At 38.8% G+C, this 55,643-nt stretch carries 68 protein-coding genes and 2 pseudogenes (1 of these 70 running past the window's edge); 24 read left to right on the top strand and 46 right to left on the bottom strand.

The genetic code is table 11. From position 1 onward, the window contains the following. Both torA and torD read left to right on the top strand, forming a co-directional pair. Nucleotides 1-5, top strand: partial view of a trimethylamine-N-oxide reductase TorA gene (torA, locus tag ACJHV0_RS00845; protein ID WP_483133101.1) — the final stretch only. Its footprint begins 2,476 nt before the window's first position; 5 of the gene's 2,481 nt are visible here — the last part of the coding sequence; its start codon lies beyond the left edge, outside the window; its stop codon occupies nucleotides 3-5. Continuing rightward, nucleotides 2-577 (top strand): molecular chaperone TorD, encoded by a 576-nt coding sequence (torD, locus tag ACJHV0_RS00840; protein ID WP_483133100.1) that lies wholly within the window; start codon nucleotides 2-4, stop codon nucleotides 575-577. Before torA ends, torD begins: the two co-directional genes overlap by 4 nt. Nucleotides 578-613: 36 nt before the next feature. Here torD and ACJHV0_RS00835 read toward each other — a convergent pair whose 3' ends face one another. From ACJHV0_RS00835 to mglB (ACJHV0_RS00815), 5 genes are all read right to left on the bottom strand, one after another. Beyond that, on the bottom strand, nucleotides 614-1,063 hold the full coding sequence (locus ACJHV0_RS00835; RefSeq protein ID WP_283386725.1) for a pseudoazurin: 450 nt from the start codon (nucleotides 1,061-1,063) through the stop codon (nucleotides 614-616). Nucleotides 1,064-1,207: 144 nt separating this feature from the next. After that, nucleotides 1,208-2,218 (bottom strand): galactose/methyl galactoside ABC transporter permease MglC, encoded by a 1,011-nt coding sequence (gene mglC, locus ACJHV0_RS00830; protein ID WP_025236882.1) that lies wholly within the window; start codon nucleotides 2,216-2,218, stop codon nucleotides 1,208-1,210. Nucleotides 2,219-2,232: 14 nt separating this feature from the next. Then, a complete protein-coding gene (gene mglA / locus ACJHV0_RS00825) occupies nucleotides 2,233-3,732 on the bottom strand; it encodes a galactose/methyl galactoside ABC transporter ATP-binding protein MglA (protein ID WP_025236883.1) in 1,500 nt (499 codons plus the stop codon). Nucleotides 3,733-3,802: 70 nt separating this feature from the next. Further along, nucleotides 3,803-4,792, bottom strand: a complete 990-nt coding sequence (mglB, locus tag ACJHV0_RS00820) for a galactose/glucose ABC transporter substrate-binding protein MglB (protein WP_025236884.1) — start codon at nucleotides 4,790-4,792, stop codon at nucleotides 3,803-3,805. A 259-nt stretch (nucleotides 4,793-5,051) separates the two neighbouring features. Next, a complete protein-coding gene (gene mglB / locus ACJHV0_RS00815) occupies nucleotides 5,052-6,044 on the bottom strand; it encodes a galactose/glucose ABC transporter substrate-binding protein MglB (protein WP_188157254.1) in 993 nt (330 codons plus the stop codon). 275 nt (nucleotides 6,045-6,319) lie between these two features. Between mglB (ACJHV0_RS00815) and ACJHV0_RS00810 the strand changes: the two genes are divergently transcribed. The 6 genes from ACJHV0_RS00810 to menH all read left to right on the top strand — a co-directional run bounded on the left by ACJHV0_RS00810 (nucleotide 6,320) and on the right by menH (nucleotide 12,561). Then, nucleotides 6,320-6,607 carry a YfcZ/YiiS family protein gene (locus tag ACJHV0_RS00810; RefSeq protein ID WP_025236886.1) on the top strand — a complete coding sequence of 96 codons (288 nt, stop codon included), beginning with the start codon at nucleotides 6,320-6,322 and terminating at the stop codon, nucleotides 6,605-6,607. Nucleotides 6,608-6,789: 182 nt separating this feature from the next. Next, complete coding sequence (locus ACJHV0_RS00805; protein WP_483133099.1) at nucleotides 6,790-7,785, top strand: TRAP transporter substrate-binding protein; 996 nt, start codon at nucleotides 6,790-6,792, stop codon at nucleotides 7,783-7,785. Nucleotides 7,786-7,941: 156 nt separating this feature from the next. Beyond that, on the top strand, nucleotides 7,942-8,565 hold the full coding sequence (locus ACJHV0_RS00800) for a TRAP transporter small permease (RefSeq protein ID WP_025236888.1): 624 nt from the start codon (nucleotides 7,942-7,944) through the stop codon (nucleotides 8,563-8,565). Next, nucleotides 8,565-9,848: a C4-dicarboxylate TRAP transporter large permease protein DctM gene (gene dctM, locus ACJHV0_RS00795; RefSeq protein WP_025236889.1), complete on the top strand. Its 1,284-nt coding sequence runs from the start codon at nucleotides 8,565-8,567 to the stop codon at nucleotides 9,846-9,848. Before ACJHV0_RS00800 ends, dctM begins: the two co-directional genes overlap by 1 nt. A gap of 179 nt (nucleotides 9,849-10,027) precedes the next feature. Then, nucleotides 10,028-11,734: a 2-succinyl-5-enolpyruvyl-6-hydroxy-3-cyclohexene-1-carboxylic-acid synthase gene (gene menD / locus ACJHV0_RS00790; protein WP_483133098.1), complete on the top strand. Its 1,707-nt coding sequence runs from the start codon at nucleotides 10,028-10,030 to the stop codon at nucleotides 11,732-11,734. Between the two features lie 53 nt (nucleotides 11,735-11,787). Further along, the gene (gene menH / locus ACJHV0_RS00785) at nucleotides 11,788-12,561 is read left to right on the top strand and encodes a 2-succinyl-6-hydroxy-2,4-cyclohexadiene-1-carboxylate synthase (protein ID WP_483133097.1); all 774 of its coding nucleotides are present in this window, start codon (nucleotides 11,788-11,790) and stop codon (nucleotides 12,559-12,561) included. Here the strand turns inward: menH and ACJHV0_RS00780 are convergent. Further along, nucleotides 12,558-13,238: pseudogene (locus tag ACJHV0_RS00780) on the bottom strand (ATP-binding protein); the annotation flags it as partial. The gene menH and the pseudogene ACJHV0_RS00780 overlap by 4 nt on opposite strands. A 159-nt stretch (nucleotides 13,239-13,397) precedes the next feature. Between ACJHV0_RS00780 and ACJHV0_RS00775 the strand changes: the two are divergent. From ACJHV0_RS00775 to ACJHV0_RS00750, 6 genes are all read left to right on the top strand, one after another. After that, on the top strand, nucleotides 13,398-14,060 hold the full coding sequence (locus tag ACJHV0_RS00775; protein WP_483133096.1) for a TnsA endonuclease N-terminal domain-containing protein: 663 nt from the start codon (nucleotides 13,398-13,400) through the stop codon (nucleotides 14,058-14,060). Next, entirely contained in the window at nucleotides 14,053-15,972 is a 1,920-nt protein-coding gene (locus ACJHV0_RS00770; RefSeq protein ID WP_483133095.1) for a transposase, read from the top strand. Before ACJHV0_RS00775 ends, ACJHV0_RS00770 begins: the two co-directional genes overlap by 8 nt. Then, nucleotides 15,972-16,865 (top strand): TniB family NTP-binding protein, encoded by an 894-nt coding sequence (locus tag ACJHV0_RS00765; RefSeq protein WP_227797813.1) that lies wholly within the window; start codon nucleotides 15,972-15,974, stop codon nucleotides 16,863-16,865. Before ACJHV0_RS00770 ends, ACJHV0_RS00765 begins: the two co-directional genes overlap by 1 nt. Further along, nucleotides 16,823-17,941, top strand: coding sequence for a TniQ family protein (locus ACJHV0_RS00760; RefSeq protein WP_483133094.1), 1,119 nt, complete (start codon nucleotides 16,823-16,825; stop codon nucleotides 17,939-17,941). Before ACJHV0_RS00765 ends, ACJHV0_RS00760 begins: the two co-directional genes overlap by 43 nt. Further along, nucleotides 17,902-19,365: a hypothetical protein gene (locus tag ACJHV0_RS00755; RefSeq protein ID WP_483133093.1), complete on the top strand. Its 1,464-nt coding sequence runs from the start codon at nucleotides 17,902-17,904 to the stop codon at nucleotides 19,363-19,365. Before ACJHV0_RS00760 ends, ACJHV0_RS00755 begins: the two co-directional genes overlap by 40 nt. A 114-nt stretch (nucleotides 19,366-19,479) precedes the next feature. Continuing rightward, nucleotides 19,480-19,728, top strand: coding sequence for a tRNA delta(2)-isopentenylpyrophosphate transferase (locus ACJHV0_RS00750; RefSeq protein ID WP_483133092.1), 249 nt, complete (start codon nucleotides 19,480-19,482; stop codon nucleotides 19,726-19,728). Nucleotides 19,729-19,921: 193 nt separating this feature from the next. On the opposite strand, the gene ACJHV0_RS00745 is transcribed toward ACJHV0_RS00750, so the two are convergent. The 6 genes and pseudogenes from ACJHV0_RS00745 to ACJHV0_RS00720 all read right to left on the bottom strand — a co-directional run bounded on the left by ACJHV0_RS00745 (nucleotide 19,922) and on the right by ACJHV0_RS00720 (nucleotide 27,734). Beyond that, nucleotides 19,922-21,067 carry a 5'-methylthioadenosine/S-adenosylhomocysteine nucleosidase family protein gene (locus ACJHV0_RS00745; RefSeq protein WP_483133091.1) on the bottom strand — a complete coding sequence of 382 codons (1,146 nt, stop codon included), beginning with the start codon at nucleotides 21,065-21,067 and terminating at the stop codon, nucleotides 19,922-19,924. Next, entirely contained in the window at nucleotides 21,067-21,513 is a 447-nt protein-coding gene (locus ACJHV0_RS00740) for a response regulator (protein ID WP_483133090.1), read from the bottom strand. The genes ACJHV0_RS00745 and ACJHV0_RS00740 overlap by 1 nt, the downstream gene beginning before the upstream one ends. Before the next feature lies 1 nt (nucleotide 21,514). Beyond that, a complete protein-coding gene (locus ACJHV0_RS00735) occupies nucleotides 21,515-24,394 on the bottom strand; it encodes a hypothetical protein (RefSeq protein ID WP_483133089.1) in 2,880 nt (959 codons plus the stop codon). A gap of 154 nt (nucleotides 24,395-24,548) precedes the next feature. After that, nucleotides 24,549-26,300, bottom strand: a complete 1,752-nt coding sequence (locus tag ACJHV0_RS00730) for a hypothetical protein (RefSeq protein ID WP_483133088.1) — start codon at nucleotides 26,298-26,300, stop codon at nucleotides 24,549-24,551. A gap of 107 nt (nucleotides 26,301-26,407) precedes the next feature. Beyond that, nucleotides 26,408-27,265 (bottom strand): annotated as a pseudogene (locus ACJHV0_RS00725) (YifB family Mg chelatase-like AAA ATPase); the annotation flags it as partial. Nucleotides 27,266-27,398: 133 nt separating this feature from the next. After that, nucleotides 27,399-27,734, bottom strand: coding sequence for a hypothetical protein (locus ACJHV0_RS00720; protein WP_025216487.1), 336 nt, complete (start codon nucleotides 27,732-27,734; stop codon nucleotides 27,399-27,401). 107 nt (nucleotides 27,735-27,841) lie between these two features. Between ACJHV0_RS00720 and ACJHV0_RS00715 the strand changes: the two genes are divergently transcribed. Together ACJHV0_RS00715 and ACJHV0_RS00710 are read left to right on the top strand one after the other, a co-directional pair. Continuing rightward, a complete protein-coding gene (locus ACJHV0_RS00715; protein WP_483133087.1) occupies nucleotides 27,842-29,023 on the top strand; it encodes an FAD-dependent oxidoreductase in 1,182 nt (393 codons plus the stop codon). Nucleotides 29,024-29,189: 166 nt separating this feature from the next. Beyond that, nucleotides 29,190-30,758 (top strand): OmpA family protein, encoded by a 1,569-nt coding sequence (locus ACJHV0_RS00710; protein ID WP_483133086.1) that lies wholly within the window; start codon nucleotides 29,190-29,192, stop codon nucleotides 30,756-30,758. A 269-nt stretch (nucleotides 30,759-31,027) separates the two neighbouring features. On the opposite strand, the gene ftsN is transcribed toward ACJHV0_RS00710, so the two are convergent. From ftsN to ACJHV0_RS00695, 3 genes are all read right to left on the bottom strand, one after another. Next, complete coding sequence (gene ftsN, locus ACJHV0_RS00705) at nucleotides 31,028-31,909, bottom strand: cell division protein FtsN (protein ID WP_483133085.1); 882 nt, start codon at nucleotides 31,907-31,909, stop codon at nucleotides 31,028-31,030. 124 nt (nucleotides 31,910-32,033) lie between these two features. Next, nucleotides 32,034-32,786, bottom strand: a complete 753-nt coding sequence (locus ACJHV0_RS00700) for a class I SAM-dependent methyltransferase (protein ID WP_483133084.1) — start codon at nucleotides 32,784-32,786, stop codon at nucleotides 32,034-32,036. Next, a complete protein-coding gene (locus ACJHV0_RS00695) occupies nucleotides 32,783-33,445 on the bottom strand; it encodes a M15 family metallopeptidase (RefSeq protein ID WP_483133083.1) in 663 nt (220 codons plus the stop codon). The genes ACJHV0_RS00700 and ACJHV0_RS00695 overlap by 4 nt, the downstream gene beginning before the upstream one ends. Nucleotides 33,446-33,596: 151 nt before the next feature. On the opposite strand from ACJHV0_RS00695, the gene dapD reads away from it, so the two are divergent. From dapD to ACJHV0_RS00655, 8 genes are all read left to right on the top strand, one after another. Beyond that, the gene (dapD, locus tag ACJHV0_RS00690; protein ID WP_025236897.1) at nucleotides 33,597-34,421 is read left to right on the top strand and encodes a 2,3,4,5-tetrahydropyridine-2,6-dicarboxylate N-succinyltransferase; all 825 of its coding nucleotides are present in this window, start codon (nucleotides 33,597-33,599) and stop codon (nucleotides 34,419-34,421) included. Between the two features lie 58 nt (nucleotides 34,422-34,479). Beyond that, nucleotides 34,480-34,938: a GNAT family N-acetyltransferase gene (locus ACJHV0_RS00685; RefSeq protein WP_483133082.1), complete on the top strand. Its 459-nt coding sequence runs from the start codon at nucleotides 34,480-34,482 to the stop codon at nucleotides 34,936-34,938. A gap of 3 nt (nucleotides 34,939-34,941) precedes the next feature. Continuing rightward, nucleotides 34,942-35,379 (top strand): type II 3-dehydroquinate dehydratase, encoded by a 438-nt coding sequence (gene aroQ, locus ACJHV0_RS00680; RefSeq protein ID WP_483133081.1) that lies wholly within the window; start codon nucleotides 34,942-34,944, stop codon nucleotides 35,377-35,379. A 9-nt stretch (nucleotides 35,380-35,388) separates the two neighbouring features. Next, entirely contained in the window at nucleotides 35,389-36,171 is a 783-nt protein-coding gene (locus tag ACJHV0_RS00675; RefSeq protein ID WP_483133080.1) for a glycosyltransferase family 32 protein, read from the top strand. Between the two features lie 249 nt (nucleotides 36,172-36,420). Beyond that, on the top strand, nucleotides 36,421-36,891 hold the full coding sequence (accB, locus tag ACJHV0_RS00670; protein WP_334236192.1) for an acetyl-CoA carboxylase biotin carboxyl carrier protein: 471 nt from the start codon (nucleotides 36,421-36,423) through the stop codon (nucleotides 36,889-36,891). Between the two features lie 71 nt (nucleotides 36,892-36,962). Continuing rightward, nucleotides 36,963-38,306, top strand: a complete 1,344-nt coding sequence (accC, locus tag ACJHV0_RS00665; RefSeq protein WP_025236902.1) for an acetyl-CoA carboxylase biotin carboxylase subunit — start codon at nucleotides 36,963-36,965, stop codon at nucleotides 38,304-38,306. A 150-nt stretch (nucleotides 38,307-38,456) separates the two neighbouring features. Next, a complete protein-coding gene (locus ACJHV0_RS00660; protein WP_483133079.1) occupies nucleotides 38,457-39,653 on the top strand; it encodes a ribosomal protein uL16 3-hydroxylase in 1,197 nt (398 codons plus the stop codon). Between the two features lie 84 nt (nucleotides 39,654-39,737). Next, nucleotides 39,738-40,070: a MazG nucleotide pyrophosphohydrolase domain-containing protein gene (locus ACJHV0_RS00655; RefSeq protein ID WP_483133078.1), complete on the top strand. Its 333-nt coding sequence runs from the start codon at nucleotides 39,738-39,740 to the stop codon at nucleotides 40,068-40,070. Nucleotides 40,071-40,150: 80 nt separating this feature from the next. Here ACJHV0_RS00655 and rplS read toward each other — a convergent pair whose 3' ends face one another. The 31 genes from rplS to rplC form a co-directional block, all read right to left on the bottom strand. Beyond that, nucleotides 40,151-40,501 (bottom strand): 50S ribosomal protein L19, encoded by a 351-nt coding sequence (gene rplS / locus ACJHV0_RS00650; protein WP_025236905.1) that lies wholly within the window; start codon nucleotides 40,499-40,501, stop codon nucleotides 40,151-40,153. A gap of 26 nt (nucleotides 40,502-40,527) precedes the next feature. Beyond that, entirely contained in the window at nucleotides 40,528-41,283 is a 756-nt protein-coding gene (trmD, locus tag ACJHV0_RS00645; protein ID WP_334247952.1) for a tRNA (guanosine(37)-N1)-methyltransferase TrmD, read from the bottom strand. A gap of 45 nt (nucleotides 41,284-41,328) precedes the next feature. Continuing rightward, nucleotides 41,329-41,856 (bottom strand): ribosome maturation factor RimM, encoded by a 528-nt coding sequence (gene rimM, locus ACJHV0_RS00640; RefSeq protein ID WP_025236907.1) that lies wholly within the window; start codon nucleotides 41,854-41,856, stop codon nucleotides 41,329-41,331. Nucleotides 41,857-41,889: 33 nt separating this feature from the next. Then, entirely contained in the window at nucleotides 41,890-42,138 is a 249-nt protein-coding gene (gene rpsP, locus ACJHV0_RS00635; protein WP_005599334.1) for a 30S ribosomal protein S16, read from the bottom strand. Between the two features lie 193 nt (nucleotides 42,139-42,331). Next, entirely contained in the window at nucleotides 42,332-42,718 is a 387-nt protein-coding gene (rplQ, locus tag ACJHV0_RS00630; protein WP_027073865.1) for a 50S ribosomal protein L17, read from the bottom strand. A gap of 33 nt (nucleotides 42,719-42,751) precedes the next feature. After that, the gene (locus ACJHV0_RS00625; protein ID WP_025236909.1) at nucleotides 42,752-43,741 is read right to left on the bottom strand and encodes a DNA-directed RNA polymerase subunit alpha; all 990 of its coding nucleotides are present in this window, start codon (nucleotides 43,739-43,741) and stop codon (nucleotides 42,752-42,754) included. 30 nt (nucleotides 43,742-43,771) lie between these two features. Continuing rightward, a complete protein-coding gene (gene rpsD / locus ACJHV0_RS00620; protein WP_006250017.1) occupies nucleotides 43,772-44,398 on the bottom strand; it encodes a 30S ribosomal protein S4 in 627 nt (208 codons plus the stop codon). Nucleotides 44,399-44,426: 28 nt separating this feature from the next. Continuing rightward, nucleotides 44,427-44,816, bottom strand: coding sequence for a 30S ribosomal protein S11 (rpsK, locus tag ACJHV0_RS00615; RefSeq protein WP_005705959.1), 390 nt, complete (start codon nucleotides 44,814-44,816; stop codon nucleotides 44,427-44,429). A gap of 16 nt (nucleotides 44,817-44,832) precedes the next feature. Next, nucleotides 44,833-45,189: a 30S ribosomal protein S13 gene (rpsM, locus tag ACJHV0_RS00610; protein ID WP_005599322.1), complete on the bottom strand. Its 357-nt coding sequence runs from the start codon at nucleotides 45,187-45,189 to the stop codon at nucleotides 44,833-44,835. 137 nt (nucleotides 45,190-45,326) lie between these two features. After that, complete coding sequence (gene rpmJ / locus ACJHV0_RS00605; RefSeq protein WP_006250018.1) at nucleotides 45,327-45,440, bottom strand: 50S ribosomal protein L36; 114 nt, start codon at nucleotides 45,438-45,440, stop codon at nucleotides 45,327-45,329. Nucleotides 45,441-45,461: 21 nt separating this feature from the next. After that, nucleotides 45,462-46,784: a preprotein translocase subunit SecY gene (gene secY, locus ACJHV0_RS00600; protein ID WP_025236910.1), complete on the bottom strand. Its 1,323-nt coding sequence runs from the start codon at nucleotides 46,782-46,784 to the stop codon at nucleotides 45,462-45,464. A 3-nt stretch (nucleotides 46,785-46,787) separates the two neighbouring features. Next, nucleotides 46,788-47,222 (bottom strand): 50S ribosomal protein L15, encoded by a 435-nt coding sequence (rplO, locus tag ACJHV0_RS00595; RefSeq protein ID WP_025236911.1) that lies wholly within the window; start codon nucleotides 47,220-47,222, stop codon nucleotides 46,788-46,790. A 4-nt stretch (nucleotides 47,223-47,226) separates the two neighbouring features. Then, nucleotides 47,227-47,403, bottom strand: coding sequence for a 50S ribosomal protein L30 (rpmD, locus tag ACJHV0_RS00590; RefSeq protein WP_006250021.1), 177 nt, complete (start codon nucleotides 47,401-47,403; stop codon nucleotides 47,227-47,229). 6 nt (nucleotides 47,404-47,409) lie between these two features. Beyond that, nucleotides 47,410-47,910: a 30S ribosomal protein S5 gene (rpsE, locus tag ACJHV0_RS00585; protein ID WP_005705945.1), complete on the bottom strand. Its 501-nt coding sequence runs from the start codon at nucleotides 47,908-47,910 to the stop codon at nucleotides 47,410-47,412. 14 nt (nucleotides 47,911-47,924) lie between these two features. Beyond that, the gene (gene rplR / locus ACJHV0_RS00580; RefSeq protein ID WP_025236912.1) at nucleotides 47,925-48,278 is read right to left on the bottom strand and encodes a 50S ribosomal protein L18; all 354 of its coding nucleotides are present in this window, start codon (nucleotides 48,276-48,278) and stop codon (nucleotides 47,925-47,927) included. Between the two features lie 14 nt (nucleotides 48,279-48,292). Next, complete coding sequence (gene rplF / locus ACJHV0_RS00575; RefSeq protein ID WP_025236913.1) at nucleotides 48,293-48,826, bottom strand: 50S ribosomal protein L6; 534 nt, start codon at nucleotides 48,824-48,826, stop codon at nucleotides 48,293-48,295. A gap of 16 nt (nucleotides 48,827-48,842) precedes the next feature. Then, nucleotides 48,843-49,235, bottom strand: a complete 393-nt coding sequence (gene rpsH, locus ACJHV0_RS00570; RefSeq protein ID WP_025216416.1) for a 30S ribosomal protein S8 — start codon at nucleotides 49,233-49,235, stop codon at nucleotides 48,843-48,845. A 36-nt stretch (nucleotides 49,236-49,271) separates the two neighbouring features. Next, complete coding sequence (gene rpsN, locus ACJHV0_RS00565) at nucleotides 49,272-49,577, bottom strand: 30S ribosomal protein S14 (protein ID WP_025216415.1); 306 nt, start codon at nucleotides 49,575-49,577, stop codon at nucleotides 49,272-49,274. 11 nt (nucleotides 49,578-49,588) lie between these two features. After that, entirely contained in the window at nucleotides 49,589-50,128 is a 540-nt protein-coding gene (gene rplE / locus ACJHV0_RS00560) for a 50S ribosomal protein L5 (RefSeq protein WP_025236914.1), read from the bottom strand. Nucleotides 50,129-50,145: 17 nt separating this feature from the next. Further along, nucleotides 50,146-50,457 (bottom strand): 50S ribosomal protein L24, encoded by a 312-nt coding sequence (rplX, locus tag ACJHV0_RS00555; protein WP_283386706.1) that lies wholly within the window; start codon nucleotides 50,455-50,457, stop codon nucleotides 50,146-50,148. 10 nt (nucleotides 50,458-50,467) lie between these two features. Next, a complete protein-coding gene (rplN, locus tag ACJHV0_RS00550) occupies nucleotides 50,468-50,839 on the bottom strand; it encodes a 50S ribosomal protein L14 (protein ID WP_005711998.1) in 372 nt (123 codons plus the stop codon). A gap of 312 nt (nucleotides 50,840-51,151) precedes the next feature. After that, nucleotides 51,152-51,409 carry a 30S ribosomal protein S17 gene (gene rpsQ, locus ACJHV0_RS00545; RefSeq protein WP_025236916.1) on the bottom strand — a complete coding sequence of 86 codons (258 nt, stop codon included), beginning with the start codon at nucleotides 51,407-51,409 and terminating at the stop codon, nucleotides 51,152-51,154. Then, the gene (gene rpmC, locus ACJHV0_RS00540) at nucleotides 51,409-51,600 is read right to left on the bottom strand and encodes a 50S ribosomal protein L29 (RefSeq protein WP_005711179.1); all 192 of its coding nucleotides are present in this window, start codon (nucleotides 51,598-51,600) and stop codon (nucleotides 51,409-51,411) included. The genes rpsQ and rpmC overlap by 1 nt, the downstream gene beginning before the upstream one ends. Beyond that, on the bottom strand, nucleotides 51,600-52,010 hold the full coding sequence (gene rplP, locus ACJHV0_RS00535; RefSeq protein ID WP_025218237.1) for a 50S ribosomal protein L16: 411 nt from the start codon (nucleotides 52,008-52,010) through the stop codon (nucleotides 51,600-51,602). The genes rpmC and rplP overlap by 1 nt, the downstream gene beginning before the upstream one ends. Nucleotides 52,011-52,022: 12 nt before the next feature. Then, entirely contained in the window at nucleotides 52,023-52,727 is a 705-nt protein-coding gene (rpsC, locus tag ACJHV0_RS00530; RefSeq protein ID WP_025218238.1) for a 30S ribosomal protein S3, read from the bottom strand. 18 nt (nucleotides 52,728-52,745) lie between these two features. After that, nucleotides 52,746-53,078 carry a 50S ribosomal protein L22 gene (gene rplV / locus ACJHV0_RS00525; RefSeq protein ID WP_025236917.1) on the bottom strand — a complete coding sequence of 111 codons (333 nt, stop codon included), beginning with the start codon at nucleotides 53,076-53,078 and terminating at the stop codon, nucleotides 52,746-52,748. Between the two features lie 10 nt (nucleotides 53,079-53,088). Beyond that, complete coding sequence (rpsS, locus tag ACJHV0_RS00520; RefSeq protein ID WP_005539416.1) at nucleotides 53,089-53,364, bottom strand: 30S ribosomal protein S19; 276 nt, start codon at nucleotides 53,362-53,364, stop codon at nucleotides 53,089-53,091. Nucleotides 53,365-53,394: 30 nt separating this feature from the next. Next, nucleotides 53,395-54,216, bottom strand: a complete 822-nt coding sequence (gene rplB, locus ACJHV0_RS00515; protein ID WP_483133077.1) for a 50S ribosomal protein L2 — start codon at nucleotides 54,214-54,216, stop codon at nucleotides 53,395-53,397. 18 nt (nucleotides 54,217-54,234) lie between these two features. Further along, nucleotides 54,235-54,540 carry a 50S ribosomal protein L23 gene (gene rplW / locus ACJHV0_RS00510; RefSeq protein WP_025236919.1) on the bottom strand — a complete coding sequence of 102 codons (306 nt, stop codon included), beginning with the start codon at nucleotides 54,538-54,540 and terminating at the stop codon, nucleotides 54,235-54,237. Then, complete coding sequence (gene rplD / locus ACJHV0_RS00505; protein ID WP_025236920.1) at nucleotides 54,537-55,139, bottom strand: 50S ribosomal protein L4; 603 nt, start codon at nucleotides 55,137-55,139, stop codon at nucleotides 54,537-54,539. The genes rplW and rplD overlap by 4 nt, the downstream gene beginning before the upstream one ends. A 15-nt stretch (nucleotides 55,140-55,154) precedes the next feature. Beyond that, nucleotides 55,155-55,643: 50S ribosomal protein L3 (gene rplC / locus ACJHV0_RS00500; protein WP_483133076.1), on the bottom strand; the 489-nt coding region annotated here is incomplete at its 5' end.

Raw genomic sequence — 55,643 nt, 5'->3', positions numbered from 1 at the left:
TATGATGCCATTAGCAAAAGAAGAAAAGCTACTACTGCTGCAATGGTTGCGTAATCTACTCGCACGAGAACTCTCAAACGAGCAGTTACAAGCCTTACAAGCGGTCGAATTTCAACAATTTTTTGCATTTCTGGCTGAAATTGGCTTTGCCCCCCAAAGCAAAGCCTTAGCGGAGGAAATTCAAAAGCTCGGCTTATTTGAAAATCCACGTTTAGAATTAGCTGCTGATTTCGCCCAATGCTTTTTGCTTGAAGGTAGATCCTCAGCTCTACCCTATGCTTCTGCTTATTTAACTGATCCTACTCTCTCCGAAAATTTAGCGAAAATGGATCATTATTTAGATCGCTTCAAACTCCAACTCAACCGAGAAACCAACGAACCTAGCGATCATCTTGTAGTGTATTTGGAAGTTTTGATCCAACTTATTGAGCAAAACAAGCACCAAGAAGCGAGCGATTTCATCAAAAATCAACTGCTGACTTGGCTACCGCAGCTGGAAGAAAAAACGGAAAAGACGAACATCACAACAAGGTTTTACCCGATTTTGGTTCGTTTTTTGTTGGATGTTTTAAGATAACAAAATTCCCTCAAAGCTTATCTCTGAGGGAATTTCTTACTGTATTTGATCGAAGTAATCAAACAAACGTCCTGAATTTTCTTTGGTGCGTTTTTCGATTTTTTCGACTTCTTTTTGTGCCGCTTCACGGTTTACAGGCTTACCTACTTGGATAATTCCACTCATATTCATTGTACGATGTGGCGGGCAATAGTAAACATAAACGCCTTCGTGGGTAAGCGTAAGGGTAAATTTTTCATCTTCTTTAGAAAGAAATTTTTCCGCCCCTTCCGGAATCGCACGGCTTTCCACCCAATGCCCTTTGTCGGTTGGGATAAAAGTTATTGTATCACCCACTTCTGCTTTCAAATAACCCGGTTCAAATACCATACCGCCTTCTGCATTATTATCTAGCATTTTGATTTCGTGATGAGCGGCGAATGTTGAAACCGAAAAAAACGCAAGCGATAAAAATGCCAACTGCCCTAACTTAGTTTGCTTAACCATATATCTCTCCTATGTTTTCAAACAAGCCTGTCTAGCACTTTAATCCAGCCGAAAAGTATTTGCAAATTTTTCCTCAAATATAACCGCTTGCATAAAAATAAGGGGCAAATTACTTTGCCCCGATGTTTATTCAATCAAAATGAATTATTTTTTCTTCGCGTATTTGAGTGAGTCAATTGCTACCGCTAAGATGATAATGCCACCTTTGATGATGTATTGCCAGTAAGGGTTTACACCGATGTAGGTTAAACCATAGTTAATTACGGTGAAGATAAGCACCCCGGTTACTACGCCGATGATTGTACCCACACCACCTGCAAATGATACGCCACCTACTACGCAAGCTGCGATTGCATCCATTTCATACATAAAGCCTAAGTTGTTGGTTGCACTACCGATACGACCTGCTTCTAACATACCGCCGAATGCGTAGAAGATGCCTGAAAGCATATAAATACCCATTAAGTTAAGCGGTACGTTTACACCAGAAACGCGTGCTGCTTCCGGGTTTCCACCAATTGCAAATACGTTTTTACCGAAACGGGTTTTATTCCATAACGTCCACATAATAATGGTGGCGATCACAGCATAAATAGTGATGTAGGAGAGCCTAAAGTCGCCAAAGCGGAAGAAACCTTGTGCAAAACTTGAGAAGTCATCGCTAAAACCTGCAATTGGCGATGAGCCTACGGCATCGTAGTAAAGCGAGTTAATCCCATAAACAATAATCATCGTCCCCATTGTGGCAATAAACGGTGTTACGTTGAGATAAGCTACCACAAAACCATTAAATAAACCGATAAGTCCACCAATCACACAAACCGTTAAAACTACAACAGGAATTGGAATTTCGGATAAGTTCGGGAAAACTTTGTTCATATTTTCCATTGATTGTAACAAAGTGGCTGAGATTACCGCCGCCAAGCCAACTTGGCGACCGGCGGATAAGTCTGTACCCTGTGTTACAATCAAGCCTGCAACACCTAGTGCAATGATAAGACGCACAGAAGATTGCGATAAAATGTTACTGAAGTTACGCAAGCTCAAGAAACTTGGGTCTTGCACAATAATCACAATAAGTAAGATTAATAATACGAAGTAAATCGCATTTTGTTTAAAAAAATCGAGTGTTCTATTTTGTTGTAAAGCAGACATACTTCACTCCTTGTCTATAAATATTTTGCTGCGAGTTGCAAGATTTCTTCTTGCGAGGTGTTGGCAGTTTCAACAATGCCCGCCACTTTACCGTTACTCATCACTAAAATCCGGTCTGTTACCCCTAGTAATTCGGGCATTTCCGATGAGATCATAATGATCCCTTTATCTTTATTTGCTAACTCTAAAATCAGCTGATAAATTTCAAATTTTGCCCCAATATCAATACCACGAGTGGGTTCATCAAGCATCAGAATTTCAGGTTGGGTTAAGAGCCAACGCCCGATAATCACTTTTTGTTGGTTACCGCCGGAAAGTGAGCCGATATGTGTTTGATGCGATGGAGTTTTTACATTCATCGAATCAATTACCCATTGGGTGTCGCTTTTCATTTTTTTATTGCTCAGCAAACCGAATTTTCCTAGATAAGACTTCATATTTGAAATCAATGAGTTAAACTCAATACTTAGGTTTGCATAAATCCCCGTTGAGCGACGTTCTTCTGTTACGAGAGCAAAGCCGTTATTAATCGCATCAAATGCGTTACGGTTATTGATTTCTTTGCCGTTTAAGGTAATTTTACCGCTTGCTTTATCTCGCACACCGAAAATGGTTTCAACAATATCAGTACGCTTTGCCCCAACTAAGCCTGCAATACCTAAAATTTCCCCTCTGCGTAAGCTGAAGCTAACATCTTGGATAGAAGGTTGATTTTTTGCCGTTAAATTCTCTACTTCAAGAATTACTTCTTTTGGTAAATTGGTTTTTTCCGGGAAACGTTGAGTTAGCTCACGCCCTACCATCATTGAAACCACTTGATCCATTGAAGTATCTTTAATAGCAACGGTATTTACCCATTTACCGTCTCGCAAAATGGTAATTTCATCACAAATTTTAAAAATTTCGTCCATTTTGTGAGAAATATAGATAATGCCACAGCCTCTGTCTTTCAGTTTTTGAATAATTTTAAACAGATGCTCAACTTCTTTTTCTGAAAGCGAAGAAGTCGGCTCATCCATAATCACAATTTTGGCGTTGTAAGAGAAAGCTTTAGCAATCTCGATCATCTGCATTTGTGATACAGACAATTTCGCCACTTTCTCACGTGGATCAACATCAATATCTAATTCATCAAAAATCGCTTTAGTATCACGATACATTTTGTCGTGATCCACAAAAGGACCTTTTAACGGATAACGTCCTAACCATAGGTTATCCATTACAGTTACTTGTTTTACCAGGTTCAACTCTTGGTGAACCATTGAAATCCCATTTTCTAATGCCTCTTTTGAGGTTTTAAAATTCACCGGTTTGCCGAGAAAAAGAATCTCGCCTTCATCTTTGGCATAGATCCCAAAGAGACATTTTAGCAAGGTTGATTTCCCTGCCCCATTTTCACCCATTAAGGCGTGAACACTATGGGATTTTACCGTTAAGTTAGCTCGGTCTAACGCTTTCACACCCGGAAACGACTTGCTAACGTTCGTCATTGTGAGTAGTACTTCGCCTGTCATATCTCACCCTGTTATATCGAAAACTCGAAAAAAAGGCACGAGTATCATCACTCGTGCCATAAAGTGCTAATTATTTTAAAAATTCGGATAAGTTGTCTTTATCAACACCAACGTAAGGAATACGCACTACGCGGTTTTCCAATTTCCATTGTGTACCTGCAACTGCATCTTTACCGTCTGCTAAGTTTGCAGAAAGTTGAACAACCGCTTTACCTTGATTTACGCCGTCATTTAATACTGTACCTGCAATTTCACCTTTGCTGATTAACTGAAGTACTTCAGGTAACGCATCAACACCGAAGATTGGTAATTTTTTACCGTGTGCTTTAGTTGCTTCTAACGCACCTAATGCCATACCGTCATTGTTAGAAATGATCACTTCGATATCTTTCGCTTTACCGCTTGATAACCACGCATCTACTTTATCTTTTGCTTGAGCTGCATCCCATAATGCTGCATCCATAAAGATTTGTTCACTTTCAATGCCTTTTTCTTTTAAGCCCTCAACAACATATTTGGTACGAGCTTCCGCATCCGGATGTCCCGGTTCGCCTTTTAATAACGCAAATTGGATTTTACCGTCTTTGTTTAAGTCTAATGCTGGGTTTGCTTTCCACTGTTTGGCAATCAAATCACCTTGGATTAAGCCGGATTCTTTCGGATCTGTACCCACATAGTATGCTTTCGGATAGCTATCAATTGCCGCTGCACCCGGGTCTTTGTTAAAGAACACAACAGGTACATCTTCGCCTTTCGCTTTTTGGATAATAGTTTTATACGCTGATGGGTCAACTAAGTTGATTGCTAATGCTTTAACGCCTTTAGAAAGCAATACATCAACTTGGTCGTTTTGAATAGATTGGGTGTTTTGCGAGTCGTTCATTAATAACTGAACTTTTTGAGCTTGACCTTCTTTTTCAATCTCTTTACGCATTAATGCCATAAAGTTATCGTCATATTTATAAATAGTTACACCAATACGATTTTCAGCTTGTGCTGTACTGATAGTCGCACCTAATGCTACTGCCATTGCCACTGCACTTAATACTGCTTTCTTCATAGAAATCACCTCTTTTGATATGTTTATCCTGACATATTCATTGCTTACCATAAGCAACTTGGTGCGAAGAATAACCCATTTTTGTAAAACAATCCGTGATCATTCTCACAGAATTAAGACAAAGTGGAGGATTTTTTAATTCTATGGCGGCTTTTTGAATATTTACTCTATCGGGAGATAGTAAATTTTTACGAAAAAATGACCGCTTGCAATGTTGTTTGTAGATTACAAGCGGTCGCTTTTATTAAAATTTTTGCAATTATTTTAAAAACTGCTCCAAATTTTCTTTATTTACGCCAATATGTGGAATATAAATGGTTTTAGATGGACTATTTTCCCACTCTGTGCCCTGTGTAGCCGGCTTACCTTGTGCTAAATTCGCGGCAAGTTGTACCACGACTTTTCCTTGTTCGACACTATCGTTTAACACCGTACCGCTCATCTGCCCTGATTTAATTAAAGCTAGAGCTTCCGGCAAGGCATCAATACCGAAGAGAGGCAGTTTTTTCTCGTGAGCATTTAACGCATCTAATGCCCCTATTGCCATTTCATCATTATTTGAAATGACCACTTCAATCTCATTGGCTCGTTTTGCGACTAACCATTCGTTCATTTTATTGCGAGCAATGGCGGAACGCCACATTGCTGTGTCGCTATAAACTTCTTCTGTTGCAATGCCTTGACGATTAAGCTCATCAATAACGGCTTGAGAACGCAAAGTACTCACTTCGCTCAATTCGCCTTTTAGCAATACAAACTGCAATTTTCCATCTCTATTTAAATCAAAGTGAGGGTTGGCTCTCCACGCTTTTGCAATGAGTTGTCCTTGTATTTCGCCTGCTTCCTGCGGGTTACTACTGACAAAATAAGCCTTTTCATAACTTTCCATTGCCTGTTTGCTCGGATCTCGATTAAAAAATACAATCGGTACATTATTCGCTTTCGCTTTTTCCACAATGGTTTTTGATTCATTAGGGTGAACAATATTTACCGCCAATACATTCACTTTATGATTAAGTAAAACTTCGACTTGATTTAATTGCTTCACTTGTGAATTTTGAGCATCGTTCATAAACCATTTCAGATGACGGAAATTTTCTATCTCCTTATTCATCGCTTTACGCATCAACATCATAAAGTTGTCATCATATTTATAAATCGTAACGCCAACTCTAGGTTCAGATTGAGCATAGCTCATATTCACCCCGAGCATTACAGCACATACAAAAGCATTTAATAGACTACGTTTCATAAAATGTCCCTCTTGCTATGTTAATACGTTAGTTAAAGCATAACGAATTTAACTAAGAGAAACCGTGATCAGCTTCACAGATTAAAAAAGATTTTTATTGGTTTGATTTAATAAAAGCGGTCATTTTTCCTCCAAAATTTGCAAAACCTTTAGGGCTGAACAAGCCTAAGTGAGTAAAATTCTATCTAAATCAAATTCTAGGCGATTGAAGATTGCACCTGCTCTTATTTAGTTTTAAAGTAGCGATATTATTTATCAATTATGAGGATTAGCCAATGAAAAACGATAAACCCATTGAATGTGAAGGCTGTAACACCTTTGACGTCGGCTCAATTTTAGATAACAGCGAAACGGTTGCAAACATTAAACGCACTTATGAAACAGAAGCTGAAGCTCAAGCTGCACTGGAAAGATTTACTCAAAAAGCTCACGATGTTGAATCCGAACCTTGTGAAATTGAGAGTGAAATCTACCCGGTACAAGGTGGTTTTGAACTTAATGCCAATTTTAAGTTTAGTTGCCAAGCTGAAGTGGTTATCTTCCAATTAGGTACAAGAAATTAATAGCAAGGCTGGTTTAAACCAGCCTTACCTCTCTTAAAAGCACTTCACTCCACTTCAAAAGTAAAAATAATGTAAAAAAATTGAGATATATGTCATATTTTTAAAAAATTGTTGTTTACTTTTCTAAAAAATCAGGCAAATTATGAACAATTTTTGCAAACACTAACTATTTGGAGTGAATTATGTTAAAACCATTCAAGAAACTTGCTGCAGCATTAGCAGTAACCGCTGCATTTTCTGTATCAGCTTTTGCTAACGATCCAATCGTCATCAAATTCTCACACGTTGTAGCAAATGAAACCCCGAAAGGTCAGGGTGCGTTAATGTTCCAAAAATTAGTGGATGAGCGTTTGGCAGGCAAAGTGAAAGTGGAAGTCTATCCAAACTCATCACTTTATGCAGATGGTAAAGAGATGGAAGCATTATTGTTAAATAACGTACAAATGCTTGCTCCATCACTGGCTAAATTTGATAAATACACACCAAAAATTCAAATTTTCGATTTACCGTTCTTGTTTGACGACATTAAAGCGGTTGAACGTTTTGAGCAATCTGAAGCAGGTCAATCATTGTTAAAATCAATGGAAGACAAAGGTATTACAGGTTTATCTTACTGGAACAACGACTTAAAACAACTTTCTGCGAACAAAGAGTTACGTGAGCCGAAAGATGCTCGTGGTTTAAAATTCCGTGTACAGGCTTCAGAAGTGTTAGATGCACAGTTCAAAGCATTAAAAGCTGTACCGCGTAAAATGGCATTCGGCGAGATGTATCAAGGCTTACAAACAGGCGTTGTAAACGGTGCGGAAAACCCGTATTCAAACATCTACTCACAAAAAATTCACGAAGTACAAAAATTCATTACTGAATCTAATCACGGCTTATTATCTTATATGGTTATCGTGAACACAGAATTCTGGAACAAAATTCCTGAAGATGTGCGTTCAGAACTGACCAAAATCTTAGATGAAGTGTCAGTTGAAGTGAATAAACAATCTCACGAACTCAACCAAAGCGATAAGAAGAAAATCGTGGATTCAGGTGCTTCACAAATCATTACTTTAACGGATGAGCAACGTGAAAAATGGCGTGAAGCAATGCGTCCTGTATGGAAGCAGTTTGAAGATGCAATCGGTGCAGACTTAATCAAAGCAGCTGAAGCATCCAACAAACAGTAATTCCAATAATAATTCAATTATCAGGGCGGACATAACAGTGTCCGCCCAAAACGCTCTACATTTTGCAAAAAATTAAATAAATCTGACCGCTTGTTGGCACTTAATTTGCCCTTTCGGTTTTCTATTTTGGGATTATCCTATTTTTCGGAGTAAAAAATGTCTTCTTTAAAATGGTTCTGGGAGCGTTTTGAGGAATGTTTCATCGCAATTTTATTAATGGTAATGACGCTTGTTACCTTCGCGTATGTGATGTTTAACAACCTTTATAACGTTTTTTTTGATTTAGCCGAAGCTGTACCATTTACCGCTGGCTTCGCTGAACCACTCGGCGAGTGGATTATGGAAGCCGCTCAAGAAATGACTTGGAGTGTAGCTTTAACTAAAGCTTGTTTTGGTTGGTTGATTTTCTTTGGAGCATCTTATGGGGTGCGTACGGCAGGACATATCGGTGTTGATGTGTTAGTGAAAAAACTTTCCCGCCACGGACAGAAAATCGTCGGTATTATTGCAATCTGTGCTTGTTTAGCCTATGCGATTTTAATTGGTTCAGCCAGTTATGAGTGGATTTCAGCAATGTATGTTGCTGACATTGGGGCGGAAGATTTACATCAATTCCACCTAAAACAATGGCACATTGGTTTAATTATGCCTGTTGGTTTTGCCTTAATCGGTATCCGTTTTATTGAAATTTTAGTGCGTATTTTACAAGGCAAACAAGTGGGGCTTGGCTTAGCAGATGAAAGTGAAGACGCAATGAAACTCGCACAAGGAGAAGAATAATGACAATTTTAGTGCTATTTAGCTTGTTATTTATCTTAATGTTTCTTGGTGTGCCGATTGCGATTTCACTCGGTTTAGCGGGTGCAGTTACTATTATGTTCTTTAGCCAAGACTCCGTAAGTTCACTAGCAATCAAACTATTTGAAACCTCAGAACATTATACCTTACTTGCTATTCCGTTCTTCTTGCTTGCCGGTGCGTTTATGACAACCGGTGGTGTAGCAAAACGCTTAATTGACTTTGCGAATGCAACCGTAGGTCATATTCGCGGTGGTTTAGCGATTGCAGCTGTAATGTCTTGTATGCTGTTTGCCGCTCTTTCAGGCTCAAGCCCGGCAACGGTGGCAGCAGTGGGGTCAATTGCAATTGCAGGAATGGTGCGTTCAGGCTATCCGGTAGGCTTTGGTACAGGGATTATTTGTAATGCGGGAACACTTGGTATCTTAATTCCGCCATCAGTGGTTATGGTCGTATATGCAGCTTCAACTGAAACTTCTGTTGGTAAATTATTTATGGCAGGGGTTGTACCGGGATTAATGCTTGGCTTGGTATTGATGATTGCTATTTACGTTGTTGCTCGTATTAAAAACCTGCCGGCACAGCCTCGTGCGACAGTAAAAGAGTGGTTTACCGCAGCCCGTAAAGCAATTTGGGGCTTGTTGTTGATGGTGATTATTTTAGGCGGTATTTACAGCGGTATCTTTACCCCAACCGAAGCGGCAGCGGTCGCAGCAGTTTATTCGTGGTTTGTGGCGGTATTTATCTATAAAGATGTAAAACTGCGTGATTGCCCGAAAGTATTGCTAGAATCTGCAAAATTAAGCGTAATGTTGATGTTTATCATCGCAAATGCGATGTTATTTGCTCACGTTCTTACCACCGAACAAATTCCTCAGCTGATTACTGAAACCGTCGTAGAATGGAATTTACAACCGTGGACATTCCTATTGGTGGTAAATATCGTGCTATTAATTGCCGGTGCATTTATGGAGCCATCTGCGATTATTTTAATTCTTGCACCAATTTTATTCCCAATTGCAGTGCAACTCGGTATCGATCCAATCCATTTAGGGATTATTATGGTAGTAAATATGGAAATTGGCTTGATTACACCACCAATCGGCTTGAACTTGTTCGTTGCCTCTGCGGTATCGAAAATGCCTCTTGCAGATGTAGTCAGAGCGGCAATGCCGTGGTTATTACTATTACTGACATTCCTAATCTTAATTACCTATATTCCGGCAATTTCATTAGCGTTGCCGAATTGGATTGGAATTAATTAATACAAGCGGTCGTTTTTTGTCAATTTTTTACAAATTCTTTTACCGCCCAATGCTATTAATCGGCATTGGGCGGTAATTTTATTAAAAATTCACTATTTCGCTAAAAACTTACCAAAATAATTTAACTTTTTGCTACAATTTGGGCTATTTATCGAATTTATTAATAAGTAGAGAAGAATATGAGTGTAAGTTCTTTTAATCGCACTTGGGCAAAAGTGATTTTAAGTGCGTTAATGCGTTATGGCGTAAAGCATTTTTGTATCGCACCAGGCTCTCGTTCGACCCCTTTAACCCTTGAGGCGGTGCAACTTCAACAAACCCAATATGCAGAGTGCCACACCCACTTTGATGAGCGAGGCTTAGGCTTTTATGCGTTAGGGATTGCCAAAGCAACCAATAGCCCTGTTGCGGTCATTGTTACTTCAGGCACAGCGGTTGCTAACCTTTATCCTGCGGTGATTGAGGCAAGTCTTACTCATCAAAAACTGATTATTCTTTCTGCAGATCGTCCAACAGAATTAATTGGCTGCGGTGTTAATCAAGCCATTGCTCAACAAGGCATTTTTGCTAATTATCCTGTTGCGAGCGTAAACTTACCAAAAGCAAATGAGGCTTATAACGCAAGCTGGTTAGTTTCAACCATTGAGCAAGCTTGCACCACACAAGCTCAACAAGGTGGCGTGCTACACATTAATACTCCTTTTGAAGAGCCACTTTATGAGGCTGATATTAATGAAATTCTCAACACCCCTTGGTTACGCCCAATTCAAGGTTGGCTGAATAATTCACAAACCAAATGGATTGACCAACAAGCAATTCAAAGTGAAGTATCTATGCACGAAAACTGGGATTATTGGCGAACCAAACGTGGGGTAATTATTGTCGGTAAACTACCACCGGAACAAGGCACAGGCTTAAAAAACTGGGCGGAAACAATGGGCTGGTGCTTATTAAGCGATGTGCAATCTTGCATTGAAGCAAGCCTGCCGTATGCCGATATTTGGCTCTCTAACGAAACCGTGAAACAACGTTTATTGCAAGCGGATATTGTTATTCAATTCGGCACGCAAATTGTGAGTAAGCGTGTCAATGAGTTCTTAAAAGCTTATCAAGGCGAATTTTGGCTGGTTGATGAATCGCAAGATTACATTAATCCGAACGCTCACCATCAAACCCGTTTTGTGGCGAAAGCTCATCACTTCTTGCGTGTTCATCCGCCACTTCGCCAAAAGCCGTGGTTACTTGAGCCGTTAGCTCTTTCGCAATTCTGTGCAACCTTTATTGAGCAGCAAGTGGGTGGAAGTTTAAGTGAGGCATCACTTGCACACAATATTCAAGATGTTTTAGCAATTAATGGCAACTTATTCATCGGTAATAGTTTATTTGTTCGTTTAGTTGATGCCTTATGCAAATTACCTGAAGGCTACCCTGTTTATACTAATCGAGGAGCAAGTGGCATCGATGGTTTAATTGCGACAATGGCAGGTATTGCGAAAGGTAGCGACCGCCCAACCGTCGGTGTGGTGGGCGATATTTCTGCTCTGCACGACTTAAACTCTATCGCCTTATTAACTAAAATTACCCAACCGACCATTTTGTTCGTGGTAAATAACAGTGGTGGTGCGTTATTTGATATGTTGCCGGTAGATGCAAAAGCGAAAGATCAATACTACCGCCTCGCTCATAACTTTGAATTTGCTCAAGTGGCAACAATGTTCGGGCTTGAGTATATCCGCCCGTTTACTTGGGCAGATTTGAAAACCAAACTCAAACACGCCTATGCTCGTAAAGGTGTTACCATTGTGGAAATCAAAGTAAACGAACACGACGGCAGCAATATGTATAAATCATTGCTGAAACAAATTTCACAGGCGGAAATTGCCTAACAGAAAACGATAGCACCAGCGGAGGTTGGTGCTTTTATTTATGGGTTTAATCAATGCTTTCATATCAATGGCACGCAGAACAAGGCATACCTGTTGTTTTCTTACACGGGCTACTCGGCTCACAACAAGACTGGCAAAGTGTTATCCAACATTTGCAAAATTTTCCAAAAATTCGACCGCTTACTATCGACCTTCCATTTCACGGACACAGTGAACACATTACCTGTGCCGATTTTACCGAGCTACGAATGCAACTCCATACTACTTTAGAAAAGGTAATTGGCTCACATTCATTCTATTTAGTGGGTTACTCGCTAGGTGGGCGGACTGCTCTTGATTATGTACTGAATATCCATAATCCCAATCTGCTTGGTACGATATTAGAAGGGGCGAATATCGGGCTTGCATCAACAACTGAACGCCAAGCACGCTGGCAAAACGACTGCCAATGGGCGAACCGCTTTCGCCACGAGCCAATTGAAAAAGTACTGGAAGATTGGTATCAACAACCTGTATTTGCCGATTTAAGCAATATGGAAAGAGAACGTTATATTAATAGTAGAAAGCATAATCAAGGAGAGCAAATTGCTCAAATGCTTGAAGCCACTAGCCTTGCCAAACAGCCTAATTATGCGGAACAATTAAAACAAACAAATAAAAACATTCTCTTTTTCATCGGGGAAAAGGATAACAAATTCCGCCAGATGGCAGAGCAATATCAACTGCCTGTGCAGATTATTTCAAACGCAGGGCATAATACACATAGGGGAAATTCGGAGGATTTTGTGGAGAAATTGCTTGCGTTCATCTCCACTCAACAAATCTAACTCTCCCCCTGCAATCGTTGCAACAACCTATCCATTGCCCGATAGCCTAAGGCTTCGGCTAAATGAATTTGCTTAATCTCCTTCTCCCCGGCTAAATCTGCAATAGTGCGAGAAACCTTTAAAATGCGGTGGTAAGCCCGAACTGACAAACCTAATTTGGTTAAGGCATTCTCAAGAAATAATGCATCTTGTGCGGATAGGTTACAATCTCGCTCAATTTCTCGTGTGGTAAGTTGTGCGTTAATTTTGCCTGCTCGCTCAAATTGCATTTTTCTGGCTAAAAACACCCGCTTGCGAACTTGTTCGGTGGTTTCACCCCGATTTGCAGAACCACTTTGTAATGCCCCTTGAGGTAAAAGTGGCACTTCAATGGAGAGATCGAATCGGTCTAAAAACGGACCTGACAAACGGTTTAAATATCGCATTACTTGTTGGGGAGAAGTCCGATTATGCGTACCTTGATAATGCCCTGTTGGGCTTGGGTTCATTGCTGCAATTAATTGGAAACGAGCAGGAAATTGCACTTTAGCATTGGCTCTGGAAATAATAATTTCACCTGCCTCTAATGGCTGCCGGAGTGCATCTAACACTTTCCGCTCAAATTCGGGCAATTCATCTAGGAAAAGCACACCGTTATGGGCTAAAGAAATTTCGCCCGGTTTTGGGATTGAGCCACTGTCAAAGTTACAAATAAGTGTCATAATAGGTAAAACTTAGAATAGTAGAATAAGGCTTTAGCCTATTTTTTACCCTTAGAAGATATAATTTAATGGCATTAAAGCTATAAATAGCTGTCAAAATATATTAAAAGATACTAATAAAGGTCAAAATTATTTATGAAAACAGAATCAATTTTCCAACAGGTTCGTAAGATTAAACCCACACTCCTTAGCGTATCAGGTTTACTCCCTTTTAAAGATGGAGTAAGTATTCCTTATGAATCCACACTAGAACGAGACTTCTTGCTTTATTTTACTTATATGCCTGCAGTAGAGGAAATTATTCCTCAGCCTACTCGCATTCTGTTTGTGAAAAACGGAATGACTTACCCTTATACGCCTGATTTCTTCATTCGTTTTAATGATGGGAGACCAGCATTATTGGTTGAAGTGAAACCAAAATCTAAATGGCAGAAACATTGGCGAGAATGGAAAGAAAAATGGAAAGTGGCAATGGCATTTAGTAAAAAGAATGAATGTGTTTTCCATATTTACGATGAAGATAAAATTCATCACCTTGCATTATTCAACATTAACGCTGTTCAACGTTACAAGCGATTGCAGTGCGATCCTGAAGATATTGAAGCGGTACTCGCCCAAGTTAAATTACACGGGAGTACAACGATAGATTTTTTGCTCTCTCGCTTTTTTACAGGTTCACTCTATCGAACCAAAGGATTACAAATTATCTATCATTTATTAGCAACTAAGCAATTGACTTGTAACTGGTTTGAACCATTATCTGAATTTACCGAAGTTTGGGGGTATTCAAATGACTAAAGGATTTATTCACCCACGTTATCACGGCAGATTAGAGCGTGGGCGTATCATCTTGCAAAAAGGCAATATCTATATAAACCGTGAGGATGGTGAACAATATGAACTGATTGAGTATTTAGATGAAGATGCACAAGTGATGATTAGAAATCTTCATACTCGCCAAAGTAAAATTGCAAGCATTCATCAGCTTGAAAATTTAAAAGTTAATGAACGTGAAGATGTTTCTGTTGATTTAAGTGCAATTAACGACAAATACTGGGAAAAGGCATTAGAAAAATATGAGATGATTAAACCATTGCTTAATTATGAGCAACATTGCCCTGCCTCAGTAAAAGAACGAGCAAAAGAAGTCGGTGTCAGTGATCGAAGTTTATACCGTTGGATTCAAGCATATAACTCTCTAGGTTCTATTGCTGGTTTAGTCAGTCGTAAGCGTGGTTGGGCGGAAGGTAATTCACGTTTAAGTAAAGAACAAGATGAATTAGTGACAGCAGTTATCAATGAGTTTTATTTACATAAGCAACGTCCTACAATTGAACAAACAATTCGTGAAGTACAACGTGTCGCTAATTTAAAAGGTATTGATAGCCCTAGCCGTCGCACAATTCGTCAGCGTATTTTACGCATTTCAGAAGAAGAAAGATTGCGTAAACGTGGACAGAAAGAGAAAGCGAAAAATAAATTTACACCGAAGCCGAATAGTTTCCCTAATGTAGATTTCCCTTTAAGCGTAATTCAAATTGACCATACACCTGTTGATTTAATCATTGTGGATAATCAGTATCGTAAGCCAATAGGCAGACCTTACTTAACATTAGCAATGGATGTATATAGCCGAATGATTACAAGCTACTATCTTTCGCTTGATGCCCCTTCGGTAACATCGGTTGCAATGTGTATTGCTCGCAGCATTTTGCCGAAAGAACGCCTATTACTAGATCATAATGTAAAAGGTGAATGGGCGGTGTTTGGTTATCCGAATAAAATCCACGTTGATAATGGAGCAGATTTCCGCTCACTTGATTTGTCAAAATCTTGTGAGGCACACGGTATTGCTCTTGAGTTCCGCCCTGTTGGTCGTCCTGAGTTCGGCGGACATATTGAGCGTGTAATCGGTACGTTTATGAAAGAAGTTCACGGTTTGAGTGGTACAACATTCTCTAACACGAAAGAGAAAGATACCTATCAATCGGAAGCCGAAGCGGTAATGACCTTAGATGAATTTGAAACGTGGTTGATTAACTATATTGTAAACGTGTATCACAAACGTACCCACTCCGCACTCGGTATGTCGCCTGTTCAAAAATGGCGATTAGGCATTTTCGGTGATAAAGATCACATTGGTTGTGGTTATCCGCAAATGCCTGTTGATGAACAGACATTGTTGCTTGATTTCTTACCCAGTGAAAAACGGACTATTCAACATAATGGCGTAACGATTGATGGCTTACGTTACTACGATGTGGCACTTAATATGTATATCAACGATTCCGATGAAAGTGGTAAGAGTAAGGAATTTTTATTCCGTCGCGATCCTCGTAATATCGGAAAAATTTGGTTCTACGATCCGAAATTGAAACGTTATTTCCCGATTCCGTTTGCCGACCAATCTTTACCTGATATGAGCATTTGGGAATACAAGCAAGTTCGCCAATTCTTGAAAGATAAAGATGAAAAACTGATTCACTCGCAGCAGATCCACGACGCATTAACTGAAATGCGTGAATTGGTTGAACAATCTGCACAACGGACGAAGAAAGCTCGCAGACAGGCTCAACGGCAGAAAGTCCACGCGAAAAGTAAGGTAGTGATCCCAACAAGTTTACCCGAAAGCAAACTAACAGAAACAGTCAAAGAAGCTGCTTCCAATTTGCTTTTAGATAATGATTTCACATTTGGGGAGATTGAGTAATGGAAAAGCAATATGAGTATGTTCACGAAAAATTCCGTCATTTAGTGACCGCAAGTAATCAGGAACGGATTGAGTTTTTAGATGAACCACGTTGGGTTGGTTATGCTGTTGCAAATAAGATCATTGATAATTTGGTTTCCTTGATGAATAAGCCAAAACGCCCTCGTATGTTCAATTTGTTGGTAGTAGGTGATTCTAACAATGGTAAAACGACGCTTATTCGACATTTTTATGATTTGTACGGCATACCTTTCGTGGACAGCCAGTCGGACGGCATACGCCCCATTATTTTGGCAGAAGCACCGCCAAGTGCAAATGAAAAAGAGCTTTATATCTCGCTACTGGAACGTTTCTATGTACCTTACCGACCAACGGATAGCGTAGCTAAATTACGTTATCAGACGATTCACTTATTCCGTGAATATAAGGTAAAAATGCTGATTATTGACGAATTTCATTCGTTGCTTGTAGGGACACCCCGTTTGCAACGCCAAGTGATGAACGCGATTAAAATGTTGTGCAATGAGTTGCAAATTCCGATTGTAGGCGTAGGCACAAAAGATGCAATCCGTGTTTTACATACCGATCCGCAGCACGCCAGTCGCTTTGATGTAGCAGAATTGCCAACATGGAAATTGGATAAGGATTTTCAAAAGCTACTCTTCCAATTTCAAGGTATTTTGCCATTGAAGAAATGTTCTAATCTGCAATCGCCAGAGTTGGCAACGAAAATTCATACAATTTCAGGTGGTAACTTAGGCAATGTACATCGCTTATTAACGGCGTGTGCCGTTGAAGCGATTACAACAGGAACAGAGCAAATCACATTAGACATTATCGAGCATAACTCATGGGTACAACCAACGCAGGGCTTACGAAAAATTATCGGATAAAATCAGGAATTATCAGAACGCCACTCTATCCGAATGAAAGCATCAGTTCGTGGCTTATTCGTGCTGCTTTAGATTGCGGTACAGAGCCGATTACGTTTACTGGGTTTTATTGGGATAAGTGGCGATTATGGACTTATGATTTAGATAGAGGGTTTGAACCGATAGCACCGCAGATTTATGAAGATATTACAGCATTATCACTTAATCAGCAGGTAAACTTAGTCAGTCATTCGCTTTATTCCATGTTGAAACCGATTAACGGAGAAAACATCCTCATTAAAGGTCAAGCGAAATGGGTAATTTCAAGAGGTTCTCGTAATCGCACTTTTCGTGTCGGTCAATCTTATTGCCCTTGTTGCTTAGAGGAAACGTCTTATCTGCGTAATGAATGGCGTTTTGCGTGGCACTTTGGTTGTTTAAAACATCAGGTTTTATTTGAATCTCAATGTCCTTGTTGTGGCGAAATGTATCAACCGCATTTGCTTTCCGCAGAAAAACGATACTTAAATTACTGTCATCAGTGCGGTGAGAAATTACAGATTGTGACAACACCGCTTAATGAAGCAGAAATCGCAACGATGGAAATGCTTGATAAGGTATTTACAACTAATTCAGGTGAATGTTTTGGAAAACGTGTGGACGCTCAAGTGTATTTTGCTGTATTGCGTTACTTCATCAATCTTGTTCGGCGTACTGCGGTCGCAAAATCCACACACGCTTTTGCTAGATTTGTGGAAGAATGCGGCATTTCTCAAGCAGAAATATGCCAGACAAGAACAGCCCTTGCGTTTGAACAACTTCCTGTTGAAGAGCGTAAAAACTTACTGGTAAACGCGATTAAAATCCTAAATTTATCAAGTAAGGATTTCATTCAAGCTACTCAACAAAGCGCTATAACACAAAAGGCGTTTGCCTTTGAAAACTACCCTATGGAGCTTGATACACTCTTTAAATATGCATCCGAAGGCAAAACCGTAAGCCGTAAAACAGTAACCAATAAGCCTAAAACCGATTCTGTTTTAAGTATGAACCGTCAATGGGAACGCTTGAAACGACAGTTAAAAATCGCAGCATGAAAATCACTAAGATCCACCCTCAAAAGAGAAATAGTTGCTCTATTTGTGGCAAAGCTCAAGTAACACGCAAATTCCAAGAGGAATATTATTGCGCGAATTGCTACGCCCAATGGTTTAAGAAAAAGACTTGTAAGCCATGCGGACAACTCAAGCGTATTCACCGCGAGAGCGAACTTTGCCTTGAGTGTGAAAAATTAACAGATTGCGTACGCTGTGGTAAAACCGCAGGTACATTTGAAATCGGTATGATAAGTCGTTACGGTGCGGTATGTAGTTCTTGCACTCGTTATTTCCGAGAGGAAATAGAATGCTCAGAATGTGGCAATATGACTCGTGATAGATACCGTTCACCAGTAACGAACAAATCTGTTTGTTTACAATGCTATCGCAGATACACTTTTGTAACTTGTAAGAATTGTCGCCGTTACCGTAAAGTCCATAACCAAGAGAAGCAGTTGTGCAAGAAATGTGACGAACAGCGACTTTCAACTTGCCCAAAATGCAAAGGCGAAATGCCGTCTGGTTACGGTAATGTATGCCCTGATTGTGCAAGACGAAGTTTATTATTCAATATGATTCGCCTGAATGGACATATCTTGCGTAACAAAGCGATTAAAACTGCCTACAAGAAGTTTATTTTCTGGTATATGCGAAAATGTGGTATTAGTGTTGCCTTGTATAAAGGTGCGGATTTTATGCGTTTCTTCATTGATTGCGATGATATTTGGCAGAAAATTCCTGATTATGCGGAGTTGGTTACGCACTTCAAGCCAAACGGCTTGCGTGCAAATTTAACTGTATTACGCTGGTTACTTGATACGAATCAAGTAGTTGTAGATGAAGGCTTAAAAGAGGATTTAGCTGAATTAGAACGCATACAATCCCTTTTTAATAAACTTAAAGAATCTGTACCTTGTATAGCAAGTTACTATAAACTTTTACAAAGACGATATGATGATGGCAAAACTTCATTAAAATCTGTTCGGTTAGCTTTGCAACCAGCTATCGACTTAATTAGTTCTCAAGCGGTTACAGACTATCCTACACAGGAACAGTTAAACCATTACTTGAGCGAGAAAACAGGTCAAATTGCGGCAATTACAGGTTTTATCAACCACCTGAAATCGGCATATCACTGCGAGTTAGACATTGACCGCAAACTGATTCAACAGATGAAAGCTAAACGGCTTAAAAAGCGTTATTCTCAACGTTTAGTTGAACTCTACAAACAGACCGAATTAATGGATGATGAACAAATGGAATTAGTATCCGTTGTCCTATACAGCTTGCACGGTATTGAAATTAAAAAGCCAAAACCTTATGCCATTTTACTGCTAGATGGTGTAGCTTATTACCGTAGCGAAGATAAGGATTATTTCCTACCGCAAGACATCTATCAGCGTATAAAACCGCAGTTTTCGTAAGGAAAAATTTATTTTTGCGATCTCGCTCGAAAAATTGGAAAGGACTTCTCGACAGAAATCACTCAACTATTAAAGTAAAGCTCAGTTATCAACCATCAAACTAACGGAGCTTATATGAGCAGCACAAACAACGAATCTACTTTGTCTCTTAAACAACAATTCAAACTATGGCTTAGGCAAGAGCAGAAAAATGATGAAATGATTGCCCTTGCAACGATTCCACATATTTTAAGACAGTTTGATCGCCGACTAGCAATCATCAAAGGAAATCAATTTGAAAAACGTTATCTACGTGAGTGGAGAGAAGCTTTTCGTATAGATAGGAAAATTACAAAAGTATTTTTAGTTAGTTTAAACGTTTAATTTGTGGAAAAAGGTGGTTTAACCACCTTTTAATTATCTCCATAATATACTCAATGGAATATTCATCATATCTCTTGCTATCTGCTTAATTAAATTTTATTCCATTTTTCGTCTCATGTGCCATAGAAAGGAGTTATTGTTTGAGGAGTTAATTTATCTAACGCAAAAAAATAGAGTCATTAACTATATTATATTACAAATATTCCTTTAAATAACTTACCACAAATCTAGCAGATAATATACATCCTGTCTTATGATAATTATCATTTTTTTGTGAGTCTCCTAGATCAACAACAGCTTTTGCACCAAAAAATTTTGGTTTAGATAAAGAACTTTTTGCACTAGCATAAACCGCACTTATTTCCATTTCAACTCCGGATAGTTTTCTATGCTGTTCTAAAATTGAATCCATTATTTGTTTATCTGCAACAACAGCAGCTCCTGAGGCAATAGGGGCAATTTTTATTGTTGAATTTTGTAGAGGTGTATCATATAAGTCTCGTTTTATATATTTTAAGATTTCACCATTCTCAGATAATTTTTTTAATTCGGTCTGAACATTATCATCAATACTAATTTGATAAGGCTCTATTTTAAATTTTCCCTCAGTGTGTTTACCCACCTCGTACTCCCAACAAGGATTACCCACTATAATATCAAGATAGCTTGATGCTCCTTGTACGCCTGCACATATACCACTAATTACTACTAATTTAGGTTGAAAGTATTCAATAGCTTTAGTCGCAGTAATAGCCATATCAACTAGTCCCATTCTAGGAGGGACGATACATAAGCCTTTAGATTCCCCTACATTGACTTCTAAGCAATCTAATCCTTTAATAATTCTAGATTCCCCTATATTACACTCAGTATCTTTATATGCGTTTCTTTCTTCGGATAATGCACAGAATATAATGAAATCATAAGTTATCTTAGAAACCACTTTATTAATTTTATAATCTAAACAAGATCTCCACTTATCATCATTACCATTATATTGGATAACATTAATACTTAATTCATTAAATCTATCTATATTTGATATATCCTTTATATTTAGCTTCGTGATTGCTATAGATTCACTTTTGTAATTTGTGCTATAGTTAAAATCGGATAATATCTCATCAGATATATCTGTTGGCTCTTTAGATGAATCACTCAAAGGAAGAAATATATCAAATATAACAACATCATAATGTTCTGATAAAATTCTTCTTCGGGCGTCACGTAAGTTTCCCGCGGTGTCTATCTTAGGATTGTATTCCGCATATTTATTCAATATGTGATTTTTGATCTCATCTAACTTAGATAGTTCATCTTCAATTATTAAAATTAGCATTATAAGCTCCAAAATTTATTTATAGAATAAGTCCATTCATCATTACTATCATCGTAGAATGAGACGTGAAGTTTCTCAATACCATATATTTCAGTTATAAATTCACCTGCTTCAGGTATAGGGTAGTATTCATTTTCCACTTCAATTTCAGGGTATTGTGTCAATATAATTAATGGAATATCTACTTTATTTGAAAATGATAATTCAGATATAACTTCAATTCCTCCTGACGGCATTGATAAAGGATTTCCTTTCCCCACTTTCGCAGAATGGCTTGGTAGAGACATATCAAGAATTATTTTATCTGGGGTTTCATTTTTAAGATAAATTACAGCATCTCTTACATTATCTTTTACTTCAATATTAAGATTGGGAAAGGTAGAGCATATATAGTCATTTATCTTTTTCAATTTAAATAAATCATCCTCAACTATTAATATATTCATTTTAATAATCCATTTTGAAATCAAATGATGCTATTAGATACAGATTATCATCCGTATAATTAACATTGGAAATATAATTATCTATTTCCATTTGTTTTAATTTTTTTATTCCGCTATTTCCTTCAACTACATGAGCACTTTCGCTATTATTGGTCATATTCTCTCTTATTGAGTTTAAATTTTCTATCTTAGATCCATAAGATATAAATTCTGATTTTACAGTTACTCTTATTGCCTTTATTTCATTATGATATTGAATATCTAATTCTAATAAACCATCTAGTTTACCATGATCTGCAACATTTTTTATAATGATAAAAAGGGCATCGTAAATGGCAAAATATTGTCCTCCTGTGATTTGATAGAATTCTTGGTTAATCTGAACTTCAGGAGAGAAAGGCTCTGTTACTAAGTCTTTTACTTCGGACAGTACTGCCTTAAATAATAAAACTATATCAGCGGTTGGTGACGCTATTGACGGTTTGTTAAACCAAGATGATATAATTCTAAATTTATCTGCTGTAATATTATTTATTTCAGAGCAAAAATTCGCATATTCTCTTTTATATTTTGGCTCTAAATCTAAATTTGGCATTTTAATAATTCCATATCTAGATTTAATATGCATTAAATGTTTTCTTATATTAGATAAATCCTCCTCAATCAATCTCCAACAATATTCTAAAATAATATAAGGTAAATCTATTCCAATAGGATTTTTATGGTATGATAGAATTATATCCCTTAGCATGCTATCTGCAATTAATTTCTTTGCTTTAGAATTAATAATTGGGCGTATCATTCCTTCTGGTTTTTTCTTAGAAAGGATATGAAGATACTCAGATACTAATGAGTCTAAAGTGTCATCGTATTCTTTAAACCACTTATTATAAAAATCTTGAAAATCTTTATTATTTGATAATAATTTTTCCTTTTGTTGGTAAAATTCTAAAATTTCCTTTCTCCCTGTTCCTTTTAGAGTTCCGTGTCGGATTCTACGTCCTAAATATGAGGCTATTCCAAACAATTTATTTTCACAAAACTCTTCAAAGCATACTAATAAGCAAGAGGCTGCTTTTTCAAGGTCTGTAATACCTATTTTTGTTTTTGCCCAATCAATATTATATGGGCTAGAAATATTATCAATATTTATCGAATCTAGAGATAATAAAAGTTCATTTAGAACGGTATCACTAATCCATTGAATATACTTTATAGGGTCAACATAAATCCTAGAATCATCAATATTTGCTTTTTGCTTACTTATCTGAATGTCAATTCTTAAATTCTTAGCTCTTTCAATTAGTAAATTGTTATTAGTTTTATTTCCATACCATTCCAATATGGACGCCCTTGTTTCAATTGCATCTATAGGTTCTTCTGTAATAAAAAATAATTTGGTTAAGAATGTTTCATCACATAATGCAACCATATATTCGGCTATAGATTGAGATATATTATAAAAATATTCTAGTAGATTTTCAATTTTATACTCAAAACTATTCTCTAAAGAATGCTGCAGTATACTTCTTAATTGATGTTCATATCTTTGTGTTTTATACTTAGTAAATAATAAGCAGGAAAAAATTATCTTTAAATTATTATTGGTAATGCTTTTAAGCATTTCATCTAGTAGATTATTGGATAATATCTCTCCTAGATTTGTCGTGTAACTCATTAAAGACATAAAGATATCTTCATCATAATCTAATATGCATTTAGAATTATTTTCTAACAGATAAATTAGTCCGCAAGTATTTTCGATAATCCCACAATTGTATCTATTGTATTTGTATGTGTTAATACTATATTCATTACGCTCTTCATTTCTTAAAGATAGCAAGTCTCTTAACTCAGAAAAGTAATTTTTGATTTTACTTCTTTGATATGGAATAGCGATTTTTGTTTTCTTAGTATAAAAATATGATATTACTATTTTATATTCGTAAATCTTTGATATTTCGCTTAATAAAAAACTGTCTCTAAAAAAGTGCAAGTCGCAGAATTGTTCTTTTCTATCATAAAATTGCATAATATCAAAGTCCATATTTTGGATGGAGTCATATTCTTTGCTAATTTCTTTAGCAAGGCATTGATCAGAAATATAAGGTATCTCCAGTCTAGATGTAGAAAGAATATATAATACAGCATCAATCATGGAAATAGAATAGAATGAATTCAAAACTCTTATATACTCTTCTTCATTATTAGGTATTTGATCTATAAATGATCTTGTGATAATTAATGATGTATTTTCTTCTCCATGAAAAATCCTATCACACACACTAAAATAATCATTCTTATCGCTTGTTAGCTCCTTTATTGCTACATTTATATAATTTATATTATGAGGGCATATTGACTCATAAACTGCATCTATTCTTTCTCCAAAACCACAAACTGAAAGCTCGTCAGATAAATTGTTCTTTATAAACTGAATTATTCTTAATAAAAATACAGAAACACCACCTATTCTTGTTAGATGTTCTATGTTATCAACTAACTCCTCTGTATTTTTTAAATTTAGAGAAAATAATATGTTATTATATACTTTTAAAATATTTACTAATTTTGATTTATTTAGATTGATACTTCTATATATATCTACTGGATTTTTATTTTCTATATTTTTTTTTGATTTTAAAAAATAGTTAAGAAAGTATCTAGAGTACTCATTATCTTTAAATAGTTGATTTCCTCTAATTACATCTAAAGATGCTTCATATAGAAAATCACCATATTTAGTCCTGATTTTATTAAGTAACATATCAATCTTGTAGGGATTCTCCTCCCCAATAGCACCTCTTATTATATTTCTTACTTCTCTATTTTTTAAATCTGAAATTTTTAATGAGTTTGTTTTATTAGTATTATTTGTCATCTTGCCACCTTGTATTATTTTTTAATTAAAAATGATTATTTGTTATAACATAATTTTATTTTGATGAGGTGCGAAAAATCTTGCTAGAGAAATCCTACATATTTAAGTAAATTAAAACTATATAATTTCATGAAATAGCTCTTTAACTCTTATTCTAAAGTAATTTTCTAACCCCATTCCAAACCCAGTTATTGTTTGTTTTTTTAGCTTCTACATGTCTAAATAACGACATTTTCCCTTTCTTAGAATCAACGTAATCACTGCTTACACCTTCGCTTGATATAATTTCAATTAGCAGCTTGAATAGATTCTCATCTCGACTATAAACATCACCTTCGCCTGATAGGAATTGTTGAATGTTTTTAGGTTCATAGACAACACTACTAAAACCTGAGTTTTCTTTTTCGTTTCTTGCAGGAAAGCTAAGAACAAAGAATGTTCTTTGTCGCACATCTATTCGCAGTATTAATGCTGCAACTGGATAGTATTGCTCCAGAGAATCAAGGATTTTTTCTAATGAAACTAACGTAAACCTATCACTTTCGTTAAACTCTAGTTTAGGTGTGTACCAATAGACCTGCGCACCTTGTTCATTACGTAGGCGTTTTGCGTGTTCCCAAACGGTATCGAGGCGTGATTTACCTTCAATTTCTTGATTACTAGGAATGTCATAAAAGCAGTTAGCAATACCTGTATTACCAGTTTTTCCTTGTTTTTCACCCACTCCGTAATTCTCTGGTTCATCGTAATTTAAGAATTTAACTTTCCCACTTTTTTCAGCTTCTTGAACAAGCTGAACACGGTTAATCGCTCTCTCTTCGCCGAGTAATTTCAGATGTTCAATAACATCTGCTGTCACAAGATTATTTACGTTATCTAATGCAATATCGAGCTTTTCAAGTTCATGTTCTCGCTCTTGTTTTCGCGTTCTGTATTGGAGTTCGCCGTCTTTTTGCCCTTCACCACCTTTATTTGTTTTTATTGCAGAATGATAATAGAGGTTGATTGGCTCACCTTGAGGTTGGCTAATCCCTGTAATCTGGCAGCAAAGTACAGAATTTCCTAGTTCAATACCGTAGAAGGAAAGCGTGATAGGTTGGTCGTGCCAGCAAGGAATAAAATACTTCGGATTTTCTTGACCTTTAGAAAAAATGATCTTAGCTGTTACATCTTTTACAACTGCTTTTGTATAAGCATCATATTTCAGGTGGTAAAGGAATACGGCATCTTTTGTAGAAAGAGAACGAGGGATAAATACGCCTTTATATTCAAACTGTTCATTAAGTTTTAATTTTTCTTCTACCTTTTGCCAGTTATATGTCATTAAGATACGCTTTAACTCACTTGAATAACCATAGTGAGCCATAAAAAAGTGTAGTGGATGAACGATATAAGACTTACTATCACCTTCAGGTTTAATAACAAGTAACCGATTCCCATCCCCTTTAAATGCTCTCAAATAAGATGGATAAACATATTTATCCGCTTCAAATGGATGTGGTGATTCCTTATCCGTCCAAAGTGCCTTATAAGCTAATCCTTTACTCTTTGAAAAGGTAACTTTAAACTCTTTAAGTTTGAACTTATACTCCGATTCACCATTTTTCCAAATGCTACCGAACGGAATTTTATGTAGATAGTTGATAGGTAAGGCAATTTTGAAGAAACTTTGGTACTCTTCGCCTGTTTTCTTGTTTGTATAGGTAGGATGGGTTAAATTGATAAAAGTGACTTCAACAAGTGTTTTAGATTTATCTAGCGAAAGACGGTTTTCATACCAAGTGGCAACATACTCATCATCTTTAAAGTAACGCCCACCAAATGATTCACCTTCAAAATATTTCTCTAAATTAAGCGAACAGCACCAGTGCACTCTATCTAAATTATTCTCGTCGAAATATGACATAATCCACTTTCTTTTCAGTCAATTAAATAGATAAGTAGATTATAAATGATTTGGATTATAAGGCGACATTTATTTGTACCGTTTGACAGAAATTTGTAGCTTTAACAGCCACCGCCAACTAACGCCACCATTGACGCACTATGATGGGGCGAACGAAACGGGCGTTGCTTCCAGTTCTGAAAATTCAACTCATTCTGTACAAGGCTGGTTACGGAGGCGGTTTCGATTGCCTCTTCGTCCGACATTTCAGGCAGCAGATCCGCCAAACGGCTGGCAAGCATTGTTTTCCCTGTACCGGGCGGACCAAGAAAAAGCAAATTGTGTTGCCCTGCTGCGGCAATGGTTAAGGCTCGCTTGGCGTGTTGTTGCCCGATAATATCCGTGAGATCTCGGCTTACAAGCGGTCGATTTTCTGCCGAGTTTTGCAAAACTTGTTGGCAAATAGGTAGTTTGTCCCGCTTATTTAGCATATTCACCACATCAAGCAACGACTTCGCAAAATAAGTTGTGGCATTTGAAACCAAAGCCGCTTCATTCGCATTTTGCTGAGCCAATATCATTTGGCGTTTTGATTTTTCGGCTGAAATTACGGCAGGAATTGCTCCGTGCACACCTCGCAAATGCCCTGTGAGTGCCAACTCGCCTAAAAACTCACACTGCTTTAATAAATCCGAATCAATCTGCCCCGACGCGGCTAAAATACCGATAGCAATCGGCAAGTCAAACCGTCCACCTTCTTTGGGTAAATCAGCAGGGGCGAGGTTAATCGTAATCCGTTGGGGTGGATAGATAAAATTAGCGTTAATTAACGCACTTCGTACACGATCACCCGCCTCCTTCACGGTAGCTTCGGGCAAGCCAACAATGGTTAATCTTGGCTGACCGTTACTGATATGAACCTCAATCGTTACTAATGGAGCTTCCACGCCAATGGAGGCTCGGCTGTAAACTATGGCTAATGTCATTATGTTGAGAAATAAGAAATCAATGACGAGAGAATAGAAGGAAAGAGAAAAAGAGGGTAGAACAAATATTCAAATTTTCGAGCGAGATCGCAAAAATAGTTTATGGGAGGTCAAAACCTCCCATAAAATAACCTTACTTCACAATCTCAACCGGTCCGTGATCGTCGCAATGATCACCGTGCTGATGATGTAAACGACCATCTACAATATAGTCAATATGATCACCGTGTGGCACAGCTTCGTGTCCGCAGCCTTCGCCGTGAACGTGGTCGCCACAGCAATGAACAGCGTTGCATTCCGCCGGGTTGGTCTCATTTACTTCCAACACGTGTTCATCATAGTGATCGCCGTGTTTATGGTGCAAATGCCCATCGTGTAAATAGTCGATATGGTCGTTATGTTTAATAGCGGTATGACCACAGCCTTCGCCGTGTTCGTGGTCGTGGTGTGCGTGAGTTTTGCAAGACATAAAATGCTCCTTTGAATAAATGAATAAATCGGTTTTATCCTAATCTGAAATGCAATACAATTCAAGGCGTTTCAGGCGTATATTAGCTCATTTAAGAGGAAAGAAAAATGAACACTGAATTGGATATCATTGTTGTTGGCGGCGGCATGATTGGGGCAGCAACGGCGTTGGGATTGGCAAAACAGGGGGTGAAATTAGCCTTGCTAGAAAAAAATCCGCTCCCGACTTTTCAGGCTAATTCCGCCTACGATTTACGCATTTCCGCTATCAGTATGGGCTCAATTCAGTTGTTGGAAAAATTAGGCGTGTGGGAGCAAATTATCTCAATGCGAACCTGCCCTTATACCCAACTTGAAACCTGGGAAATAGAGGGCTTTAACACCGTATTTTCAGCCTCTGACTTAGGGCTGGAAAAGTTAGGCGATATGGTAGAAAACAACCTACTCCAGATTGCATTATGGGAGCAGTTAAAGCAATTTCCAAACTGCGTACAAGCGGTTGGATTTGAGCAAATTTTTGCAAGAAGAGGAGAAAACCGCTGGGAAATTCAAGTTGATAACCAAATCTTTTCTGCCCCTATTATCATTGCCGCAGATGGGGCAAACTCTCAAGCCCGCCAATGGGCTGGTATTGGCTTAACCAGCTGGCAATATCGACAACATTGTTTGCTGGCAACAATCAAGACGGAGAAAATCGCTCCATCAGCCACTTGGCAACAATTTTATGCAACAGGTCCTCGTGCTTTTTTACCCCTTTCAGGCAACAACGGCTGCATTGTTTGGTACGATTCACCACAACGCATTGCGGAGCTAAAAAATCTTCCTACAGAAAAACTAACAGTTGCCATTGAGCAACACTTCCCTACTCGTTTAACAGAAGAATTAGGCAAGATTAACGTGCAGGCGTCAGGTGCATTTCCGCTGACTCGCCAGCACGCTCAACATTATGTACAAAATGGCGTGGTGTTAGTAGGTGATGCAGCTCACACCATTAATCCGCTCGCAGGGCAAGGCGTAAATTTAGGCTTTAAAGATGTAAAAGCACTACTTGAAGTGGTGGAGCAAGCGGTCAAAAAAGGTGAAAATTTTGCGAGTGAGGAAGTATTAAAACGTTACGAGCAAAAACGAAAACCGGATAATTTATTAATGCAAACAGGTATGGACATCTTTTATAAAGCCTTCAAAACCGAACTGTTGCCATTAAAAATCGCTCGTAATTTAGGATTAGTGATCGCCGAAAAAGCAACACCAATAAAAAAACAAGCATTGAAATATGCAATAGGACTTTAGTTCCAAACATTTACTTTATTTACAATTGCTTATTCCAATGTAAATGTTGTAAATATGTAAGGATTTATCATTTAAAACAAAAAAATAAAGGTATAATTATAGTCAGTAAGTTATATCATTAACTTCATAGTTAAATTTTCACTCTGAATAAGGAAACAAATACAAAATGAATTTCGATTTAAATCAATTATTACAACAAGGTCCAGTACGCGAGTTTCTACTTAATCAAGTAGGTAAGCAACTTGGCGTAACAAATGAAACTGGCGGCAACCTTTTAAATAAAGGTTTAGCACTTATCTTAGGCGGTATGAGTCAAAAAGCAAGCAGTACTGAAGGGGCAAACAGCTTATTTAACCTTATCAGAAATACAAATTTACAAGCCAACCCGTTAGATATTTTAATGGGTAAAACTGATGTTGCTAATAATGCTACCGGTAGCTTAAGTAACTTATTTGAACTAGGCAAAAACATTTTACCAAACCTATTTGGTGATCGTACTGATGTTATTGCAAGCCACTTAGCAACTAGCACAAATACTAGTCCAGCAGCATCTAAAGGCATTTTAAGTTTATTATTACCAATCGTTTTCTCTTTCTTTAAAAATAAACTTTCAAGCGGTTTTGGTTTAAGTAATTTCACTAATTTATTAGCTGAGCAAACAAGAGCGGTTTCAACTGAATTAGACGGTGGTGCATTAACAGCATTAGGTTTTGCAAATAGCTCATTTAGCGATGTATTAAGCAATGTTGCTAAAGTAGGCACAGTTTCAGCAGCAACTGCGGCTGCAGCACATACTGCAACAACAAGATCAGCTTCTACTACAACGACAGTGAAAACTGAGCCAGCTAAATCATCAAGCTTAAGCAAATGGTTAATTGGTGCAGGTATCGTTTTAGCTACTTTATTCGGTATTAAAAGCTGCTCAGATAAAGGTTCTACAACAACTGCGAACGCTCCAGCAGTTCAAACAACTCCAGCAACACCAGCAGCTGAAATGGTAAAAGTTTCTGATGGCTTAGGCAATCTTGCTTGGGAAAAAACAGATAAAGATTTAACTGTATCTGGTACAGTTCAAAATGATGGTATTAAAGCGAATATCTTAGATGCATTCAAAGGTTTAGCAGCAGGCTTACCATTAGTAGATAAATTAATGGTTGATGCGAAAGCAGATAAATTTAGCTTCAACAACTTCTCTGGTTTAGCAGATTTATTCAAAGACTTCCCGGGCGTAAACGGTTCTTTTGCAGATAAAGTATTCAACTTAATCGGTGAAGTAACTAGTGAAGATGCAAAAACCAGCTTAGTAGAAAAAGCAAAAGCACTATTAGGTAACTTATTCACTGTAAATGCAGATAAAGTAAACGTAAATGAGCCTGAAGCTGAAGTACTAGCAGATATGTCTTTATCGACATTAGACTTAGACATTATGTTTGCAACGGCATCATCTGAAATTAACCCTCGCTATTTCCGTCGCTTAAACGCATTAGCACAATACTTTGTTGAAAACAAACGTACAGGTGAAATTTCAGGTTATACGGATAATGTAGGCGATGCAGCAGCAAACCAACAATTATCAGAACAACGTGCAAAATCAGTACGTGATTACTTAATCAAACAAGGCGTTCCTGCTGAATCATTAACTGCGGTAGGCTACGGTCAAGATAATCCAGTTGCAGATAATAGCACTGAAGAAGGTCGTAAGAAAAACCGTCGTATTGAGTTTAACGTACGTTAATCAATAATTAAAAATAAAGCGAGATAAACAAATGTTTGTCTCGCTTTTTTATTACTAATAAGGTACTCATAATTTAGCTTAATTCACTATAATTGGACTTCTCTAATATTCTCTACTCTATTAACGCTAGTTTAAACATTTCTATTACTTATCTTATAATTATAAATCTACAAATAATTTTCCTAAACAAAAAGAGAGCTATATAGCTCTCTTTTACTTTATATTTATATTTATATTTATATTTATATTTATATTTATATTTAAAATTATTACATCGCTACAATTACACATTCTGCTACGCTACGAGCATTTGACTGTGCTCTTGAAGTTGCTGCTCTATCGCCAACCGGACCAACAAAAACACGATTCCAATCTGCACTGCTGGCAATTCGAGCATTAAATCCTGCCATAGCAAGGCGTGCTTGCATATTTTCTGCTTGAGCTTTATTTTTAAATGCCCCACATTGTAAACCGAATTTACCTGCTTGATTTGCCGCTTTATCTGCCGGTGTTGCCGCACTTGCAACAATTTTAGCCGGTTGTTCTTTTTTCGTTTTTTCTTCTGCTAACTTAGCTTGCTCAGCCTTTTTAGCTTCTTGCTGTTTTTTCAATTCAGCTTGTTTACGCTTTTCTTCCGCTCTCTTTTGAGCTAAGGCTTCCTCTTCCGCTCTTTTTGTTGCCAGAGCCTCATCACTTAATTGAGGCTCTTGAGTAACTATTGTTGCCTTATCTGTTGTCTCTGCTGGAGTTTCTACTGTTGAATTTTGCTGTACTTGTTCAGCTAAACGAGCTTCTTCTTGTTTACGTCTTTCTTCAATTTGTTGCTTTTGCTGAGCTGTTAATTGAGCTAAACGTTCTTGTGAAGTTTGATTATTATCAGTAATGACCGTGCGAGTTTCCAAATCACGAATATAACTCCAGCTTTCCTCCGGTCTGCTCGGCAATTGACTTTTTGGCTGCTGTTGAACTGGTTGTGCTGTATTCGAAACAGTTGTTGGAGCCGGTGCATTTGCTTTTAAAAGCCATAATGCAATACCGCAGCCTAAAATCAAACCAATAATTAGGATCAGAACCTTTTTTAACGCACTTTCTTTTTGTGTTTTTTTACTTTTTTTCTCGTTTGAACGAGCAACATAATCACGCTGTGGCACAATAACCGCCTTCCCTATAAAAAATAAACTAATTTGTAAATTTTACTGTAAAAATAACCGCTTGCCTATCTTATATACCGCATTCTGTTTTAAAGTTTTGTAAAAAACGACAAAAAGATTCTTTTTATTTACTTTTTTGATGAGAAAGATAAATATCAAAGCGGTGATTTTTCGTCATTTGTGAGAAATCCGGTTTTTGCTCTGCCAAAAAAGGAGCATAATCCGGGCGTTTCACCACCACTCGTTTTTTCGCTAACGCCTTTGCCGGCAGAAAAAAATCATCGGAATCTAAATCTGCCCCGACTAAATGCTGAAACACTCGCATCTCTTTTTTTACCAAGGCACTTTTTTGTTTGTGTGGATACATCGGATCTAAATAGACCACATCTGCCGCATTCAGTTGTGGTTCAAGCAGTGAAATGTTGCGAACATCCGCCAAAATCATTCGTTCTTGCATAAAACTGCCGATTTCTGGATCTTGATAAGCCCGATTTAGCCCATCTTCCAATAATGCCGCCACAATAGGATTTCGCTCCACTAACAGCACCTTGCAACCTACGGCAGCTAATACGAACGCATCTCGCCCTAAGCCTGCCGTAGCATCAATCACTGTAGGTAAATAATCGCCTTTAATGCCTACCGCTTTTGCCACTGCTTCGCCCCGTCCGCCACCAAATTTACGGCGGTGAGCCATTGTGCCATCGACAAAATTCACCGCTATCGCCCCGAGTTTTGGTTCATCTAATTTGCGTAGCTCTAAACGCTCCTCTGTTAGTACGAGAGCTAATGTGCTATCTGCTTGATGAATAAGCTGCCATTTGTCGCAAATACGTTGGAATTTGTCGTGATTATCGGTTTCGTTAATTAATTGGATCATTTTAATAATTCATCAAAGTGGGCGAGTAAACATTCTTTGCCCGCTACATCTTCGTCTTGCCAAGCCGATCTTAACATTTCGTCCGTGAATAATTTTTCATATTCAGCCGCAATCGGGCGGTAACTGATATGCCAAGGCTCAAATCCGACTCGATTATGCGTGCCGTCAAAGGGGAAATAAAAACCAAATTGTTCTGCGTGAGCGTGTAGCCACTCGGTGAGTTCAGCAAAATAGCCGCCTTCTAAATACTCCCAAGGCTCTAACAAAAGTTGGGTATTTTCAGGGAGCAAATCCGGATCGAAAATATCAATTTCCGTCCCCCAATGATGGCGGCTTGAACCGGGAACCGCTGACCAACGCAGCATTGCTTGACATTTCTCGAAATCAGAGAGTTGGCTCATATCAATCGCAGTACCATTATCATCGTGAACTTTACGTTCGCCGTTAAATTTCGCATTCCAAATCCATTTTTGGCGTTCAAAATCTCGAAAAGTGCTGGCTGGCTGAAGATTAAAACCTGCCTCTTTTGCCCCTTGTTGCAATGCCAAAAACGCCTCAACCACTTCAGGCTGAAGGAAATGTTTATCCGAAAGCGGATTTGGCAACGCTACCAAATGGGCTCGCGTTTTACCGGTTAAAATAGCTGCAAAATTTTCCACAAAAATGACCGCTTGTATGCTAAAAATCAATGGATTGAATTATAAACTAAATTTCAGCGATATGTTTTTTCTTGTGGAAATAAAAGCCTTTCTATGTTAAAAAGTGAGCCGTATTTCCCTTTAAATTTTTAACTGATTAAGGAACACAACAATGTCTTTACAAGCAATTATTGAAGCGGCATTTGAACGCCGTGCAGATATCACACCTAAAACTGTTGATGCAGAAACCAAAGCGGCTATTGAAGAAGTTATCGCAGGTTTAGATAACGGTTCTTTGCGTGTAGCTGAGAAAAAAGATGGCGAATGGGTCGTAAACCAATGGGTGAAAAAAGCCGTGTTACTTTCATTCCGTATCGCAGACAACCAAATCATTGACGGTGCAGAAACCAAATTCTACGACAAAGTACCAACTAAATACGGCAATTATACGGAAGAACAATTCAAAGCAGATGGCATCCGTGCCGTACCGGGTGCAGTAGTACGTAAAGGTTCACACATCGAGAAAAACGTGGTGTTAATGCCATCTTTCGTGAACATCGGTGCATACGTTGGCGAAGGCACAATGGTGGACACTTGGGTAACAGTGGGTTCTTGTGCACAAATCGGTAAAAACGTTCACTTATCAGGTGGCGTGGGAATCGGTGGCGTGTTAGAGCCGTTACAAGCAAACCCAACTATCATCGGTGATAACTGCTTTATCGGTGCACGTTCTGAAATCGTGGAAGGCGTGATTGTGGAAGATAACTGCGTGATCTCAATGGGCGTATTTATTGGCCAATCCACCAAAATCTACGACCGTGAAACTGGCGAAGTACATTACGGACGTGTACCGGCTGGTTCGGTGGTAGTTTCAGGTTCTCTGCCATCGAAAGACGGTTCACACAATCTATACTGTGCGGTTATTGTGAAAAAAGTTGATGAGAAAACACTTAGCAAAGTAGGCTTAAACGAACTTTTACGTTCAATCGAAGAATAATAAATGTTCCCTCACTTTGCAAAAGTGGGGGATTTTTTTACCGCTTGTAAGGAAATATATGGCAATAATCGTCCGAAAAATGGCGGAACAAGATGTCGTTCAAGTTTTCCCTCTAATGCAAAAACTGGCTGAGTTTGAGTATTATCTCGATTCATTTGCAATTACACCTGAGGTCGTAGTTGAATCTGGCTTTCGAAAAAATCCGCCTGATTTCTACTGTTTAGTGGCAGAAAATGAAGGCAAGATTGTAGGAATGTTAGTCTATTACTTCCTGCCTTATACCGCTCAAAATCGTCCGGCTATTTATATGAAAGAGTTGTATGTTGATGAAACGGCTCGTAATCAAAAAGTGGGCGAAGCATTAATGGAAGCCTTAAAAGCGGAGGCAAAAGCACATCGCTGCACAATAATCAAATGGACAGTTGCCCCTTGGAACGAGGGAAGTATTCGTTTCTATCAACGTTTAGGAGCAACCGAAAATCGTGAATGGTTAAACTACGAATTAAGTGTGGAGTAGGTAATGAAAAAAATCTTACTATTAAACGGTCCAAACCTGAATATGCTTGGCAAGCGTGAGCCTGAAATTTACGGTTCACAAACGTTAGCGGATATTGAAAACCATCTGAAAACTTTAGCCTCATCGCAAGGGGTAGAACTAGATTGCTTCCAAGCAAATGGTGAAGAACCAATCATCAACCTTATTCATCAAGCTTTTCAAAACACCGATTTTATTATTATTAACCCCGGAGCGTTCACTCACACCAGTGTGGCAATTCGTGATGCGTTACTATCAGTTTCCATTCCGTTTATTGAAGTACATCTTTCTAATGTACATAGTCGCGAACCTTTCCGCCATCACTCCTATCTAAGTGATATAGCAAAAGGCGTTATTTGTGGCTTGGGTATAAAAGGCTATGAATATGCGTTGGATTTTGCGATTTCACAATTTAAAAAATAAGGCAATAAAATGGCAGTTAAAAATGAACAATTTATCGTTCTCTGTAACGGTATTATTCGCTTATTTGGCAATATTGTAAAGGTGTTGAGCTACCCTTTCCACGCCCTTTTTCCGAAAAAGCGTTTTACGATTCCGGAATATAGTCCGGCAAAAATTCGTTCTAACCAACCAACAAAAATTACCAAAACGATTTGGCAAACTAACTATTCAAATAAAGTAACCTTGCCAATGTATGCCAATTATTTGTTTAACCGACTAATGTCGTTAAGCTATGATTATCGTTATATCAGCACTGAAGAACGTGAAGCCTACATCAAAGCGAATGCTGATGAACGCACCTTCAATGCTTATAGCAAGCTCACTGACGGTGCAGCTCAAGCTGATTTCTGGCGAATTTTTACTTTATTAAGAGAAGGTGGCATTTATATTGATATTGACGGGCATTTAGTGTATCCACTTTCCAAAATTATTAATGAAAACGATAGTGAAGTATTAATCAAACGCCGTAACAAATACACTAACTTTTTCCTTGCCGCCGAAAAAGACAACTGGATTTTAAAAGATACGCTTGAGTTGATCATCAGCAATATTGAAAACCGTCGCATTGAGGGTGGTGTATTTGTAATGACTGGTCCAGATACATTAAATAATGCTATTGGCGATAAAGCGGTAAATTTTCGCCGTGATAAAGTAACCTGTGCACAAGGCACATTCACAAATGAGTATTTTCAATATATCGACAAACCGGGCAGTAAATGGAACTACAAGAAGAATGAGGATTTGCTCAAATAAGTTACAAGCGGTTGAAATTTGCAAAAAATTTACCATTTTTGACCGCTTGTTATCGGTAAAATTTTGATTACCCCAACTGGTACGATGAATACCAAAATCACGTATTTTCGCCAAATTTAGAAGATTTTATTCGCAAAATCCGTGAAATTCAGGTATTCTACACCCAGAATTTTTAGCTCTGCATTCTATTATTTACGATAAAAAATGCAGAGTTCTATTTTTATTATTAATCACACACGGAATCTTATTATGGATATTCGCAAAATCAAAAAACTTATCGAATTAGTTGAAGAATCTGGCATTACTGAATTAGAAGTGTCTGAAGAAGAAGGTACAGTACGTATTAGCCGTGCTGCACCAGCAGCAGTTGTTGCTCCTACTGTTCAATATGCTGCCGCACCTGTTGCAGCCCCAGCTCCAGCAGCAGCTCCACAACCCGCTGCACCAGCCTCTTTCCCTTCTAATGCGGCAACGGAGCAAGTAAGTGGACACGCTGTACGTTCTCCAATGGTAGGTACCTTCTATCGTAGCCCAAGCCCGGATGCGAAAGCCTTTGTGGAAGTAGGTCAAACCGTGAAAATCGGCGATGCACTCTGTATTGTTGAAGCGATGAAAATGATGAATCGCATTGAATCAGATAAAGCCGGTGTAATTAAAGAAATTTTAGTTAATGATGGCGAACCGGTTGAGTTCGACCAAAAATTATTCATCATCGAATAATCTATGTTTGCCCTTATATTTTATTTAATAGGGGCATCTTTCCAACCAATTCACTTCAAGGGAATCTCCCAATGTTAGAAAAAGTTGTTATTGCAAACCGTGGCGAAATTGCTTTACGCATTTTACGAGCCTGTAAAGAATTAGGCATTAAAACGGTTGCCGTTCACTCAACAGCAGACCGTGAATTAAAACATGTTTTATTAGCGGATGAGACTATCTGTATTGGTCCTGCTCCTTCTGTTAAAAGTTATTTAAATATCCCAATGATTATTGCGGCAGCAGAAGTAACAAATGCAGATGCAATTCACCCGGGCTATGGTTTCTTATCTGAAAATGCTAACTTTGCAGAACAAGTTGAAAAATCAGGTTTTGTGTTTATCGGTCCAACAGCTGACGTAATCCGTTTAATGGGCGATAAAGTATCTGCAATTAATGCGATGAAAAAAGCGGGTGTGCCTTGTGTACCGGGTTCTGATGGTCCTATTGGTACTGATCCGAAGAAAAACAGAGAAATTGCAAGCCGCATCGGCTACCCTGTTATCATCAAAGCCTCTGGTGGTGGCGGTGGTCGTGGTATGCGTGTTGTTCATCACGAGAAAGATTTAGAAGAATCTATCGCAATGACTAAAGCTGAAGCAAAAGCAGCCTTTAATAACGATATGGTTTATATGGAGAAATATTTAGAAAATCCACGCCATATTGAAATTCAAGTACTTGCTGATACACACGGTAATGCCGTTTATTTGGCGGAACGTGATTGCTCAATGCAACGTCGCCACCAAAAAGTGGTGGAAGAAGCACCGGCACCGGGTATTACGGAAGAATTACGTAAATTCATCGGTGAACGTTGTGCAAATGCTTGTCGTGAAATCGGCTATCGCGGTGCAGGTACATTCGAGTTTTTATACGAAAACGGCGAGTTCTATTTCATTGAAATGAACACACGTTTACAGGTAGAACACCCTGTTACAGAGATGATCACAGGCGTGGACTTAGTGAAAGAGCAACTGCGTGTTGCAGCCGGTTTACCACTTTCTATTAAACAAGAAGATATTAAAGTGAAAGGACACGCTATTGAGTGTCGTATCAATGCGGAAGATCCTCAGACTTTCTTACCGTCTCCGGGCAAAATTACACGTTTACACGCACCGGGTGGTTTAGGTGTACGTTGGGATTCTCACATTTACTCAGGCTATAGCGTACCACCACATTATGATTCAATGATTGGTAAACTCATCACTTTTGCAGAAGATCGTGATATTGCTATTCGTCGTATGGAAAATGCGTTATCTGAAACAATTGTTGATGGAATTAAAACAAATATTCCATTGCATACACAAATTCTTTCTGATAGCGAATTCCGCAAAGGTGGCACAAATATCCACTATTTAGAGAAGAAACTCGGTCTTAAATAACCCTCAAAGGCGAACAATGTTCGCCTTTTTCATTATTTTCTTACCCAAAATGTGAATGATGTCGCTAAATCATAAAAAATTTCACGTTTTCTGCGATTTCTCAGGTAGAATATTAAACAAACTAAAGCAACACAATCGCAAGGAGCATTTATGAACATTCCATTCTGCTTACCTGAAAACATTAGCCCTGAAACATTTTTACGTGAATATTGGCAAAAACGCCCTCTTTTAATTCGTAATGGCTTACCTCAAATTGTAGATTTATTTGAGCCGGAAGATATTATGGAATTAGCCTTAGAAGAGGAAGTTACTGCACGCCTTATTCAATGCAAAGGGGATAAATGGTCTGTAAAAGCAAGCCCGCTTGTAGAAGAAGATCTACAGAATCTGCCGGAGCAATGGTCTGTTATGGTGCAAAATCTTGAACAATGGTCGCCAGAACTGGGAGAATTATGGCAAGCCTTCGGCTTTATCCCACAATGGCAACGTGATGATATTATGGTGTCCTGCTCGCCATTAGGTGGCACTGTAGGAAAACATTATGATGAATACGATGTTTTCCTCGTTCAAGGCTATGGACAACGCCGTTGGCAGCTTGGCAAATGGTGTGATCCAAGCACAGAATTTAAACCAAACCAACCTATCCGTATTTTTGATGATATGGGCGAGTTGGTATTAGACGAAGTGATGAACCCGGGCGATGTGCTTTATGTGCCGTCCAGAATGGCACATTATGGCGTGTCAGAAAGCGATCAAGGCTTAACTTTCTCTTTCGGTTTGCGTTACCCGAATGCAACGGATTTAATGGAAAATATCTGCAAAACGATTGAGCATCAGGCGGATATGATTAACTCAGCGGAATTCCATATTCCATTCCGTTTATCGCCGAATGTGCAGCCAAATGCATTACTCGATCCGAAAATGGTGCAAACCCTGAAACATCAGTTAATCAACTTATTGCAAAACTCTGAGCAATTTGACGAATTATTTACCCATAGCGTGGCAACTGCCGCCAGCACTCGCCGTTATGAACTGCTACAAACAGATAACGAATATTATCCGGATGAAGTTCAACAAGTGTTGGAAGAGGGCGGCTGGTTACAGCAAGATGCCAATGTGAAGATTCTCTACACCGAAAACCCACAACGTCTTTATGTGAATGGCGAATGGATTGATGAGCTTAATGAGGCGGAAATGGCGTTGTTAATTCGTATTGCCAATGGCGACTCTATTTCGTGGAATAAACTTGCCTCTAAAGTACAAGACCAAGCGGAACTCGAGTTGATGCTAGACACTATCTGTGATTGGCTGGACAGCGGTTGGATTATTTTATCTGAAGCCGAATAATACGGAAACCTTTCACAAGCGGTTATTTTTGCAAAAAAAATTTGCAAATTTAACCGCTTGTTTATTTTATGTGAGAAATGGAAAATGCAAATCGAACAATATCAACAATGGGTTCGGGAGTTTTATCAACAGCAAGGTTGGTACGAGCGTAGCCCTTTTATGCGAATGACTTATCTGACTGAAGAAATTGGCGAAGTAGCCTGTGCAGTTAGAGCTATTGAAATCGGGCGTGAGCGACCGGACGAAACCGAGGCCTCACAACAGCAAAAGCGAGATAACCTCATTGAAGAGCTGGGCGATGTGATGGATAATTTATTCGTGCTTGCGGATAAATATGGTATTTCAATGACGGAAGTCATCACTCGTCATCAAACCAAATTTGAAGATCGCTATTTGCAAAAAAACACCGAGAAATAACCGCTTGTGATAGCATTATTATAAGAAAAAAGCCTTGGGTTTCCCCAAGGCTTTTATGCATTTCACTGCGTTGTAGCAAATTAGTCGCCAAGACGCTCTTTGATACGTGCAGATTTACCAGAACGCTCACGTAAGTAGTAAAGTTTAGCTTTACGTACTGCACCTTTACGTTTAACAGCAATGCTATCAATTACAGGTGAGTGAGTTTGGAATGTACGCTCAACGCCTACGCCGTTTGAAACTTTACGTAGTGTGAATGCAGAGTGCAAGCCACGGTTACGAATTGCAATAACCACGCCTTCGAACGCTTGCAAACGTTTTTTACTACCTTCTACTACCCATACCTTAACTTCTAATGTGTCACCTGGACGGAAGCTAGGTAAATTTTGTTTTAACTGTTCTTGTTCAAGTTGTTTGATGATGTTACTCATTTTAAAAACCTTCTATAATCCTAGAATTAACTGATTTTGTGTTGTTTTTTAATTTGATTCAACAACACTCTCTGTTCGTCAGTCAGAGCTAGGCTATCCAATAGCTCAGGGCGTCTTAACCACGTTCGTTCAAGCGATTGTTGTAACCGCCATTTGCGAATTTGCTCGTGGTGTCCCGACATCAGCACTTCTGGGACAGGCATACCGTCTAACACTTCAGGGCGGGTGTAATGTGGGCAATCTAATAATCCTTCTGCGAAAGAATCTTCCAACGCCGAAGCCTGTTTGCCTAATACACCGGGAACAAACCTTGCAACAGCATCAATTAATGTCATTGCAGGCAGTTCTCCCCCTGTCAGTACGTAATCTCCGATTGACCATTCCTCATCAACTTCGGTTTGAATCAATCTCTCATCAACCCCTTCATATCGTCCACAGATTAAAATCAGTTTCTGATTTGAAGCTAACGTTTGCACGCCGGCTTGATCAAGTTTACGTCCTTGCGGTGAAAGGTAAATTACTTTAGCCTCTACACCGTCTGCTGCTTTGGCTGCCTCTTTAGCTGCACGAATTGCATCACGTAAAGGCTGAACCATCATTAACATTCCCGGACCACCACCGTAAGGGCGATCATCCACGGTTTTATGTTTATCTAATGTGAAATCGCGAGGATTCCAACATTCAATTTGCAGCAGATTTTGTTTAACTGCACGTCCTGTTACCCCAAAATCGGTGATTGCTTTAAACATTTCAGGGAATAGTGAAATGATACCAATCCACATCATTAATGCCTCAAATGCTTTTAAAAGCTAACCGCATACCTGAGGTTAGAAACCAGCATCCCACTCCACCGTAATGGTTTTGGTGGCGAGATCTACTCTTTTAACTACTTGTTCGTATAAGAACGGAATTAATCGTTCTTGTTTACCAAAAGCATCTTTGCTGTTTGCACGCACCACTAACACATCGTTTGAGCCTGTTTCCATCATTTCAGTTACAGTTCCCATTGTGTAGCCTTCCAAGTTTACTACTGTACAACCGATTAAATCGTGCCAATAGTAATCCCCTTCTTCCAATTCAGGAAACACAGATAAATCCACACCAATTTCGGCATTAGTTAATAACTGTGCAGCTTCACGGTCTTCTGTACCCTTTAATTTCACAATCAAATCATTGCTGTGATAACGCCAAGCTTCGAGCTCGACTGGCTGCCATTGCCCTTTGATTTTTAAGAACCACGGCTGATAGTCGAAAATACTTTCAGATTGTTCTGTTGATGAATAGAGGCGTAACCAGCCACGGATCCCATAGGTTGAACCTAATTTCCCGACAACTTCAATTTTTTGTTCGCTCATACTCACCTACTTATATAATTTTGGCTTAAAAAATTAAGCTGCTTTGCGAGCTTCTTTAACTAAAGAAGCAACACGGTCTGATAAATCAGCACCTTTAGCAACCCAAGCATCTACTTTAGCCACATCTAAACGTAAACGTTCAGCTTGACCTGCTGCTAATGGGTTGAAGAAACCGATACGCTCGATAAAGCGACCATCACGAGGTGAACGGCTGTCCGCTACCACGATTTGGTAAAATGGGCGTTTTTTAGCTCCGCCACGAGTTAAACGAATGGTTACCATAACCTTTCCTCTAAAATGTTGATAGTAAAAAATAAACCCTCGTTCGAGGTGAGGGTAACGAACTTGCCCCAAAAGGGAAAACAAGCGGTCAAATTATACAGATTTTTTGCAAAAAAACAAGGTATATAAAGATCTGCATATAAAAGAAAACCCCGATAAGAATATCGGGGTTTTAGGTTCAAACTTAATTAGATTATTCCGCTGCTGCTTCTGCAGCAACTTCCGGACGATCTACTAACTCAATGTAAGCCATTGGTGCGTTATCGCCTGCACGGAAACCACATTTTAAGATGCGGGTGTAACCACCGGCACGATTTGCAAAACGTGGACCTAATTCATTGAATAATTTAGCAACTGTATCAACGTTGCGTGTACGGGCAAAAGCTAAACGGCGGTTTGCAACGCTGTCTGCTTTAGCTAAAGTAATTAACGGCTCAACTACACGACGTAACTCTTTTGCTTTTGGTAAAGTTGTCTTGATGATTTCGTGTTCAACTAGAGAACTTGCCATATTGCGGAACATCGCTTGGCGATGGCTGCTGTTACGGTTTAATTGACGTCCACTCTTACGATGGCGCATAACCTATTCCTTCTTAGAAAATCTATACCGAAACTAGTCTTCTGCAATGCTTGCAGGCGGCCAGTTTTCAAGGCGCATACCGAGTGATAAGCCACGAGAAGCTAGAACATCTTTGATCTCTGTAAGAGATTTTTTACCTAAGTTAGGCGTTTTAAGTAGTTCAACTTCTGTACGTTGGACTAAATCACCAATATAGTGAATTGTCTCTGCTTTTAAACAGTTAGCAGAACGAACTGTCAGCTCTAAGTCATCTACCGGACGAAGAAGAATTGGATCAAATTCTGGTTTTTCTTCTTTCACTTCAGGTTGACGAACATCACGCAAATCAACGAATGCAGCAAGTTGCTCTGCTAAAATCGTTGCAGCACGACGGATAGCTTCTTCTGGATCTAATGTACCATTAGTTTCCATCTCAATAACAAGTTTATCTAAGTCTGTACGTTGTTCAACACGTGCAGCTTCTACATTGTAAGCAATGCGATCTACTGGTGAAAAACGTGCATCAACTAGCAAACGACCAATTGGACGGTCATCGTTTTGAGTATGAAGACGTGCTGATGCAGGTACATAACCACGACCACGTTGCACACGAATACGCATACTAATTGACGCATTCTTATCTGTTAAATTACAGATAACGTGATCGGGATTTACGATTTCTACATCGCCATCGTGTGTGATGTCGGCTGCAGTTACAGGGCCAATTCCAGATTTATTGAGTGTCAAAATAATATCATCTTTATTTTGCACTTTCACCGCTAGACCTTTAAGGTTTAATAATACCTCAAGAATATCTTCCTGAACGCCTTCTTTGCTGCTGTATTCGTGTAATACACCATCAATTTCAACTTCAGTAACTGCACAACCCGGCATAGATGAAAGTAAAATGCGGCGAAGTGCGTTGCCTAATGTATGGCCAAAACCACGTTCTAACGGCTCTAATGTCACTTTAGCGCGAGTTGAACTAATTTGTTCAATATTCACTAAGTGCGGCTTTAAAAATTCTGTCACAGAACCCTGCATTTTTTCCTCTCTTTGCGGTTAAGCTAACTATTATTTAGAGTAAAGCTCAACAATCAGATGTTCATTAATATCTGCTGATAGATCTGAACGCTCTGGACGACGTTTAAATACGCCTTCCATTTTAGTCGCATCAACTTCTAACCAAGTCGGTTTTTCACGTTGAGTCGCTAATTCTAATGATGCTTTAATACGTGCTTGTTTTTTCGATTTTTCACGAACAGCAACAACATCATCAACAGAAACTTGGAATGAAGGAATGTTTACTACACGACCATTTACTACGATTGATTTGTGGCTAACAAGCTGACGTGCTTCTGCACGAGTTGCAGCAAAACCCATACGATAAACTACGTTATCTAAACGACCTTCTAATAATACTAATAAGTTCTCACCGGTATTACCTTTTAAGCGGTTTGCTTCTGTATAATAGTTACGGAATTGACGCTCTAAGATACCATAAATACGGCGAACTTTTTGTTTTTCACGTAACTGACTACCGTAGTCAGATAAACGTGGCTTGCGAGCACCGTGTTGACCAGGGGCTACATCAAGTCTATTTCTACATTTTGATTCAATCGCACGAACGCCTGATTTTAAGAATAAATCAGTACCTTCACGACGGCTTAGCTTGAGCTTAGGACCCAAATATCTTGCCATTTTCTTTCTCCAATGATTCTAACGTCAATTATACACGACGTTTTTTCGGTGGACGACAACCGTTATGTGGAATCGGAGTCACATCTGTAATGTTCGTGATACGGAAACCCGCTGCATTTAATGCACGGATTGTTGATTCACGACCCGGACCCGGACCTTTAACCATAACTTCCAAATTCTTTAAACCAAACTCTTTAACCATTTCTGCACAACGCTCTGCAGCAACTTGAGCAGCAAATGGAGTTGATTTACGAGAACCACGGAAACCTGAACCACCTGCAGTTGCCCAAGCAAGAGCATTACCTTGACGGTCAGTAATGGTAACGATTGTGTTATTGAAAGATGCGTGGATATGAGCTACGCCATCTGCAATCTGTTTTTTAACGCGCTTACGTGCGCGAACTGGTGTTTTAGCCATTATTTATCTACTCCGACTATTTTTTGATCGGTTTGCGTGGACCTTTACGGGTACGCGCATTAGTCTTAGTACGTTGACCACGTACCGGTAAACTACGACGATGACGTAAACCACGGTAGCAACCTAAGTCTAAAAGACGTTTGATGCTTAAAGTTACTTCACGACGTAAATCACCTTCGACAGTAAATTTACCAACTTCTTCACGCAGTTTTTCAATCTGCTCTTCAGACAATTCTCTGATCTTTACATCTTCAGCAATACCCGTTGCAGCACAGATAGCTTTTGCACGAGTTTTACCGATACCATAAATAGCAGTTAATGCGATTACAGTGTGTTTCTGATCAGGAATGTTAATGCCTGCAATACGGGCCACTATGCACTCCTATTATTTAAGTTTATTGATATACTGATCTTGAAAAGCCCGTTTCAGGATACTCAAACAGTATATCAGGACGAATGAGCTGAGCAGTATAACTGCTCAGCGGGTTCTTTGCAAGAAATATGCGTAAATTAACCTTGACGTTGTTTGTGTTTAGGGTCGCTACAAATTACACGAACCACACCTTCACGCTTGATTACTTTACAATTACGGCACATTCTTTTAACTGAAGCACGAACTTTCATTGCTTATCCTTTGTTAAGGGCTTATTGACCTAAGCCTTTTAAGTTAGCTTTCTTCAACACAGAATCATATTGTTGAGACATTAAATGGCTCTGAACCTGTGCGATGAAATCCATAATAACAACCACTACAATTAATAAAGAAGTTCCGCCTAATTGGAATGGAACTTTCCATAATGATGTAATGATGTAAGGAACCAAACAAACAAAAGTAATATATAACGCACCGATTAAGGTTAAACGTGTCATTACTTTATCAATGTAACGAGATGTTTGTTCGCCTGGTCGATAACCTGGTACAAACGCACCTGATTTCTTAAGATTATCCGCTGTATCACGAGGATTATACTGCATTCCTGTATAAAAGAATGCGAAGAAAATTACTGCCATTGTAAATAGGACAATGTACAATGGTTGACCTGGCTGTAATAGTTGTGAAAGGTTAAATAACCATTCGAAACCCTCACTTTGACCAAACCACTGAGTAATACTTGCAGGGAATAAAATAACACTTGAAGCAAAAATTGCTGGTATTACTCCTGCCATATTAACTTTTAGCGGTAAGTGTGAAGATCTTGCAGGTGCCATCATTCTACCTTGTTGGCGACTTGCATAATTCACAACAATTCTTCTTTGTCCACGTTCAACAAAGACAACAAAATACGTTACTGCAAATGCAATTATTGCGACTAATAGTAATACAATAAATGACAACTCACCTTGGCGAGCTTGTTCAATTGTCTGCCCAATAGTTGCCGGAAGATCCGCAACAATACCTGCAAAGATAATCAATGAGATACCATTTCCGATACCACGCTCAGTGATTTGTTCACCTAGCCACATAAGGAACATTGTCCCTGTTACTAAGCTTATTACAGAAGTTATATAGAATAAGATATTTGGATTAGGAACTAATCCTTGTACCATATTCGGTAGGGCTAATGAAATACCAATAGATTGAATAAATGCTAATAGTAATGTACCGTAACGAGTATATTTACTAATTTTTCTGCGACCTGCCTCACCTTCTTTCTTTAATTCAGCTAAAGGTGGGTGAATCGCTGTCAATAATTGAATAATAATTGACGCTGAAATATAAGGCATAATACCTAATGCAAATATAGATGCACGGCTTAAAGCACCACCAGAGAACATATTGAACATATCAATGATGGTGCCTTGCTGTTGTCGAATTAATTCGGATAATACAGAAGCATCAATGCCAGGAACAGGTATAAAAGAACCGATTCGGAAAACGATTAACGCACCTAAAACAAATAACAACCTTGATTTAAGCTCGCCAGTCCCTTTTTGTGTACTACCTTGGTACCCTGGTTGCTTTGCCATCTATTATTCCTCGATAGAACCGCCAGCAGCTTCGATAGCAGCTTTAGCACCTTTAGTTACACGTAAGCCTTTAATTACAACTGCTTTGTCAATTTCACCCGCTAAAATTACTTTAGCTGATAAAATATCTTTAGTAATAATATTAGCTGCTTTTAATGCTTCTAAAGTTACTTCGTTACCATCTACTTTAGCTAAGTCGTTTAAACGAATTTCAGCCACATGGAATGATTTTAGTGATGTAAAACCAAATTTTGGTAAACGACGGTATAAAGGCATTTGACCACCCTCGAAACCACGACGAACACGTCCGCCTGAACGAGATTTTTGACCTTTATGACCACGACCACCAGTTTTACCTAAACCAGAACCAATACCGCGACCTAAACGTTTTCCACTGTGCTTAGCACCTTCAGCTGGAGAAAGAGAATTTAAACGCATTCTATTACTCCTCTACTTTAACCATATAAGATACTTGATTGATCATACCACGCACTGCCGGTGTATCTTCAAGTTCTACAGTATGACGAATATGACGAAGACCTAAGCCTTTTAACGTTGCTTTATGTTTCGGTAAACGAGCAATAGAGCTACGAGTTTGAGTTACTTTAATTTTTGCCATATCCAATTACCCCAAAATTTCTTCAACTGTTTTGCCACGTTTTGCAGCAACCATTTCAGGTGATTTCATGTTTTCAAGTGCATCAATTGTTGCACGAACAACATTAATTGGGTTAGTTGAACCATACGCTTTAGAAAGAACGTTACGAACACCTGCAACTTCTAATACTGCACGCATTGCACCACCTGCGATGATACCAGTACCTTCGCTTGCTGGTTGCATAAATACGCGTGAACCAGTATGAGAACCTTTAACAGGATGTTGTAATGTACCTTCATTTAAAGCTACATTAATCATATTGCGACGAGCTTTCTCCATCGCTTTTTGGATTGCTGCTGGAACTTCACGTGCTTTACCGTAACCAAAACCAACACGACCATTACCATCGCCCACTACTGTTAAAGCAGTGAAACTCATGATACGACCACCTTTTACGGTTTTTGAAACACGGTTAACCGCGATTAGCTTTTCCTGCAGTTCACCAGCTTGTTTTTCGATGTTTGACATCTCAAATTCCTCTATTAGAACTGTAGACCAGCTTCACGAGCAGCATCTGCTAATGATTGCACACGACCGTGGTATTTGAAACCAGAACGATCAAAAGCAACCGCTTGAATACCTTTGGCAATTGCACGCTCAGCTACGATTTTACCCACTACTGCTGCGGCTTCTTTATTACCGGTATATTTAACTTGCTCTTTAATTACTTTTTCAACAGTTGAAGCTGCTGCTAGTACTTCTGAGCCATTAGGTGCAATTACCTGCGCATAGATATGGCGAGGTGTGCGATGCACAACTAAACGTGTTGCACCTTGCTCTCTCATCAAATGACGTGCACGGGTTGCACGACGGATACGAGCTATTTTCTTATCCATAGTGTTACCTTACTTTACTTTTTCTTCGCTTCTTTAGTACGTACAACCTCATCAGAGTAACGTACACCTTTACCTTTATAAGGCTCAGGTTTGCGGTATGCACGAATATCTGCTGCTACCTGACCAATTAACTGTTTGTCAGCACTTTTCAGAATAATTTCTGTTTGTGATGGACATTCACCAGTTACGCCAGCTGGCAACTCATGTTCTACAGGGTGTGAGAAACCTAAACTTAAAGCAACAGCATTGCCTTTCATTTGAGCTCTATAACCAACACCCACTAATTGCAATTTCTTAGTAAAGCCTTCAGTAACACCGATAACCATAGCATTAACAAGTGCACGAGCAGTACCCGCTTGTGCATCTGCATTAGCAACACCTTCACGAGGTGCAAAAGTTAATGCGTTATCTTCATTTTTTACTTCAACTGCATTGTGAATTTCGCGAGATAACTCGCCATTTTTACCTTTAACTGTTAATAGCTGACCGTTAAGTTTTACCTCAACACCGGCAGGAATATTAACAGGTGCTTTTGCAACACGAGACATTCTTCCTACCCCTTTATTATGCTACGTAACAGATAATTTCACCGCCGAGACCAGCTTGGCGAGCTGCACGGTCAGTCATTACACCTTTAGATGTAGAAACAACCGCAATACCTAAACCACCCATAACTTTTGGTAATTCGTCTTTACGTTTATAAATACGAAGACCTGGACGGCTTACACGTTGAATACTTTCTACAACAGGTTTGTTTTGGAAATATTTTAAAGTAATTTCCAGTTCAGGTTTTGCACCTTCAACAACTTTAACGCTTTCGATATAACCTTCTTCAGCTAAAACATTTGCGATAGCAACTTTTAACTTAGATGAAGGCATACTGATTGCAACTTTATTCGCAGCTTGACCGTTACGAATACGGGTCAGCATATCTGCGATTGGATCTTGCATGCTCATGTATTTACTCCCATGATTCCAAATTAAAAGAGGTTATTACCAGCTTGCCTTCTTAAGACCCGGAATTTCGCCACGCATTGCAGCTTCACGGACTTTAATACGGCTTAAACCAAACTTACGAAGTACACCATGTGGACGACCAGTTTGACGGCAACGATTACGCTGACGGATTGGACTTGAATCACGTGGTAAAGTTTGTAACTTTAACACTGCATCCCAACGTTCTTCATCAGAAGAGTTTTCATTTGAAATAATCGCTTTTAACTCTTGACGTTTTGCGTAGAACTTATCAGCTAATTTAGCACGTTTTACATCACGTGCGATCATTGATTGTTTTGCCACGATAACCTACCTTATTTACGGAATGGGAAATTGAAAGCCGCTAATAAAGCTTGACCTTCTTCATCACTTTTCGCTGTTGTGGTAATAGTAATATCTAAACCACGCACACGATCTACTTTATCGTAGTCGATTTCAGGGAAAATGATTTGTTCACGAACACCCATACTGTAATTACCACGACCATCGAATGACTTAGCGTTTAAACCGCGGAAGTCACGGATACGTGGAACAGCGATAGTAATCAATCTTTCAAAGAATTCCCACATACGTTCACCACGTAGGGTTACTTTGCAACCGATTGGATACCCTTGACGGATTTTAAAGCCTGCAACAGATTTGCGAGCTTTGGTTACTAATGGTTTTTGACCGCTAATTGCTGCTAGATCTGCTACTGCGTTATCTAACAGTTTTTTATCGGTCAATGCTTCACCCACACCCATATTCAGGGTAATCTTTTCGATTCGTGGGACTTGCATGACAGATGAGTAGTTGAATTTCTCTTTTAATTCATTAACTACTGTATCTCTGTAGTAATCATGCAGTTTCGCCATCACATTACTCCAGTTAATTAAATTAATTTCTCGTTAGATTTGAAGAAACGTACTTTTTTACCATCTTCAATTCTAAATCCTACACGGTCAGCTTTGTTGGTTTCAGGGTTGAAAATTGCAACATTTGAAGCATCAATCGCAGCTTCTTTTTTCACTAAACCACCAGCTTTACCTAATGCAGGAACTGGTTTCTCGTGTTTAGTTACGATGTTGATACCCTCAACAAAAACTTTACCATTTGGTAACACTTTAGTTACCTTACCACGTTTGCCCTTATCTTTACCGGTAAGAACAATTACTTCATCGTTTTGACGGATTTTTGCAGCCATTACATTCTCCTTATAGTACTTCTGGAGCTAAAGAGATGATTTTCATAAACTTCTCAGAACGAAGTTCACGAGTCACCGGTCCAAAAATACGAGTACCGATTGGTTGCTCAGTGTTATTGTTTAAAATTACACAAGCATTGCCATCGAAACGAATAACTGCGCCATCTGGGCGACGAACACCCTTCTTGGTGCGCACAACAACTGCTTTTAACACATCACCTTTTTTAACTTTACCGCGTGGAATTGCTTCTTTCACAGTAACTTTGATGATATCGCCGATAGCAGCGTAACGACGGTGCGATCCACCTAGAACCTTGATACACATTACGCTACGAGCCCCTGAGTTATCAGCAACATCCAGCATAGTCTGTTCTTGGATCATATTAGTGCTCCGTTAAAATAAAAAAACACCCTTTCGGGACGAACCTGTTTACAGAACATAAACAGGGTGCAAAATATACTAAAAATAAAGAAATTAATCAAGTAATTTTTAAGTATTATTCTTGATTTCAATGATATATTTTTAGTGAAGTATTTTCCATCTTATCGCATCTTAGCAAGCGGTCGAAAAACAGAGAAAATCTGCAAAAAATTAGAAAAATTTAACCGCTTGTACTGTTATCATCTTGCCTTAATGACTTGTATAAAATTAAAAACCTCAGCAAATTGCTGAGGTTTTATTATTTCTAGTTAATTAAGCAACAACTGCTTTCTCAACTACACGAACTAAAGTCCAAGATTTAGTTTTTGAAACAGGACGACATTCCTTAATTTCAACTACATCACCTAATTTAGCTTCGTTGTTTTCATCGTGTACGTGAAGTTTAGTAGTACGACGGATAAACTTACCATATAAAGGATGTTTAACTGTACGTTCGATAGCAACTACAAATGATTTGTCCATTTTGTCGCTAACCACTTTACCTTGTACTGTACGAATTTTATCAGTCATTATTCACCCGCCTTTTCGGTTAATACAGTTTTCACTTGTGCAATACTACGACGCACTTGTTTTAACTGGTGGGTTTGTTGAAGCTGACCGGTGGCTGCCTGCATACGCAGTTTGAATTGCTCACCTAAAAGGTTTACTAATTCGCCATTCAGCTCTTCAACACTTTTGTTACGTAGTTCTTGAGCTTTCATTACATCACCGTTTTAGTTACAAATGTGGTTTTGAACGGAAGTTTAGCTGCTGCTAAAGCAAACGCATTGCGTGCAACTTCTTCAGAAACACCATCCATTTCATATAATACTTTACCCGGTTGGATTAGGGCTACCCAGTACTCAACGTTACCTTTACCCTTACCCATACGGACTTCTAATGGTTTTTCAGTGATTGGTTTGTCTGGGAAAACACGAATCCAGATTTTACCTTGACGTTTTACCGCACGGCTCATCGCACGACGAGCAGCTTCAATTTGACGTGCTGTTAAACGACCACGTCCAACCGCTTTTAAACCGAATGAACCGAAGCTCACTTCTGTACCACCCGCGATACCACGGTTACGGCCTTTGTGTACTTTACGGAATTTTGTGCGTTTTGGTTGTAACATTCAGCGATCTCCTTATTTACGACCTTTGCGAGCTGGCTTTTTAGGCTGTGCCGCTGGTTCTTTTTCAGATTCAATCACTGCAGCCATTCCACCAAGAATTTCACCTTTGAAGATCCACACTTTTACGCCAATTACGCCGTAAGTTGTGTGAGCTTCAGCTGTGCTATAATCGATGTCTGCACGAAGTGTATGTAGAGGTACACGACCTTCACGATACCACTCTGAGCGAGCAATTTCTGCACCACCTAAACGACCGCTAACTTCAACTTTGATACCTTTAGCACCTAATTTCATTGCGTTTTGAACCGCTTTTTTCATAGCACGGCGGAACATTACACGACGTTCAAGTTGAGAAGCGATGCTATCTGCTACTAATTTAGCATCTAGCTCTGGTTTTTTCACTTCAGCAATGTTGATTTGAGCAGGAACACCTGCAATTTTAGCAACTGCATTGCGTAATTTTTCAACATCTTCGCCTTTTTTACCGATAACGATACCTGGACGAGCTGTGTGAATAGTTACACGAATACTTTTTGCAGGACGCTCAATAGTGATGCGTGATACAGAAGCGTTCGCTAACTCTTTGTTTAAAAATTTACGTACTTTGAAATCGCCATCTAAGTTATCAGCGAAATCTTGTGTATTCGCGAACCAAGTAGAGTTCCAAGGTTTAACAATACCTAGGCGAATACCATTAGGATGTACTTTCTGACCCATTTGTTATTCTCCACTTAATTAACGATCTGACACAACCACTGTGATGTGGCTTGTACGTTTTAAAATACGATCTGCACGACCTTTTGCACGTGGCATTACACGTTTCATGCTTGGACCTTCATCAACGAAGATTTTAGCAACTTTAAGATCATCGACATCTGCACCGTCATTGTGCTCTGCGTTTGCAATAGCTGACTCTAAAACTTTCTTAACAAGCGTTGCTGCTTTTTTGTTAGTGAAAGTTAAGATTTCTAGTGCTTGCGCAACTTTTTTACCACGGATTAAGTCAGCAACTAAGCGAGCTTTTTGGGCAGAAGTACGAGCGTAACGATGTTTAGCAATAGTTTCCATCTTTTACCTCTTATTTCTTAGCTTTCTTATCTGCGGCGTGACCGCGGTATGTACGAGTCGGGGCAAATTCACCTAATTTATGACCGATCATTTCGTCGGAAACATAAACAGGAACGTGCTGACGACCATTATGGACTGCGATGGTCAAACCAATCATTGATGGAATGATCATTGAACGACGGGACCAAGTTTTGATTGGTTTTTTATCCCCGCTTTCCACCGCCTTCTCTACCTTCTTCAACAAGTGTAGGTCAAGGAAAGGACCTTTCTTGAGGGAACGTGGCATTGGTGTTTACCTTTTAGTTAATGAATAAAATTATTTGCCACGACGACGTACGATGAATTTATCAGTACGTTTATTGTGACGAGTTTTCTTACCTTTGGTTTGAACGCCCCAAGGAGTAACTGGGTGTTTACCGAAGTTACGACCTTCACCACCACCGTGTGGGTGGTCTACCGGGTTCATCGCAGTACCACGAACAGTTGGACGAATACCTCTCCAACGGTTTGCACCTGCTTTACCAAGAACGCGAAGCATATGCTCTGAGTTACCTACTTCACCGATAGTTGCAGTACACTCAGCTAATACTTTACGCATTTCGCCTGAACGAAGACGTAAAGTTACATAGTTACCTTCACGAGCGATAATTTGTACATATGCACCTGCAGAACGAGCGATTTGACCGCCTTTACCAGGTTTTAATTCCACGTTGTGAACAGTTGAACCAACTGGAATGTTACGCATAGGTAATGCATTACCTACTTTAATAGGTGCTGAAGCACCAGCTTGAATCGTATCACCAGCAGATAACCCTTTTGGTGCTAAGATATAACGGCGTTCACCATCTTTATAAAGAACTAATGCGATATTCGCAGAGCGATTTGGATCGTATTCTAAACGCTCAACAACAGCTGAAATGTCTAATTTGTTACGTTTGAAGTCAATTAAACGGTAGTGTTGTTTATGACCGCCACCAATGTGACGAGTTGTAATACGACCTAAGTTATTGCGACCACCGGTTTTAGATTTAGTATCTAAAAGTGCTGCAAAAGGTTTACCTTTATGTAGCTCAGTGTTCACAACTTTAACTACGTGACGACGACCAGCGGAGGTCGGCTTACATTTAACGATAGCCATTTATATTATCTCCTCTGATTATTCTGCCGCACCTTCAACGAAGTCAAGTGATTGACCTTCTTGAAGAGTTACATAAGCTTTTTTCCAGTCACTACGACGACCAACTTTAGCACCACGGCGTTTAGTTTTACCTTTAACCACTACAGTACGTACAGAATCTACTTTTACTTCGAAAAGTTGTTCAACTGCGTTTGCAATTTCAACTTTGTTTGCATCTAATGCAACTTTGAATACGATAGTATTGCCTTTTTCTGCGTTGTTTGTCGCTTTTTCAGAGATATGTGGTGCTTTTAACACATTTAGCAAACGTTCTTGTTGAATCATGCTAACATCTCCTCAATTTGTTTCACTGCATCTACAGTAACAACCACTTTATCGAAAGCGATTAAGCTTACTGGGTCAATACCTTGAACATCACGCACATCAACTTTATATAAGTTGCGTGCTGCTAAGAATAGATTTTCATCTACATTTGCAGTGATGATAAGAGCGTCAGTTAACGCCATATCTTTTAATTTTTGTGCTAATACTTTAGTTTTTGGTGCATCGATCTCGAATTTCTCAACAACCACTAAACGGTCTTGACGAACTAATTCAGAAAGAATGCTTTTGATTGCACCACGGTACATTTTTTTGTTCACTTTTTGGCTGTGATCTTGTGGTTTAGCAGCAAATGTTACACCACCAGAACGCCAGATTGGTGATTTGATATCACCAGAACGTGCACGACCTGTACCTTTTTGACGCCAAGGTTTTTTACCTGAACCAGACACTTCAGCACGAGTTTTTTGAGCACGACTTCCTTGACGAGCACCTGCTGCATAAGCAACAACTACTTGGTGGATTAACGCTTCATTAAACTCACGTCCGAAGGTAGTTTCAGAAACAGTTAGTGCGTTTGCACCTACAACTTGTAATTCCATCTCTATCTCCTAGACTTATGCTTTAACTGCCGGTTTCACGATAACATCACCATTAGTTGCACCTGGAACAGCACCTTTAACTAATAGTAATTTACGCTCAACATCTACACGAACAACTTCAAGTGATTGAACGGTTACACGCTCAGCACCTAAGTGTCCTGCCATTTTTTTACCTTTAAACACACGACCCGGAGTTTGGTTTTGACCAATAGAACCAAGTACACGATGTGATAAAGAGTTACCGTGTGTAGCATCTTGAGTACGGAAGTTCCAGCGTTTAACACCGCCTTGGAAACCTTTACCTTTTGATGTACCAGTAACGTCAACTTTTTTAACATCTGTAAAGATGTCAACATTGATTTCTTGACCTAAAGTGAATTCTTCACCTTCAGTACGAAATTCCCATAAACCGCGACCAGCTTCAACACCTGCTTTCACGAAATGACCTGCTTCTGGTTTAGTTACACGACTTGCTTTTTTAGAGCCAGTAGTAACTTGAATTGC

The organism is Mannheimia sp. (assembly GCF_056854775.1).
Note: the sequence above shows the minus strand (reverse complement) of the source record. Positions and strands in the feature narration are given on the sequence as shown.

Bases quoted from the DNA above. Each gene is read 5' to 3' on its own strand.
- ACJHV0_RS00835 (WP_283386725.1), bottom strand. From the start codon at position 1,063: ATGGTTAAGCAAACTAAGTTAGGGCAGTTGGCATTTTTATCGCTTGCG.
- ACJHV0_RS00685 (WP_483133082.1), top strand. From the start codon at position 34,480: ATGGCAATAATCGTCCGAAAAATGGCGGAACAAGATGTCGTTCAAGTT.
- dctM (WP_025236889.1), top strand. From the start codon at position 8,565: ATGACAATTTTAGTGCTATTTAGCTTGTTATTTATCTTAATGTTTCTT.
- rpsE (WP_005705945.1), bottom strand. From the start codon at position 47,910: ATGTCAAACATCGAAAAACAAGCTGGTGAACTGCAGGAAAAGCTAATC.
- mglC (WP_025236882.1), bottom strand. From the start codon at position 2,218: ATGTCTGCTTTACAACAAAATAGAACACTCGATTTTTTTAAACAAAAT.
- dapD (WP_025236897.1), top strand. From the start codon at position 33,597: ATGTCTTTACAAGCAATTATTGAAGCGGCATTTGAACGCCGTGCAGAT.
- ACJHV0_RS00810 (WP_025236886.1), top strand. From the start codon at position 6,320: ATGAAAAACGATAAACCCATTGAATGTGAAGGCTGTAACACCTTTGAC.
- ACJHV0_RS00710 (WP_483133086.1), top strand. From the start codon at position 29,190: ATGAATTTCGATTTAAATCAATTATTACAACAAGGTCCAGTACGCGAG.
- rplF (WP_025236913.1), bottom strand. From the start codon at position 48,826: ATGTCTCGTGTTGCAAAAGCACCTGTTAATATTCCTGCCGGTGTTGAG.
- ACJHV0_RS00675 (WP_483133080.1), top strand. From the start codon at position 35,389: ATGGCAGTTAAAAATGAACAATTTATCGTTCTCTGTAACGGTATTATT.
- rplB (WP_483133077.1), bottom strand. From the start codon at position 54,216: ATGGCTATCGTTAAATGTAAGCCGACCTCCGCTGGTCGTCGTCACGTA.
- ACJHV0_RS00730 (WP_483133088.1), bottom strand. From the start codon at position 26,300: ATGTCATATTTCGACGAGAATAATTTAGATAGAGTGCACTGGTGCTGT.
- mglA (WP_025236883.1), bottom strand. From the start codon at position 3,732: ATGACAGGCGAAGTACTACTCACAATGACGAACGTTAGCAAGTCGTTT.
- rplS (WP_025236905.1), bottom strand. From the start codon at position 40,501: ATGAGTAACATCATCAAACAACTTGAACAAGAACAGTTAAAACAAAAT.
- rpmD (WP_006250021.1), bottom strand. From the start codon at position 47,403: ATGGCAAAAATTAAAGTAACTCAAACTCGTAGCTCTATTGCTCGTTTA.
- rplR (WP_025236912.1), bottom strand. From the start codon at position 48,278: ATGGATAAGAAAATAGCTCGTATCCGTCGTGCAACCCGTGCACGTCAT.
- ACJHV0_RS00700 (WP_483133084.1), bottom strand. From the start codon at position 32,786: ATGATCCAATTAATTAACGAAACCGATAATCACGACAAATTCCAACGT.
- rpsQ (WP_025236916.1), bottom strand. From the start codon at position 51,409: ATGACTGATAAAATTCGTACAGTACAAGGTAAAGTGGTTAGCGACAAA.
- rplO (WP_025236911.1), bottom strand. From the start codon at position 47,222: ATGCGTTTAAATTCTCTTTCTCCAGCTGAAGGTGCTAAGCACAGTGGA.
- menD (WP_483133098.1), top strand. From the start codon at position 10,028: ATGAGTGTAAGTTCTTTTAATCGCACTTGGGCAAAAGTGATTTTAAGT.
- rplQ (WP_027073865.1), bottom strand. From the start codon at position 42,718: ATGCGCCATCGTAAGAGTGGACGTCAATTAAACCGTAACAGCAGCCAT.
- ACJHV0_RS00770 (WP_483133095.1), top strand. From the start codon at position 14,053: ATGACTAAAGGATTTATTCACCCACGTTATCACGGCAGATTAGAGCGT.
- ACJHV0_RS00720 (WP_025216487.1), bottom strand. From the start codon at position 27,734: ATGTCTTGCAAAACTCACGCACACCACGACCACGAACACGGCGAAGGC.
- ACJHV0_RS00735 (WP_483133089.1), bottom strand. From the start codon at position 24,394: ATGACAAATAATACTAATAAAACAAACTCATTAAAAATTTCAGATTTA.
- rpsD (WP_006250017.1), bottom strand. From the start codon at position 44,398: ATGGCAAGATATTTGGGTCCTAAGCTCAAGCTAAGCCGTCGTGAAGGT.
- ACJHV0_RS00755 (WP_483133093.1), top strand. From the start codon at position 17,902: ATGGGAACGCTTGAAACGACAGTTAAAAATCGCAGCATGAAAATCACT.
- mglB (WP_188157254.1), bottom strand. From the start codon at position 6,044: ATGAAACGTAGTCTATTAAATGCTTTTGTATGTGCTGTAATGCTCGGG.
- ACJHV0_RS00625 (WP_025236909.1), bottom strand. From the start codon at position 43,741: ATGCAGGGTTCTGTGACAGAATTTTTAAAGCCGCACTTAGTGAATATT.
- ACJHV0_RS00800 (WP_025236888.1), top strand. From the start codon at position 7,942: ATGTCTTCTTTAAAATGGTTCTGGGAGCGTTTTGAGGAATGTTTCATC.
- ACJHV0_RS00740 (WP_483133090.1), bottom strand. From the start codon at position 21,513: ATGAATATATTAATAGTTGAGGATGATTTATTTAAATTGAAAAAGATA.
- ACJHV0_RS00760 (WP_483133094.1), top strand. From the start codon at position 16,823: ATGGGTACAACCAACGCAGGGCTTACGAAAAATTATCGGATAAAATCA.
- trmD (WP_334247952.1), bottom strand. From the start codon at position 41,283: ATGTGGATTGGTATCATTTCACTATTCCCTGAAATGTTTAAAGCAATC.
- rpsS (WP_005539416.1), bottom strand. From the start codon at position 53,364: ATGCCACGTTCCCTCAAGAAAGGTCCTTTCCTTGACCTACACTTGTTG.
- rplW (WP_025236919.1), bottom strand. From the start codon at position 54,540: ATGATTCAACAAGAACGTTTGCTAAATGTGTTAAAAGCACCACATATC.
- accC (WP_025236902.1), top strand. From the start codon at position 36,963: ATGTTAGAAAAAGTTGTTATTGCAAACCGTGGCGAAATTGCTTTACGC.
- aroQ (WP_483133081.1), top strand. From the start codon at position 34,942: ATGAAAAAAATCTTACTATTAAACGGTCCAAACCTGAATATGCTTGGC.
- ACJHV0_RS00775 (WP_483133096.1), top strand. From the start codon at position 13,398: ATGAAAACAGAATCAATTTTCCAACAGGTTCGTAAGATTAAACCCACA.
- ACJHV0_RS00745 (WP_483133091.1), bottom strand. From the start codon at position 21,067: ATGCTAATTTTAATAATTGAAGATGAACTATCTAAGTTAGATGAGATC.
- torD (WP_483133100.1), top strand. From the start codon at position 2: ATGATGCCATTAGCAAAAGAAGAAAAGCTACTACTGCTGCAATGGTTG.
- mglB (WP_025236884.1), bottom strand. From the start codon at position 4,792: ATGAAGAAAGCAGTATTAAGTGCAGTGGCAATGGCAGTAGCATTAGGT.
- ACJHV0_RS00660 (WP_483133079.1), top strand. From the start codon at position 38,457: ATGAACATTCCATTCTGCTTACCTGAAAACATTAGCCCTGAAACATTT.
- rpsH (WP_025216416.1), bottom strand. From the start codon at position 49,235: ATGAGCATGCAAGATCCAATCGCAGATATGCTGACCCGTATTCGTAAC.
- rimM (WP_025236907.1), bottom strand. From the start codon at position 41,856: ATGAGCGAACAAAAAATTGAAGTTGTCGGGAAATTAGGTTCAACCTAT.
- rpsC (WP_025218238.1), bottom strand. From the start codon at position 52,727: ATGGGTCAGAAAGTACATCCTAATGGTATTCGCCTAGGTATTGTTAAA.
- accB (WP_334236192.1), top strand. From the start codon at position 36,421: ATGGATATTCGCAAAATCAAAAAACTTATCGAATTAGTTGAAGAATCT.
- ACJHV0_RS00805 (WP_483133099.1), top strand. From the start codon at position 6,790: ATGTTAAAACCATTCAAGAAACTTGCTGCAGCATTAGCAGTAACCGCT.
- rpmJ (WP_006250018.1), bottom strand. From the start codon at position 45,440: ATGAAAGTTCGTGCTTCAGTTAAAAGAATGTGCCGTAATTGTAAAGTA.
- rplX (WP_283386706.1), bottom strand. From the start codon at position 50,457: ATGGCTGCAAAAATCCGTCAAAACGATGAAGTAATTGTTCTTACCGGT.
- secY (WP_025236910.1), bottom strand. From the start codon at position 46,784: ATGGCAAAGCAACCAGGGTACCAAGGTAGTACACAAAAAGGGACTGGC.
- menH (WP_483133097.1), top strand. From the start codon at position 11,788: ATGCTTTCATATCAATGGCACGCAGAACAAGGCATACCTGTTGTTTTC.
- rplN (WP_005711998.1), bottom strand. From the start codon at position 50,839: ATGATCCAAGAACAGACTATGCTGGATGTTGCTGATAACTCAGGGGCT.
- ACJHV0_RS00715 (WP_483133087.1), top strand. From the start codon at position 27,842: ATGAACACTGAATTGGATATCATTGTTGTTGGCGGCGGCATGATTGGG.
- ACJHV0_RS00765 (WP_227797813.1), top strand. From the start codon at position 15,972: ATGGAAAAGCAATATGAGTATGTTCACGAAAAATTCCGTCATTTAGTG.
- rplP (WP_025218237.1), bottom strand. From the start codon at position 52,010: ATGTTACAACCAAAACGCACAAAATTCCGTAAAGTACACAAAGGCCGT.
- rpsK (WP_005705959.1), bottom strand. From the start codon at position 44,816: ATGGCTAAAACACCAGTTCGCGCACGTAAGCGCGTTAAAAAACAGATT.
- ACJHV0_RS00655 (WP_483133078.1), top strand. From the start codon at position 39,738: ATGCAAATCGAACAATATCAACAATGGGTTCGGGAGTTTTATCAACAG.
- rplV (WP_025236917.1), bottom strand. From the start codon at position 53,078: ATGGAAACTATTGCTAAACATCGTTACGCTCGTACTTCTGCCCAAAAA.
- rpsP (WP_005599334.1), bottom strand. From the start codon at position 42,138: ATGGTAACCATTCGTTTAACTCGTGGCGGAGCTAAAAAACGCCCATTT.
- ACJHV0_RS00750 (WP_483133092.1), top strand. From the start codon at position 19,480: ATGAGCAGCACAAACAACGAATCTACTTTGTCTCTTAAACAACAATTC.
- rpmC (WP_005711179.1), bottom strand. From the start codon at position 51,600: ATGAAAGCTCAAGAACTACGTAACAAAAGTGTTGAAGAGCTGAATGGC.
- rplE (WP_025236914.1), bottom strand. From the start codon at position 50,128: ATGGCGAAACTGCATGATTACTACAGAGATACAGTAGTTAATGAATTA.
- rplD (WP_025236920.1), bottom strand. From the start codon at position 55,139: ATGGAATTACAAGTTGTAGGTGCAAACGCACTAACTGTTTCTGAAACT.